The organism is Clostridium sp. UBA871, assembly GCF_002295255.1.
Lineage (GTDB): Bacteria > Bacillota > Clostridia > Clostridiales > Clostridiaceae > Clostridium_J > Clostridium_J sulfidigenes.
In genome coordinates this window covers 346,028-403,698 of the sequence record NZ_DBFV01000007.1, presented here as the reverse complement: position 1 = coordinate 403,698, position 57,671 = coordinate 346,028, and the positions used below count along the sequence as shown (strand labels likewise).

Below are 57,671 nucleotides of genomic sequence, written 5' to 3'. Positions count from 1 at the left end.
CAGGAACCGCAGTATGTACATTTACGATGGCAGTAAACAGAAGATTTAAAAAGGAAGGACAACCGGATGCAGATTTTATCCCTATAGTAGTATGGGGGAAACAAGCTGAAAGTACTGCTAACTATATGAGTAAAGGTAAACTTTTAAGTGTAGCTGGTAGAATTGAGACTAGGTCCTATGAAGCCAAGGATGGTGGAAGAAGATATGTTACTGAGGTTGTAGCTGATGAAGTGAGTTTCTTAGAGTTTGGGAATAAGAATGAATCACAGGTAAGTAATGATTATATGCCAGTAGATGATGGTGAGGATATGCCATTCTAAATAATAAGGAGGATATGCATGGATAAAATGATTAATTTAGAAACCTTTGCTAATGGAGCATTAGCAGAAAGAATGAATCAAGGTTTAAAGGAGGTGTTAGAAAATATTGCTGATAAGAATACAGATAGCAAACCTAAAAGAAAATTAACTTTAGACATGACGTTTAGTACAGATGAAGAAAGAGAACTTACAGAAGTAACAATAACTGCAAAGGCAAAACTTGCGCCTAGAAGTGCGATAGCAACTAAGATAATTATTGATAAGGACCTTAATGGAGAAGTCTTAGGAACTGAGTTCAAGAAACAAGTTAAGGGACAAACTTATATGAAGGTTGACAATGAAACTGGAGAAGTATTCATGGGTGGAACAGATGAAGCACCAAAAGAAGTAGCAAGCGAAAGTAATGAAAATGAATTAGCAGGCTTACAAATAGTAAAATAAATAAATTTTAGGAGGAATAAAAGATGATAAGTGAAGGATTAAAAGGAGCAATTGAATTATTAATTGAGGAAGGAGAAAGCAAGTATATCAAAGAGGAGATTAATGGAGCTACTTATACTAATAAGAATCTTACTAGAGTTGAGAAACCAATATCAAGAGCATTAGAAACAACTACTTTAACGTCAATAGTAGACTACATTAAAGAGAATGTAGACAGTATTAAGGATGGTAACATAATAGTACATGTTATGAGTTATGACAAGGTAAGTATTAAAAAGGAACTAAACTCCGATAAGAGAAGAGAATGTGTTATGGTAGCCGAGGCATTAACACCAAGTATAGTAACAGATAGATTTGTAGATCCAGAGAGATTTAATATCATGTTGCAAAGCTCATTTATAGAAAATGAAGATAGAAACAAGTTATTAAAAGTAAGTGGAAATATTAAAGAAGAAAATGTTAAGTCAGTAGGTGATGATGGAGTAAGTCAGTCAGCTGCTATCAAGGTTGGAGTAGCAAGTGTAGCAGAGGTTGTAATTCCTAATCCAGTTATATTAGCCCCATTTAGAACATTCCCAGAGGTAATTCAACCAGAGAGTAAGTTTATATTCAGAATGCAAACAGGTCCGCAATGTGCATTATATGAAGCAGATGGAGGAGCATGGAGAAACGTGGCTATGGAAAGTATAAAAGAATATCTAAAGGCTAGATTAAAAGGCTTAGGCAATGTAAAAATAATATCTTAGTCCAGGAATAAGGTCATATGGGAGTACTGCTGCAAGGTGGTATTCTCATATGACAATCATATAATAATTAGTTGGAGGGATATTCATGGAAAAGCCTATATTATTCAATACTGAAATGGTTAAGGCTATTTTAGAAGGTAAAAAGACAGTTACTAGAAGAGTTATTAAGCCACAACCTATTCAACAAATACCACTTGGATTTGTAACTAGTTCAACAGATAAAAAGCATGAGGATTGCTTTGGGTGGGGAATGAGTGAACATGGTGGAATAGTAGATTATGCAAAATTACCATGTAAAATTGGAGATATTCTTTATGTAAGAGAAACATGGTGCGATACTACAAAAGATTTAAAAGATGATTCAGATTTAGAAGTAAATGAATGTAGATATATTTTTAAAGTTGATGATAATGGACACAGGCAACCAATTATAGAAGTGGATGTTAAAAGGTGGAGACCAAGTATTCATATGCCCAAAGAAGCAACAAGGATATTTTTAGAAGTTACAAATGTAAGAGTAGAAAGGTTACAAGATATAACTGAAGACCAAGCAATAAAAGAGGGATGCAGTGGTATAGAGTGTAAAAAACCTCATAATTATAACTCAGATGAATGTTGTGGATATTGTAATAATAGCGGATATATTGAACCTCCTGAACTAGAATTTTTATATCTTTGGAATAGTACTTTAAAGAAGGAACAATTAAAGTACTATGGTTGGGATAATAACCCTTGGGTATGGGTTATAGAGTTTAAAAAGTTAGAAAGTAAGGAAGTTTAATTTATAAATATTATGAGAGGGCAAAGAGTGAATATTAAAAGAAGTATAGTTATTGTTTGTATCATAATAATTTTATTAACTATCAGAGTTAAAAGAGGTGACGGTAATATAGTAATACAATTTGGAGTTTGGCAGTTATTAAAAGATGTTATAGGAAAGTAAATTTGTTCTTTGAAAATTGAATAGTGTAGTATTATGGATGATGTTATTTTGAATTTAGCGTTTGTTATGAGATAGATTAAGTGATATAATTTATAGATATGATACAATATAAAGTCAATTAAAGTAAATATTGTATGTAAAGATATTATACAAATATTTAATTTTCGAAATAGGAGAAGTAATATGAGCAGTGAAAAGAATAAAATTGTTACAGTTGATATACTTGGAGATATAAGTAATAAGATAAACCAATATCTTGATATAAAAGAAGATATTCTTGAAAATGACTTTATGGAAGTGCTAGGGGATTCATTTAAAGTTCTTGGAATATTAAGAAGAGGAAGTATGGCAATAAGTAGAAAAAGGTTTATTGCATTTTTAAAAGGATTTAATAACAATGAAATTCCAATAGAACAAAAGTTGAAAAAATTATCAGACTATATAAATAGTGAACAAAAAGCAGAATTTATTTCAGATATTTTTTCTAAGATTCTTTTATCTAGGTCAACTAAAGCATGTTTAATAATGGGTGCCATTCTTCAGAAAATAGTAGAGAACAAAAATAATTTATCTTATTCGGAATTGATATGTATAAATTCACTAACAACGTTTTTTGATGATGATATTGAACTATACAAATATATATGTCAAGAGATAGTAAATGAAAAAAATCATTATACTTCTTTAGATCAAAAGTTCTACAATAAATGTAATAATGATGGAGTTGATGTTGACAATATGGATTTAATGATAGAAAAGTGCATTTCAAACCAATTATTATTAAGAGATTATGATGTAGATTTAGATATAAATGAAGATGACGTATCATTTAGTAGTGCAGAAAATGACAAGTATATAAAAGTTTCAAAACCTGGCATGTTATTATATAAGTATATATGCGATTTTACTATTTAATGATAGTACATATACAGTAAATGTGAAAAATAGCATATATGATAATATAAATATCTGTAAGACTAATAATTAGTATACCGATATGTTATAAAATTTACAATTAAATATTAAAACAATCTATTTATAATACCGTACTATTCAGAAATGAATATGCGGTATTTTTTATTCAAATTTAAAAGAGGGTAAGGAAAGAGATATGACTTTAAGAGAGTTTTTAGAGAAATATATATTTACAAGTGATGAAAGAAAGAAAAAAAGAAGGTGATTAAGTGATTTTAGCAATAGATCCAGGGAATATTGAAAGTGGATATGCATTTATAGATAAAGATGCATTAGAACCTTTAGAAGTAGGGAAAATTAAAAACGAAGAATTAATGGAGAAAATGAGACGAGGGTATGAGGTTAAATATGTAGCTATTGAAATGGTAGCATGTTATGGTATGGCTGTTGGTAAGAGCGTATTTGATACTTGTGTATGGATAGGACGGTTCGTTGAACAAACCAAGTATTGCTTCGATATAACTCCACAATTTATTTATAGGAAAGATGAAAAGATGAATTTATGTGGCAGCATGAAAGCTAAAGATAGTAACATAGTTCAGGCATTAATAGATAGATTTGCACCTAATACAAGCAATAAGGGGAAAGGTACTAAGAAAGAACCAGGATGGTTCTATGGATTTAAAAAAGATATATGGCAGGCTTATGCTGTTGGAGTGACTTATTATGATATGTATCTTAAGGAGGAGTGATTTTAACTTGAATAAAGAACTATTTAGAAAGACAGAAGGTAAGCTCTATAGTTATTTTAGAGAGAAAAAAGAAATTAATGATATTAGGGTTAGAATAGAACAGTTAGAAAAGCAAATTGAATCCATAGAATATGATATTAAAAATACTAATATTAAAATAGACTATCATCAACCAGGGATGGGGATTAATGAGAGAGTACAAACAAGTACTAATAGTACAAGCTATGCAGAGAGTGAAATAATGAGAGCTATAGGAAAACTAGAAGAGGAAAGGGCTATTAAGATAAGAAATCTATTTAAACTTAAAGCTAAGCTTAGAGATACAGAAAGTTTTATAACTCATATGGAGCAGAATTTAAAAGACTTAAGTCAAGAAAATAAAAAGTTTATAGAACTTAAATATAGAGATAAAATGAAGGTTAATATTATAGCTGAAAGATTAAACATAGCTATAGCTACAGCTTATAGAATGAGAGATGACTTAGTGGAAGATATAGCAAAGCATGAAGGGAGCTTTCTATATTAAAATTTTGAGAAAAAAGTGAGAAAAGAATGAGAATATATATAGGATTACAGATGTTATAATTGTATTGTAAAAGAAAGTTGAATTCCCCATAAACCCCAATATTTTAGAGACACTTATAGGAATATAGGTGTCTTTTATTGTAAAGTATTATAATATATTGTAAGATAGTAGTAAAGGGGGTAGGGAAAATGTATAAAGTAACAAGGCAACTAAATGGAGAGCTAAGATGTAATGTTGAGTGTAAAATATGTAATTCATCATTTGAGTTTATTGATGATAAGAATGGGTTTGCCATAGTAAAAAATATAAATGTGGTAAATGGGAAAAATGAATCTATGACACTAGATATAACAGCAAAGTGTAATATCTGTGGCTACAGAACTGTATATCATGGTGAATTGGAATTATAAAAACTAAGACCTCTCTTTGTAGAAAGGTCTTTTATTAATATTAATGCATCATCTATTATAGAAATAAATTATTTAACTAATTCTCTTATTGCTGAAACAATAGAACTAGTAGACCAATTAACGATTTTGTCAGCATTATCAGTCACATACTTAGGTGTAGGTCCTTGAGACTGGCCATATGGATTTATAGCGAGAATAGGTTTCTTCATACGCTTTGATTCATCAATTTCATATTTCATCCAATCACTATAAGCAGTATACATACCAGATATAACAATAGTAATTTGAGAGGGTTTAATTTTATCGGTTATTTTATTTGCTATTGCTGGATTAGTTAAAGGTGTACCTGGTGGAAATAAAGGTTTTTCCTTTGGAGCAGAATAGTTGTAATATGAAAAATTATTAGCAGCGTCTAGCAATTTTACTAATCTATCATAATCATCTCCATATTTCCAAGCGTGGCTAATGAAAAGTCTATAGTCATATAAAGTTGGCATTTACAATCATCCTTTCTAATTTAAAATAATTAGTTTATAGTAAAGGAGGCAAAAGCATGACAAGTGTAAAAAGATTTATAAAAAAACAAATTATAATAGAAGCATATCAAACTGATAAAGAAATTATAATACATACATTAGAGGGTGATATGAAAGCTGAAGTTGGTGATTGGATCATCAAAGGCGTAAATGGAGAATTATATCCATGTAAACCAGATATTTTCAAAAAAACTTATGATCCAATCGAATAATTTTTTTCAAGTATACAAACCCAATCTTTATGTTCTTCATCCATAATACATTCACAATTTGTTATAAGTAATTTTAATGCATTATCAGAAATGTCATAAGGAGTACAATTGTTTTCAAATAAAATTTTATGTGTTTTTAAAGATTCACATGTGCTCCTATATTTTAAGCTAATCTCCTGTAATTTATTAAAACATATATACCAAGTACAAATATTAATACATTGACTTAGAAATGTAATAATAATCTTAAATATATAAGGGTAATTATCTATAAATAAAGTGAATATAGGTATAAGGGACGAGCAAATTGCAGAAAAAAAGCTTATTCGGAGTAGTTTTTTCTTTGCTAAATTACTTTTTCTATCATACCAATTAATTTGATCATTTAATCTAGAATTTATATAATCATTTTCCATAAACTCACTAATGCTCCTTTAAAACAAACTTATATTATAAATTTTACAATAAATACTATAAATTTGCAAGTTTTGAAATATAAAAGGTGAAAAACATAATTTTGAAGTTGAAATGATATATATTTGTTGTAAAATGTTTGTGGGGAGGGGATAGTATGGGTAAAGTTAACTTAGTATTAGGCAAATTTTTTTGTAAAGATTTATTGAGTAGAAAAGAAAGAAAGCGAATAAAGAGTTATAATGAGTTATTAAAAAGTATAAAGTTGTATTATGAAAAAAAGGAAGTTAAAAGTGAACTTGAAGTAATGCTTATAGAACTTGAAAGAAAAAGGGAGAAAATTAAAATAGGTATAGATTATGCGTTATTATTTTCGCAGATGTCGTTAGTTATTACAGTTATTATTAGCATGTTGAACTTTAGTGTTATATTAGACAATAAATATGAAGCGGAATATTTAAATGAAATTTCAAAAATTGAGGATATCAAGAATCAATGTTCAATGAAGATATTGGAACTTGATTATAAAATAGAAACAAGTACAGATTTGAAGGATAAAGAGGCTTTAGAAAAGTATAAAAAAGAACTTCAAAAACAAGAATCTAGAGACAATAATAATCTAATTAGTAAAATGGATAGTATGAATGATAATCCATCAACAAGTATTAGTTTTATTAGAATAATAGAAAAATTTATATATAGCTTTGCAATTTTTATGATATCTTTTATGACATGTATAGAACTTGGAAATATGTACAAGAAAACAAAAAGAGATTATATGGATGATAGAATAAAAATAGTTAAGCAAAGAATAGAAAAACTTTGAATGAAATAAGATTAATAAAAGAAAGAAGGTGAGTTCATGGCAAAGTCAAAGTACGAAACTAATGTTAAAGATAAATTTTTATTAGTAGAAGCATGGGCAAAGAATGGGCTTACTTTAGATAATACTAAATCTAATATAAAGGCACTATAGAAATATAGGTGTCTTTTATTGTTATATTTTAGAAGGTATTGTAAGATAGTTATGGGAGGGGAGAATATGGAAGATCTTAAATATGAGGACTTTGTTAGAGGTGCTTTTGGTAATGTTGAACGAGGTGAAGACCCAGCTCATTTAGCAAATCAGGATTATATACGTAACAAGAATGATTTTGCTCTAAATAAAGCAAAGGCTGCGGTCGCTTACTCTATCGCAATATATAATAACAAATTTTTTGAAGAACAAAAAGTTTGTGATGCTTATGAATTTGTGGCAATGAATGATTATTTAGTAAAGACGTTTAATGTTAAATCGTATAGCGAGTTAGAAGCAATAATTAATGTATATAATGCTTTTATGAGAGAGGTAGATTTTAAAGATAATAACAGAAAAGCTATGAGAGTTGATGTAACTAAGATTGATAGACCTGAACCATGGAGATAATAATTAATAACTAAGGAACTCTAGTAATAGGGTTCCTTTTATTATAGAAAGTGAGGTGGCATTATGGCCAAGCTAACACCAAAGCAAAAGACCTTTTGTGATGAGTATTTAATTGACTTAAATGCCACACAAGCAGCAATAAGGGCAGGATATAGTCCAGATAGTGCGAAGGAGATAGGCTGTGAAAACTTAACTAAACCTAATATACGCACATATATAGACAAAGAAATAGCTAATAGATCTAAAAGAACTGGAATAAACCAAGATAGAGTAATAAGAGAACTTGCAAGGATAGCATTTGTTAATGCTAATGATGTTATAAATATGGATGAAGCAACACTAAAAGTAGATGCAAGTGAAGATGATACTGCTACAATTGCATCAGTAAAGGTTAAAACTATACCAACTAAAGAGGGCGAAGGTGTTGAGAGGGAAATAAAGCTTGCTGATAAACTTAAAGCCTTGGAGCTCTTAGGTAAGCACCTTGGTATGTTTAAGGAAAATATAAATATAAATGCAAATGTTAATAGTACTAAGAAGTTAGATTCAATACTAGAGCAGCTAGGTGATGATGACAATGAGTGATGATTATAAGTTATCACCTAAATATAAATCATTCTTAAAGCATGAAGCACCAGTGGAGTTCTTAGAAGGTACAACAGCAGCTGGAAAAACAACAGTAGGAATACTTAAGTTCATGTTAAAGGTTGCTAAGTCATCTAAGAAAATGCATGTTATAGCATCCAAAACAACAGGTGTATGTGAAAAGAATATAATCCAAAAGGAATATGGTATTACTGATGTATTTGGAGATTTAGTAAAGTATAACGGTAATGGTGATAAGGACAATAAGATACCACATATTAGATATCAAACGCCTAATGGCGAGAAGATAATTTATATACTAGGTTATGATAATGCTGATAAATGGAAGATGGCTTTAGGATCACAATTTGGATGTGTACTTATAGATGAGATTAACACAGCAAGTATAGAGTTTGTAAGAGAGATATGTACTAGAAATGATTACTTAATGGCTACACTTAACCCAGATGATCCTAACCTAGATATTTATTCAGAGTTTATCAATTGTAGCAGACCATTAGAAAAATATAAAAAAGATGTGCCAGTAGAAATATTAGAGCAACTCAATTCAGAAGAGAAGCCTAATTGGACCTACTGGTTTTTTAGTTTTAATGATAATGCATCTTTAAGTGAAGAGGATATAGAGAAAAAGAAGTTAAGTGCTCCTAAAGGTACAAAACTTTATAAGAATAAGATACTAGGTTTAAGAGGTAGAGCTACAGGACTTATCTTCTCTAACTTTGAAAGAAAGCCTCATGTAGTTAAAAAAGAAGAGGTTAAGAAGTTAATAAGAGATAAGAGCAATGAGTACCAGAAAGAGTATTTTGTTATATTTACAAGTGGACTTGATACAGCATATTCTTCTAATAGTCCTGATACTATATCGATGAGTTTTATAGGTATAACTAATAAGGGTAATTGCTATGTACTAGATGAAAAGGTATATAACAATGCTAAGTTAGCGGTGCCGATAGCTCCAAGTGATACAGTTAAGAATTATATAGATTTCTTAGAAAGGAACAGAGCTGAATGGGGCTTTGCTAAAGATGTATTTATAGATAGTGCTGACCAGGCTACTATAACTGAGTTCATGAAATATAAGAGGTTGAATGGATGTATTTATAACTTTAATAATGCATGGAAGAAAACAACCATTATAGATAGAATAAACCTTCAGTTAGGATGGTTTGCACATAATCAATATTATGTACTAGAGCATTGCAAGGAGTACATCAAGGAATTAGAAACTTATTCATGGTTAGAGGATAAGGACAATACACCAGAAGATGCCAATGACCATATGGTGAATAGTACTCAATACGGATGGTTGCCTTATAAAGAGAAGATAGGGGTGAGAAATAGATAATGTTTGATAAGTTAAAGAATGGGGTGAGAAAAGCGGTGAGAAGTTTTTTAAATATACAAGAAGCACCTGATTACAATTTCATGATACAAGAAGGTATGAACTATGAGGCTAATGCTTTTAAGAATATGATTTGGTATAGGGGTGATAGCTATGAGTTAAATCAACTCTATAAGCAGATGGCAAACTATAATTATTCATTCTGGGGGAGCGTACCTACTGTAGGATTAGAAATAAGAAAGATACACACTGGACTACCTAAGATAATAGTTAATCAGCTTGTTAATATAGTTCTAACTGACCTTAACATAATAGAGTTTAAAGAAGTAGCTAAGAATGACTTATGGAAAGACATTGTTAAAGAAAACAAGTTCAATAAGTTATTAGAGAGAGCTACCAGAGAGGCTTTGGTAGTAGGTGATGGTGCTTTTAAAATATCATTTGATTCTAATGTATCTGAGTTACCTATATTAGAGTTTTATAGCGGTGAGAAGATAGATATTGTATATGACAGAGGAAGGGTTAAAGAGATAGTATTCCAGACCAACTATACAATTAATAAAGCAGTCTATACACTTCATGAAACTTATGGGTTTGGGTATGTGACTTATAAGTTATTTAGGGGTGATAGTGAAGTTAATCTTAATAGTATACCTCAAACAGAAAATTTAGTTGATGTAACCTTTGATAAATCCTTTTGCATGGCAGTACCATATATGATTTATGAGAGTGATAAATGGGAAGGTAGAGGACAAAGTATATTTGATAGTAAATGTGATAACTTTGATAGCTTAGATGAAACCTGGTCCCAATGGATAGATGCATTAAGAGCTGGTAGAGCTAAGACTTATATTCCGGATGATTTACTACCTAGAAACCCTAATACAGGGGAGATATTAAAACCTAGCTATTTTGATAATAGATATATTCAAACTGATAAGAGTATGAAAGAGAATGTTGCATCTACCATAGATACAGAGCAACCTACAATACCTACAGAAAATTATATATCAACCTATGTAACTGCATTAGACTTATGTTTACAAGGTATAATAAGTCCTTCTACACTAGGAATAGATAATAAGAAATTAGACAATGCAGAGGCACAGAGAGAAAAAGAAAAGACAACGTTATATACCAGAAATAAGATTATAGAGTCTATAAGTGATATGCTACCAACACTAATTGATTCAATATTTAAGGCCTATAATACATTGTTAAAGCAACCTACAGAAGATAGTGTTATAGAGGTTAGTTTTGGAGAATATGCATCACCTTCATTTGAAGCAGTAGTTGAGACTCTTAGCAATCCTAATACACCTATGAGTATTGAAGCAAAGGTAGAAGAGATGTGGGGAGATTCTAAAACAGAAGAATGGAAAAAAGAAGAGGTTGATAGGATTAAAGAGCAGACTGGAATTGCAGTAATGGATGAACCTTCAGTACCTGGATATGATGAAGTTAATCTAGATAACGAAAATGGTCTAGATGGTGAGATAGATGGACAAGAATAATTATGATATAAGAGCAATCTTTGAGAAGATGGAATTAGAATTAATATCTTCTATGAAGAGGGCTTTTTATTTTCATAAGAGAGAAGAAAAGAAAGAAGGCTTCTCATGGGAACAATGGCAGCTAAGTAAACTTAGAGCTTTAGAGAAATATAGAAAAGAGAATAAGAAAATTATTGATAGTTATAGCGGACCAGTACAAGAGTGTATCGACAGAGAGCTTCAAGGCAATTATAAGAAAGGTCAAAATAGAGTTGCTAGAGCTATTAATAAAATAAGAGCTTTTCTAAGATTTAATAGAGGTGATGTAGGTATTCCAGAAGATACCTCTGAGAAACAAAAGGTAAGGGAGTATATTGCAGCACTCACTGGAAGAAAACCTAGAGTACCTCAAGAAGAGAGTTTCTTTGGGGTAAATGAAAAGAAATTAAATGCATTACAAGATACAGTAACAAAGGATATAGGGAAAGCTAGTGCTGCAGTATTAAGAAAAATGGATGATGTTTATAGACAAGTTATATATAAAGCTGAAATTAATATGTCAGCAGGAGTTAAGACATTAAACCAGGCTATAGACATGGCAACAAAGGAGTTTCTAGCTAGTGGTATTAACTGTGTAGAGTATAAAGATGGTAAGAGGGTTAATATTGCTTCATACGCTGAAATGGCACTTAGAACAGCTAGCCAAAGAGCTACATTCTTAGGTGAAGGTAGTAAAAGGGATGAATGGGGAATATATACCGTTGTTGTTTCAGCCCATGCAAATACTTGCGAGAAGTGTTTACCATGGCAAGGTCAAATACTAATTGATGATGTGTTTAGTCATCCAAGTAAAGAATACTTAGAAGAGAACAAAGGTAAATATAAGTTAGTAAGTGAAGCAATAGAGGGAGGGTTATTACACCCTAACTGTAGGCATACATTAACAACTTACTTTCCAGGCATAACTCAAGTACCTCAGGCACAGGATGAAGAAGAGGCTTTAAGTAATTATAAAGCTGAACAAGAGCAGAGACATATGGAAAGACAGATTAGGAAATGGAAGAGATTTAGAGAAGGTACTTTAGATGAAGATAATAGAGCTATGGCTGATTCTAAAGTTAAAGAGTGGGAAAGTAAGTTACAAGAACACTTAAATAATAATAAGCAGCTTAGAAGAGATAGGATTAGAGAAGAGGCAGACATAAGAAGTATTCAAGAGATAAACTATAAGGTGGATACTAAAGAATATGCAAATTATAAATCAGTTTTAGGGAATGAATCACCAAAAACATTGGAAGAGTTCCAGAATTTGAAGTATAATGATAGTAAGTCTTGGGGGAGAGTTCAAACACAATATAATGATAAGCAAGTAGTTAATTTACTTAATGAGAACAATATAGAATATGTTGAGAAAATGAGTGAAAAACAGTTTATTATTAAGAACTATAAACCTAAATTAACAGTAATGACACAACATGCTAAAGATAATTTGATGGATAAATCAGATAGGGTAAATATGACATTAGAAAATGCACAAATGTTCATAGATAATGCTAAAGTAGTTATTTATGAATCAAATAGAAGAACAGTTAAGTTTATTTCACAAGACGGATATTCAGCTTTGAATCTAAAAAATGAGTTAGTTACTGCAGTTCCCAGAAGTGGAGAAATAAGTATAATAAATATGTAAAGGAGGAATAGTATAATGCCATCAGCAGATTGTAAGAAGCATTGTCCATTATTAAATAGAAAAATTACAAGAGCCTACTGTATGGAGATTGGTGATGTAAGAAATGATGATATGGATATTGAACATATAGAAGATGAATTCAATATTGATGAAGCAAATAGAATATGTGAACAATGTGGTTGGGATAAAACCCCAATAGATTAATAAGCACTTACTTAGATAAAGAGTAGGTGCTTTTATTATGTTTAAAATTAAGGAGGAATGAAAAATGGAATTAAAAGAAACGATATCAATGATGAATAGTGAGGACTATAAGGAGAGATTCAAGGCTGAGTATTTACAAGCTAAGATTAGATATGACAAGTTAGATGCTATGACAGTGAAGTACGAATCAGGTACACTTAATTTTACGTCTAGTTGTTCTTTGGAATTATTAAAAGAGCAAAAGAAGTATATGGGATGTTATATCAGATGCTTAAAGATTAGAGCAGAAATAGAAAAAATAGATTTGAAAGAAGTTGAGAAAAAAGCTTATGAAACAGCAGATAAAGAAGTTGTAATACCTTTAGGAAATATAGTAGGACTTGATAAATTAGCTAAAGGTATTACAGATGGGATTATATCAATTAAAGAACCAAATATCATAATATTGATAGATAGTAAAGAAATTGCCCTAATAGCTTTAGATCAACTTAGGGAAAAGCAAAGGCAAGCGAGTGTAAGGGTTATTAATATTTAAGTCTTAGAAAACTAAGGCTTTTTATTATGCCCAAAACTCTTAAGGCTTTAAACTGTGAGGAATGCTGACGAGCTAAACGGATTAGTGGACAACACTTTAAAATGGGAGGTAGTTTATTATGTTAAAAACAAAAATGTTAGTCAATTTAGGATTATGTAGGTATAAACCATTACTTTCACCAGATGATGGAACTGGAGCCGGTGGAACTGGTGATGTTATTGAAGATGGTGAAGGAAATCAACAAACTTCATCTATTGACTATGACAAGTTAGCGAATATCATCAATAAAGGTACTCAAAGTAAGGAGAATTCTATATTGAAATCTTACTTTGAACAACAAGGAATGTCCCAAGAGGATATTAACCAGGCTATTAAAGATTTTAAAACTAATAAGCAGACTAAAGCACAAGAGCAAACTACCACATTAACAACACTTCAACAGGAGAATGAACAGTTAAAGGCTCAAATAGTTAAAGCTAGAGTTGATGATGTAGCTTACAAACAAGCTTTAGGACTTGGAATTGAAGCTAATACAATTCCTTATATTACTAAGTTAGCTGACTTATCAAAAGTAACCAATGAAAAAGGTGAGATTGATGAAAATTTAATAACAGCTGCACTTAATAAAGTGTTAGAAGATGTACCTCAATTAAAAAGTACAAATCAACAGAATAATAAAGGGTTCCAACAAATAGGTGCTGGAGCCAGTGGTCAAAAGTCAAGTACGGATGATGCTTTAAAAGCTGCATTCGGATTAAATTAATTAAATTTAGAGGAGATGATTTATAATGGCAGTATATGATTATGCTGAACAATTTACAAACTTACTACAACAAAAATATGCAAAGGAACTTTGCTCTGATGACTTAACAAAGAGTAATTTAGGAGTTCAATTTATTAATGCACAGGTAATTAAGTTACCTAGAATGTCTTTAAGTGGATATAAGGACCACTCAAGAACACCAGGATTTAATGCTGGAACAATGTCAAATGATTGGGAGGCTAAGAAGTTAGCACACGATAGAGATATAGAATTCTTTATTGATCCAATGGATATTGATGAAACTAATTTAACTTTATCAGTTGCTAATATTCAAAACACATTTGAGACTGAACAAGCTATACCTGAAAAGGATAGTTATAGATTTTCTAAGTTACATGCTGAGCTTACTACCCATAAAGCTTCTAGTATAGATTCTACAGTTATTGATGCTGCAGTATTCTTAGATCAGTTTGATGAATTCATGGCTAGAATGGATGAAGCGGCAGTTCCTCAGGAAGGTCGTATTTTATATGTCACTCCAACTATGAATAAAATAGTTAAGACTGCCCAAGGAATTGAAAGAAGTATAACAGTTACGACACCTAATAGTATTAACAGAAAAGTTCATAGTTTAGATGATGTAGCTATTAAGATGGTGCCAGCTTCTAGATTAAAGAGTAAATATGATTTTACGGATGGGTGTATTGCTGATCCAACAGCAAAACAGATTAACTTTATCCTAATACATCCTACTTGTGTAGTATGTAGAGATAAATATTCTTATATCAAGTTATTTACTCCTGGCACTGACTCAAGAACAGCTGATGGATACTTATATCAAAATAGAAATTATGGTGATCTATTCTTACTAGAAAAGAAGGTAGATGGAGTTGCCATGAACATACAAGCATAGGAGGGATATTTATGAAGGCAAGTAAAGGAAATAAGGTTTATACAATAGATGAAACTCAAAAGAAATCTTATGTGGTACAAGGGTTTGACATATTGGATGATATCGGAGAAATAATTCAACATGGAGCAGGTAAAACTGTTCCCTATGATAAGTATGTAGAACTAGAAGAGAAAGCTGCAAAGTTAGAGAAAGAGAATAAAAAGCTTAAAGATGAAATTAAGGAATTAAAGAAGGGTGCTTAAGGGTATCCTTCTTTCTATTTAAGGATGTGATCAGATGTTTTATGTAGATGAAAACTATTATAAAACTACTTATGTAGGAGAATTTAGTGATGAGCCTAGACTTAAAAGTTTATTAAGTAGAGCTTCAAGGCAAGTTGACTCCATGACATATAATCGTATTGTTGGTATTGGATTTGATAATATAACAGAGTTTCAAAAGTCTTGTATAAAAGAGTCTATATGCTTACAAGTAGACTTCATAGGAAGGTATGGAGAATATATAGATACCCCTCTTAGTGGATATAGCATAAATGGTACTTCACTTAGTTTTAATACTGAGTCATTAAATGGGGTTACTACTACAAGAGAGATAGTAAATATACTAAGGCAAACAGGGTTTACTTGTAGGAGGATATAATTATGGGATTTAAATTACCATTCCCTAAATGGACTTTAGTAACTCCAATAAAAATATATCAGACATATACCAATGAAGATGGTGAGCCTGTAGAGACTCTTATTTTTGATGATAAGTGTAATTACTCAGAATCTACTAAAAGAGTTAGAAATGAGAATGGTGAGCTTGTAACATTAGTAGGTAAAGTGATATGTATAGGAGATATAGCACCTCAACACAACAGAATAGAAGGTTATGTTAAGGTTAATGGAGTTAAGATTAATATATATAAATCTGCTAGACCACGTAATCCGGATGGCTCTATTTTCAGTACAGAGTTGGAGTTAGGATAATGAGTGTAAAGGTAACAGTTAAATTAAATCAACAGAAGATTAATACCTTAGTTGAAGCTCAGAAAAAATCTTTAGAAATGACAGGAGAGGCAACCAAAAGTGATATTGTAACTTCTGCTGTAGTACCTAAACAAACTGGAGAACTTGAAAGAAGTGGATTTGTAGATACTTCTCAAGTAGATAGTGGCAAAGTAGGCATTATATTCGATACCCCATATGCTAGAAGGTTATATTGGCATCCAGAATATAACTTTCGTAAAGATAAGAATGTAAATGCTCAGGGTAAATGGATGCAGGACTATATAGATGGTGATAAAAGAAAATTGATAAGGGAAAATTATAAAAAGTTCTTAAAAATGCTTAGTAAGGGGTTGATAAAGTAATGTTACTAAGCGAAGTAAGAGAGTTTTTAAAAACTAAAATAGAGAGTCCTCAGTGGTATATTGGAAAGATAGATAATAACAAGGAACAATGTATAGGAATTTATGGAGTGATAGGACCTACTCCTAAAATAGCTATAGGAGGTTTAGAAAATACCACCTATAATACCAAGGCTGTATCTATATTAATACATTGGACTAAGAATTGTAACACTGCTGAAATAAAAGCACAGGAAGTTTATAATTCTTTATTCGGCCAGGATGGCACCATAGGGGGTAAAAGAATAATTAAATTTGATATGAGGACACCAGAGCCAGTAGGAATAGGTACTGATAGCAATGGTGTCTTTGAATTTGTAATTGAAACAGTAATTTATTATGAAAGGTAGGTAATTATATATGGCATTTAGCGGAGTATTTCCAGTATATAATTTAAAGTTTAAAATTGGTACAAAAGGAAAGGCAAGTACAGAGCAAGATATGGTAGCCATATCAGAAATGGAATCTTTCTCTATATCTATAGATGGTACAGTAGAAGAATGGACAAGTATGACTAACTCCGGATGGGCAAGTAGCTTAATGACCGGGAAAAAATATACTATAGGTCTTAATGGCAAAAGGTGCGTGGGTGATCCAGGTAATGATTATGTGGCAAATACTGCTTGGAAGGATGGATTAGACTGTAGTACAAAAGGAGAGGTAGAGTTTCCTGATGGGGCTAAGTTAACATATGACTGTGTTATAAATGTTAAGAACGTAGGTGGTGGAGATAGCACAAATGTAGCACCACTTGAATTTGAAATGCAAGGTGATGGTAAACCAACTTATACACCAGCAACTATCATACCATAATAGTATAAAATAAGGGAGGAATAATGTAATGGCAAGAGTATATGATATTATACAGAGGTTAGAAAATGGTAATCAGAAACCAGTGGTAAGAGTAGATACAGATCATGAATTTAAAATAAACAATTCAAAAGCAGCAGCATTTAAAATTATGGCTATAGCTGAAGATGAAACAATAAAGGATCATGAAAGATTAGAAAATATAATTAAGGTGGCTTTAGGTAAAGAGGAATTTAATTATATAGAGAGTTTAGAATTAAGTATGCCAAGTTACAATACTATAGTTAATGTAATAATGGCAGCTATAAGTGATGTAGAATTAGAAGAGATTGAAATTGAGGCACAGAAAGCTAAAAAATCTCCCAGAAAATAAATGGTATGATTTATTTGAGGACTTTGATTTAATAGAAGCAAGCTTTGCAATGCAATATAATATAAGACTTAGAAGTGATGATATGACCTGGAGTGAGTTTTCAGCATTATTAAAAGGAATAATGCCAGAAACACCTCTAGGTCAAATTGTTTCTATTAGAAGTGAAGAAGATAAAAACATGCTTAAGAATTTTACCAAAGAACAACATAATATAAGAAATGACTGGAGAAGTAGAAATAATAAGGTTAGAGATATGTCGGCAGAAGAGAAGGAAGAAGAAATTAAAAAAGTACAAGAAATATTTTCAAAAGCTTTTGGATAGTATATACTTAAATTAACAAAAATGTTAGTGAGGGATATATGTATGCAAGACAGAAGTTATAAAGTAGAATTTTTACTTTGTGTATTTGGAGGAATATTTGGACTGCATAAATTTTATGAGAGGAAATATTCTCAAGGGATATTATATTTTTTAACTGTTGGATTATTTATTTTCGGATGGATTATAGATATATTTAAACTATTCCCATATGCATTCGTTTATAGTGCAGATCAAATAGAAGAGTATGAAGCCTTGAAGATAGAAAAAATAAAAGAAAAAGAAATTGAAAAACAAGAGAAGAAAAAAGAAAAAGCTGAGATGAATAAAGTCAGAGTTGGACAATTTATTCAAGAAAAGATTTTAGAGCTTGAAGGTAAATTAGGTAAAAAGATAGTATTATATGATGATAGAATAGCAATAGATATGGGATATTTACCATTTAGTAAACACAGGGAAAAAACTATATCAATAAGAAATATATCATCTATAGAGGTTAAAAAACCTAGTCTATCATCTGGGTTTATACTATTTCAAATTATTGGAGAAGAAAGTAAATCTAGAAAAAGCATAGATGATACACCTAGTGATAATGAAGTGTTATTTGGGTCAATGGACAAATATAGGATAGCATTAAAAATAAAAGAATATATAGAGAATTATGCTTCTGAATCAAGAAGTTATAGTGGAAATGATATAAGTAATGCAGATGAATTATCAAAATTTAGGAAATTGCTAGATGATGGAATAATAAGTAATGAGGAATTTGAAAGACAGAAAAGTAAACTATTAGGTTGATAAATAATAGAGAAGGCACTTAGATTAAAATCTAGGTGCCTTTTTAATGCAAGAAAGGAGGTATTACATGAGTGATAGTGTAGGAAAAATTAGTTTAGATTTAGAGGTTAAAAGTGATTTAGGGAAGCAAATAAGTTCAATGAGTGGACTTATAGCTAAGAATTTAAAAACATCATTAAATTCAGGTACAAAGACTATGTTTGATGGAATGAAGAAGAGCGCTAATGATGGAGTTAAATCTTTAGATTCTGGTGTTAAATCTACTTTGAAAATAATGAAAAACAATCTTAAAAACACAATGAAATCTGTTTTTGAATCAATGAAAGAAGTTAAGATGCCACCTATAAAATTTCCTAATAAGATGGATGTAATGAAACCTAAGACTACTAATATTCCAAAAGCAAATACTAGAAGAGGTCCACCGGAAGATATTGAAAAACTAAAGGATATGAAAATAGGTAAAGTTCAAACCTTAGATATAACGGATAGGCAAATAGATAATTTAAGAAATAAATTAAAAACTCTTAATGATCAACTCAATAATACTTTTAATACAAAAGGTAGAAATAAGTTAGAGGGAACTATATTATCGACTGAAGCTAGAATGAACTCCTTAATTGAAAAATCAATAAGGTTGGGTTCAGAAATAACAGAACTAGACTCAAAGATAACAGGTGTAGGTACGAGGTCAAACGGTATAGGTATTGCATCTCAAAACATAAGTAAATTAGGAAGAAATGCAGTTGGAGCTAATGGAAGACTTAGTAGACTTTCAAATGCATTAACTCAACTAGGGTTAGGGGCAAAAAGAACGTCAAGTCATTTAGGTGGTACAAATAGTCAATTAAAGATGATTATAAGGTCTATGGTTACGTGGGGTATGATATTTCCGTTAGTCATTAGAGGTATAACAGCTATGGCCACATCATTAGGTCAATCACTTATGACTAATCAACAATTTGCTAATTCATTAGCTCAAATAAAATCTAATTTAATGGTTGCATTTATGCCTATATATCAAGCCATACTTCCTGCTATTAATGCATTAATGAGTGCGTTAGCTACAGCTACAACTTACATTGCTAGTTTTATAAGTGCTATATTTGGAAAAACATATCAACAGAGCGCACAAGCAACTCAGGGACTTATAGGCGCTAAAGCAGCTATGGGTGCTTATGGTAATGCTACGGAGAAAGCTGGCAAACAAGCAAAGAAAGCACAAGGCAGTCTTGCTGGATTTGATGAAATAAATACATTAAATATGGATAATGGTTCTGATAATGCTGATGGTGGAAGTGGAGGAGGTGGCGGCGATATACCGACGTTGGTAGCCCCCCCACTTGATATAGCTCCAGTGGATAGCGCAATGGCTGAATTAGCTCAAAAGGTTAAAAGGGTATTTGCAACAATATTTCAGCCTTTTAAAAATGCTTGGGCAAAAGATGGAGCTAGTGTGATGGCTGAGGTTAAAAGGGCAGTTGAAGCTACGAAAGATACGTTTAAAAACTTTTATAATGTTTTATCAACTCCACCTGTGCAACTATTTATAGAGAATATTGCAAGAATAGGATTATCTTTAATTAAGTTAGCACTAAGTATTTATAGAGAATTTATATTGCCTATAATAAATTGGTTTATAAGTATTCTACCTGGAGCAGCCAATGGACTAAATCCTATTTTGGATGCAGTAAGAAGATTTATTGACTACTTAGCCTCTAATGGGGAATTACTAAGATGGATTTGCAGTTTGATATTAGGCATTGTAGTAGCATTTAAAACTCTAGTAATTGCATTGCAAGTTATTAAATGGATAGAAGGAATAAGCACTGTACTAGAGATACTTGCTACTAACCCCATAATATTAGTAATAGCTGCTATAGCAGCATTAATAGCTATGTTTGTAGCGTTATATGCAAGTAGTGAAAGCTTTAGGAATAAGGTTAATGAAATATGTTCTGCTATTATGGAGTTTTTAGCGCCGGCATTTGAATTTTTAAAAGAGAAAGCAATGGATGTATGGAATAATGCACTAGTACCCTTTGGAGCTTTCTTAATAGATTTGTGGAAGACTGTATTAGCACCTTTGGCTAAGATAATAGGAGAGATTTTAGTAATAGCTTTCCAGGCTGTAATGGATATTGCTAAGAGCTTATGGAGTAATGTGCTAAAACCATTAGCTGACTTTATAGTTAGTATATTCATAAAAGCTATACAAGGTATAATAGAAATTTATAAAGCTTGGAAACCAGTTATACAGGTAATTATAGATATTATATTATTTTTATGGAATAATGTTTTGAAGCCATTGGTTAAATTTATTGTTAGTGTATTTTTAAGTATCTTCAAAGATGCATTTAAAACAATAGGAAGTTTAATAGGTGACCTTAAGAGAATATTTGGTGGAATAATAGATTTTATAACTGGTGTATTTACTGGAAATTGGGCAAAAGCATGGAGAGGAGTTACGGATATATTTGGTGGAATAATGGGCGGATTAGGGAAAATACTAAAATACCCATTAAATGCAGTAATATCATTAATAAATGGTGCAATAGGTGGAATTAACAGTTTATCAATTGATATTCCTGATTGGGTCCCAAAGTATGGCGGTAGTCACTTTGGTTTAAGTATACCTAAAATTCCTTACTTAGCTAAAGGAGGAATACTTGATAGTCCTACACTTGCTATGGTAGGTGAAGCAGGGAAAGAGGCTGTAGTACCTTTAGAAAATAATACTGGTGGCTTAGACTTACTGGCTAGTAAGTTACTTGAAAGAATGCCACAAGGAAATTCAGATAATGGATTTGGTGATGGAGATTTAATATTACAAGTAGATGGCTCTGTAATTGGTAAGGTAGCATTAAAACAGCTTAGGAAGATGCAAAGACAAGGTAATATAACATTAATTCCAACATAAAAGGAGTGGTAATATGCTTAAAGTTAATGGGGTGGCTATTGCTGCTCCTAGTAAATACGAAGTGACAATTCAAGATCTAGACGGAGAATCTAATAGAGTTGCAGCAGGGTATATGGTTAGAGATAGGATAGCAGTAAAAAGAAAAATTAATTTAGAATGGCCACCATTAAGCCAGGGGAAAATATCAACACTACTAAATGCAGTAAGTAGTGTTTTTTTTACGGTTACTTTTCCGGATCCACAACAAGGGATGATAACAAGGACAATGTATGTAGGAGATAGAACTGCTCCAGCGTATCAATATAAAAATGGAGAAGCAAAGTGGAGTGGACTTAAAATGAACTTTATTGAAAAATAGAAAGGATGATTTAAATGTTAAAAACAAATAAAAGTATTACACTAACAGGATATAGCATTATAGAAGATAAACAAGTAGCATACATGAATGCAACTATAAGTACTAATGGAGGAAATGTTGGGAGTGTAACAAGGAGCATACAAAACCAAGAATTGTATAATGCTAATAAAGTTGAAGTAAGAGCCGATATGGATGCATTTGATAAGCAACTCTATGCAATAGAAGATGAATTAGTAGGAGGTACTGTAAATGAAGCTTAGTAATGAAAGAATAGTAAATGATGCAGCAGTTTTAGGAGCAATATCCCAAAAGAATTTACCTATAAAAGTTTCTTATGCTATAGCTAAAAATATAGCAAAGATTGAAGCGGAGATTAAAGTCTACAATAAAGAAAGACAAAAGCTTATAGAAAAGTATTCGGTGAAAGATGAAGAAGGAAAACCATTAATAGAAGATAATAATATAAGGATTGCACCAGAACATGTTGAAGATTGGAACGTAAATATTAAGGAACTTCTAGCAATAGAGAATGAGATTGATATCCACAAGTTCCATATAGATGAACTTATAAACTCTAAGTGTGATATGAGTCCAGCAGAGCTACTGTTAATAGATTATATGATAGAGGAGTAATCTCCATGGCTCTTACTATAGAGAAAGGAGGTTAATTATGCAGACAATAAGTACAGATTATAAATTAGAAATAAAGAAACCGAGTAGATCCTTTGAATGTAAAATAACTATAGGTAATAATATATATACCAATGATGATATAGTGGATATTATTCTAGAAACTATACAACCAGGAGAAGGGTTTAGTATTGGTAATACACCTTCACAAACTTTAGATTTAACACTACTAAATAGGGGTGATATTATTTACTCTACTAGCCATGTAAAAGTAGAAATAGGCCTTAAAATAGGAGCTACAATAGAATATATATTAATGGGGCTATTTAATATTGATGATATAGAAAAGACTGACTATACAACTAAAATAACAGCATATGATAACATGATAAAGTTTGAAACTCCATACTTTAGTAATTTGACTTATCCAGCTAATTTACAACAAGTAGTTAATGAACTTGCAACTAAAACAGGAGTACAATTTACAGGAAGCCTTCCAGCTTATACAGTTAAAAAGTTGGAGGGCTTTACTTGTAGAGAAATACTTGGATATGTATCTTCTTTATGTGGGGGCAATGCTCTTATAACTAGAGCTGGAAAGTTTACTATAGTTACAACTAAGGATATAGATTACTCTATTACTCCAGATAACTATATTGATTATAAAAGAGAAGAAGTTAAATACAAGATAGGTAAAGTTAGTTGTAAAGTTGGAGATAAGGAATTAAATAAAGGGTCCTTAGGTATAGATTCTATGGAAGTTAAGTTTGAAAATCCATGGGTAACGGATAGTATTCTTAATGATATTTATACTAAGCTAAATGGGTTTGAGTACTTAGGTTATACAATGAAATGGCAAGGTGATATCTCTTTAGATGTAGGAGATATAGTTACTTGTACAGATATTAAAGGAGCAGTAAGGAAAATACCTATTCTATCTCAAAAGTTTACCTATAATGGTGGCTTAACTGCTGAAATAGGAGCCAAGGGGGAAACTAAGAATAAAAATAGTTTTAATTCTAGTGGAAGTGGCTCAAATAAGCTTGATAGAGTTGTAACTGAGCTGTTGATAGTTAATGAAGCATTAATTAATAAAGCTAACATTCAAGATTTAGAGGCTGTATCTATAAGAACACAAACTATTGAAGCTAAAACTGCAGCAATAGAAGTTGCAATTATAGATGTAGCTCATGTAAGTGATTTAACTGCAATTAATGCTAATATAGAAAAGTTAATAGCTGCAGATGCAACTATAGGCCAGGCTATTATAGGTAAGGCTAACATAACAGATTTAACTGCTAGTGTAGGAAGGATAGAGATATTAGAAAGTAGTGTAGGAGATATACAAACACTTGTAAATGGAAATCTTACATCTAATAATATCCAATCCTTAATACTAAGTTCGGATAAAGTAACTGTAGTAAATGGCTTTATTAAAAATGCTATGATAGAGAATTTAGACGTTTCTAAAATTCTTGCTGGAGATATTTCTACCAATAAATTTAGGATAAAATCCGATAATGGTGGAATTGAAATAGTAGGAGCTACACAACAATTTAAGGATAAAAATAATAGAGTTAGAATACAGATGGGGCAAGATGTTCTAGGGAATTTTAATTTTATTTTACGTGGAGAAGATGGAACTACTACATTAATAGACCACACAGGTATTAAAGAAAATGCTATTGCAAATGACTTAATTAAAGGCAATATGATAAGTGAAAATGCAGTAGGTGGTAAGCAGATAGATTATAATAGTTTCACAGAAGAGTTTAATAAAGATACTAATACCAATACTTTAAAATCTTCTAAGGTACTGTTAGATAAAAATAATCAAACATTGGATATAGCCTTTAATACGCTTACAACTAAAGTAGATGAAATTGAAGTTGGGGGTAGGAATTATTTTAGATCAGCTATGGTCTCGACATATTCTCCTTATAATATATTAAGCAAAGTTGAGGGAAGTACTATTACAACAACTTATAATAGAGCAACAACAATTAAATACTTTACAATCTCAATGATTGGATTCATACCACCTGAAGAGACGTGTACTATAAGTGGGTATATGAAATTAAATGGCATACCAATAACAAATTCCTTTTTTGCAATAAAGAAAGCTACAACTTATGGCAAAGAAGTTTTAAATTTTTATGTAGATGATACAACAGGATATTTCTCTATAACTCAAAATTGGAGTGGTGTATGGCTTATTCATACACAGCTTAATGAAAGTATAATTGTAGGCGATATTATTATAATCGAGAAGTTGAAGTTTGAAAAAGGCAATAAACCAACAGACTGGACACCAGCACCAGAGGACACAGATCAAGCTATAAATAATGTAAAAGAAATAACTACATCTAATACTACTGCTATAAATGTTCATCAAGGCAAGATAAGTGCATTAATAAGTAACACCACAATAGTTAAGGATGGAGTAACTACACAGTTAAAGGATGCTTATAATTCTACAGTTGCTACAGTAGACTCTATAAGTAATGTAATTAGTGAACACACTAGCACTATAGATGGCTTAACTGGACAGATTGGCCAAGTAGAAACAAAGACCAATGATATAAGAAGAGATTTAGACGGAACTATAGAAGTTATATCTCAGACAACAACTACTGCAAATAGTGCATTATCTAAAGCTTCAGAAGCACAGCAGACTGCTGACGGATTCTTACAAAGAGTATCTAATATAGAAACTAACTATGCTACTACCCAAGCCATGAATTCTGCTATAAGTCAAAAAGCTGATAGTATAAAATTAGAAGTAAGCAAGGATTTTGTATCTAAAAATGATGCAATTAATACCTATGCGACTAAAGCAAGCATGGAATTAACAGAGAGTCAATTAAGATTAGATTTTTTCTCTATAGATATAATAAATCTTTTAAGCAATTCAAGTTTTTCGAATAGAGAAACTACAGGCTGGAATATGAGTGGTATCGGATTATATACTGGTAATGATAATTTCTTTATGCCCACAGATGGGTGGAGAGCTTTCAGCTTAACTAGCGATAGGGGACTCTTATATCAAAAAGGTATGACAGGCGAAAGATTACCTAAAAGAAATTCACAGTATACTTTTTCTCTTAGCAGCATAACAGAAAGTAATATAGAAACATTTAGGCTATATATAGACTATAAGTTAGGAGCCAGCTATGTAGCTAATCAAGTCATCAATCTTAAAACTGGCTATAATACTAACCGATATTCTGTAACCTTTAGGACAAAAGATATTAATTATGATACCTTCTTATTATATATAGAGGTAAAACCTAAAGCTGGTACTACTGGATATAGAGTGTTTAGTATTGGACTACCTTGTCTATCTAAGGGTGAGAATGGTTCTTATACAGCAAGGCAAAATGAAGTTATTAGTGGTTCTACAGAAATTGATGCCAATGGAGTAACTATTTACAATGGGGCAATAGATGTTAGGAATAGAGCAGGTAATTCTGTTTTAAAAGGTGATGCAAATGGAAACTTAATGGTCAGAGGTAATCTTTATGCAGACCCAGCAAACCCAATTTTACACTTGTTTGGTGGATGCTCCCTTGATGCGACATATAACAATGAACAAGGTGTGGGAAGTGCAGTAAGGCTTAAATGGGATGAAAATAACTATATTCGTATTGGTACAGGTTCTACAGATATATATCAAAATGGTATTGCTAGGTTTAGATTTTATCCTAATTACTTGGATTGTAAACCACCAACTATTTACTTTGCAGACCAATGTAAAATAGATGCTAGTGCTGGTACATTTAGATTCTACATTTCTAAAAGCGTAGATACAGGAATAAGAATATCACCAGATGGGACTATTAGTTTTATGATTGCCGGAACACCTAGACATGTATTTAACACAAACGGAACGAAAGCTGGAGGAACTATAGTTGTAGACGGAACTACGCTTGGAATGTCTCCAATAGATAGTCCAAAGGTATTATTAGAAGATGTATTATTTGATATAGATATACAAGAAGAAGGAACTACAGTATTACTAGACAGCACATTCATTAAGACTATATCTACTTATGCAGTATTCTGTAGTAATCCAGGGGTAATTATAGTTTCTAAGGATAGAACTAGCTTTACAGTAAGAGGATATACCGGAAAAGTTGATTTTAGAGTGATAGGCTACAGAATAGGATACGAAGAACAATATTATCAAGTTGTTGGTTAAGAGATTAGGGAGACCTGGTCTCTTTTATTATGTAAAAAGGAAGGTGTAATATGGATAAAATATTAAACTACATTAAAGTAATAGTATTGCGATAAAAATTGATTATTTTGGAATGTATTATGTGGTATAATTTAACATAAGTTATATTGTTATAAGATAATCTAGGGGGAATTAAGAGTGAAACAATTTCTTAAAAAGCATATTCGATTAGTTATAGTGATAGTAGTATTATTTATTATTTATATGGGATATCTCACTTCCAAACAATCAGTTAACGTAGATGAAAAACTAGATAAAGCAATATCAGATTATATTCTTGATAAATTTGATGCTGGTTATAAAGAATTTGAAGCACATAAAATTTATGGTATTGAAGAAAAAGAGAATATAATTAATGTGTATATGTATTCATTATGCAGAGGATACTCATTAAGTAATAAAAAGTTTTATATGAAAGGGGAATACTCACATCCAGTATTCATGACTTTAAAGAAAAATAATGACAAGTATAGTGTTGTTGAATTTAAAGAGGCTGAGTATGGTATTAACTATGAAGAATCTATAATGAATATGTTCCCTAATGAATATGTAAAAAAAGCCTTATATGATACTGAATATTCTGCTGGATTGAGTGGAAATATAAGAAAACAAGCTAAGAGGTGGTTAAAGGAAGAAGGCAAAGATAATTTTTCTCTAGAATAAATTATATTTATATGTAAATTAAGATTTTTATATACCGTATTATTCAAATGAATATGCGGTATTTTATTATGCAAAAGGAAGGTGTAAGATGAGTGAAGCTGATGCAATACAAGAGGTGAGAGAAAGCTTAATTGAGATAAAAGGCTTACTTAAAAACATGAATGATACCAATGAACTTAAACTAAAAAACTTTGAGGAAAAGTTAAAAGTTGCAAACAATAGAATTTCAGATTTAGAAGATGCTAACAGATGGTTATGGAGAGCAGTTGCTGGAGCTTTAATAAGTGCAGTGATTGCTTTTTTAATTAATTTTAAATAAGAAGGAGAGATAATTATGGAAATTATTAATTACATTACAGAAAATGCTTTAATTTTAATACCAGTACTTTATATTATAGGTATGATTTTAAAAGGGATTGAAAGAATAAAAGATAAATATATACCATTAATACTATTACCTATAGGGATAGGTTTAGCTATGGCACTTATGGGCATTAATATAAATGCTATAATTCAAGGGATTTTAGTAGTTGGTGTTAGTGTTTATACCAATCAACTTGTAAAACAAATTAATAAGTAGTTTACAGAGTGAGGGCAATCTCACTCTTTTATATTTAAGGAGGAATAGATTATGAAATTAAGAGGTATAGACGTATCACATCACCAAGGGACTATTGATTGGGATAAGGTTAAAAGTCAGATAGATTATGCAATCTTGAGTGTAGGATATGGTGATAACATAACAAGCCAGGATGACAAGCAATTCCATAGAAATGCTAAAGAATGTACTAGACTAGGAATACCATTTGGAATTTATATTTATTCTTATGCAGAGTCAATAGCACAAGCCAAGTCTGAGGCAGATCATGTGTTAAGACTGATTAAAGGATATAAATTAGACTATCCAGTTTACTATGATTTAGAAGATGCCAATACAACAGGGAAATGGTCTAATAAACTTATAGCAGATATGGCGGAGGTATTTTGCAATGCTATAGAAAAGGCTGGTTATTGGGCTGGTATTTATGCAAATACATCTTGGTTCACTAATAAGCTTACGGATAGTCGATTTGACAAGTGGGTTAAGTGGGTGGCTCAATATAATACAACTTGTACTTATAAGAGTAAACATGATATGTGGCAATATGCTAGTGATGGAAGAGTAAATGGTATTAGTGGTAATGTAGATATGAACTATTGCTATGTTGATTATCCTGGATTAATTAATTCTAAAAATAATATAGCTAAACCAGAAAAATCAAAACCTAATACAGATAGTAAAGAGGAAAATAAAATGGATTATATTATACAATATTCAAATGCAGTAGACCAAGCAATAGCAGAGGTAATGGCAGATAGACTTAACTGTCCAACTATAAACTGTTTAAGACCATATGCACATTATGGACAATATAAAACAGTTATTGCAGTAGGAGAGGCTAAGAATAAGAGTGGTTACACAAATGTACTTATTCAGGGGAAAAATAGACAGGAAACGCTGGATAAAGCTATAGCTTATTGCAAGAGTTTAGGGAGATAGATTTAGAGGGTAGTAAGGGTAATTACTTACTATCTTTAATTTTTTATTCATAAATTTAGTATTAAATAATATACATATATTAATAAAAAGGGTTTTTTAAAATTATGTCGAATTATATAGCCTATAATATTAGATACAGTGGGGGTAGGCTAAATGAAAGCTAAGATAATATCTTTTATCAATATGAAAGGTGGAGTTGGTAAAACTACACTATGCTTAGGCGTTGGAGAATATTTAGCACATTATGATAATAAGAAAATACTATATATAGATTTAGATCCTCAATTTAATACCACTCAAACATTGATGAATGAGTATAATTTAGAGGAGGTATATTTAACTAATTATTACCAGAGTAAAAATATATGCAAGATTTTTTCTACACCAAACACTATTGCTGAAAAACCAGAGATACCTAAAGCAGAAGAAGTTATTGTAGAATTAGACAACAGTATACATATAGTACCAGGTACAATTAATCTTATTTTTGAAGATAGTAGGGAAAGCGGTAAAATTAGAAGAGTTAAAAAATTTATTGCTGATAATGAGTTAAGAAAAAAATATGATTATATTTTTATAGATTGTCCCCCAACTATATCACTGTATACAGATGCGGCATTAATAGCTTCAGATTACTACTTAGTACCTAATAGGGTAGATAGATATTCAATATTAGGTATTAAGCTATTAAAGCAAGTTATTGATAGATTAAAAAGCGACTTTGATTTAGACATCAAGCCCTTAGGAATTGTCTATACCATGATTACAAATAGTACCCTTAAAACTACTACGCTGAAAGGGAAATTTGAAGAAGATGATATGGTAAAAGAAATTGGATTATTCAATAATTCCACATCATATGTAAATGATTTATTGGTTGGGTATCAAGGAAATATAGCATCAAAGTATAAAAAGTCTAGGGAAGATATAATCGCTTTAAGTATGGAATTCAAAGAAAGGATAGAGAATGATGAAAAATAACGAATATGATGACTATAAAGTTATTCTTGAAAAACTTAATAATAGAAATTTAGATTGTATTAATTTTATGGGCGTTGTAAGTTATGCTATCTATTCAAAGGAAGTTTTCCCGAAAAATAAGGGGATTGTTGAATTTTTAGATACGGTTTTTGGATTAAAATATCTAGATTATGTTATAAAATCTAGAAGCTTAATAACAGCTCGCGTTACAAGGCATATATTATCTTTGGAAGATGATCAGCTAAGAAAATCAGTTCAAAATATAGTAAATTATATTACAAGTATGCACCCAGAAGTAGAAACAAAAAAGGAAAGCGGCAGGAATAATAATAAAAGTGCAAAGAAAAAGAATGCTAATGAAAAACTAGGTACATGGTTGAAAGGATTGTAAGATGATTGAATTAATGCCAAGACCAGAAATGAATGGTTTAAAAGATGATATTAACCAGTTTATAAGTTTGCTTAATAAAGATAAAACACTACCTGATGAAAAAGAACTTAAATATATTAGCAAAGGCATATTATTTCAAAAAAACTTTTTTATTATTAATAGTAAACATAATATACATTATAAAAATTTTATGATATATGACTTGCTACTAATGATGCATACATTAACACAAAACTCAGTTCTTAATTTCTATAATGCATATAGATCATATATTGAAAATTTTATAAGATCTTTTTTAGATATTAAAGATAATGATGAAACTGGTGTAAATGCACTATTTAAGATGTTTAAAGAGAAAACTAAAGATAATCAAAATATGAAAGAAGTCGCTGACTTTATTGATGGTGAATACTCAAAGTCTTGTGATTATATACATAGCAATATTAGAGCTAAGATGAAAATACACTTATACTACATGGATATTGTAAAGTCAGATGAAATGAATGATGCTAAAATATCAAAATTTATAGGGATGGTAAAAACGTTATTAGTAATGACTAATAGATTAGTGCTAATAATGTTTCCTTTAAAAGTAGAGGCTATATATTATAGGAAATATGAGGAACTCGAATATTTAATAGGTTCAAAGATGTTTAAAAAATATAAACCTAATAAGATTGATAGCTGTAAATAACAAAAATTTAGGAATAGGATTATTACATATAGTGTTTATTATACCAAAGCTCGGTTTAAAGTCTTGTTGTATATGCGAATCTAAAATGGATAAGCAAAATAGTAAAAATGAAATAGTAATTTAATTAAAGGGCCAAGGATTTCTCCTTAGCCTTTTTTTCTTTTGTATAAGCACATGGTTTAAGATGTATTTAGATTATAGACAAAACTATAATATTTAAACATATTTTGTGCTAATTTTTAGAAAAATATATAAGAAAAGGTTGCATTTCTATACTATCCGTAGTATAATTAAAGTATAGAAAGGAGGTAGTAAGGTGCTGAAAGACATATTAGAAATAGTGGTTTTAACACTAACAATAGTAAAACTTCTAAAAGAATTAAAACCAAAGAAAAAAAGACAAAAGAAAAAGCGCCCCCACCAAAGGAAACGCTAAACAAAGGACAGAGGGAAATGCAACTTCCCTCTTCCATCCTTATATATATTATACCAGCACCTTAGAAAAATATGAAGAACAAAATTAATCTTAGTATCGACATAATTGTATTAGTAATAACAGCCATATGGATTTCAGACTTGAGTTTCTCCGATTTAACCACTCTGCAGTATATTGGGTTAGCATTAGCTGTAGTAATGGTAATATTAATGATCATTAAATTTATTAAGAAAGGTGAATAAGTATGAATAATAAAACATCAACACAAACCGAAGCTAATAAGAAATGGCAGCAAAAAAATAAAGAATACTCTAATTATTTGAAAAGTAGAAGTACATCTAGAAGCTTTATAAAAAACAAAGCTACACTAGAGGATTTGGAAGAACTAGAAAAGTTAATTGAAGAAAGAAGAGAGCAATTAAAAAGCCTAGAATAAATCTAGGCGTTTACTTCATCTATAAATCTTTTATGTTATCTAAATCAGATAAATCTTTTCCCGTATATTCATTAAGAAAGCGTAATAGCTCTGCTCTAGTGACTTTAAGTCTTCCTAATTTTAGACCTATTAAAATATTTCTTTTTATAAGTTCTCTTACTGTAGGTTCATCTGTTTTTAAAAGAGTAGCTACTTCAGGTACTGTATAAAGTAATTCATTATTGTTCGAGTCTTCATATTCAATGCTAGGAGCAATTATTTTAATAGGTGGGATATTAATGGATTTACTAATGTCATTTATAATACTTTTCAACTCTAAATCTGATATTTGAATATTAATATTAAAAGAATACAAAATTATCACCTCATTGAATTATTAATTTAAATTAGATTTTAAAATTTTCGGTGGCAATGTCATCAATTTGCCACCCGAGAAAATAACATAGATTAAAAGAAAAAAATATACATTAACCAAATATATTATCTAAGCTCAGCAAAATCAATTTTTAAAACACATATACAAACATAAGTTCTCACATAGTAACTTATAATAAGCATTAAGCAATGCACACGCCGCATGTTGAGACAGTCGTTAGGCTAACAAGGACCAACGGGACGAACTAAGCATTACGAATGTCCATGCAAGGGCTCCCCAAGAATCCGAGCGAAGCGACGGATGATTGGTAGGAGACTACTGCTGAGGCGGGTGTTAAGCTATCTAATAAAGTCTAGTAATATCAATGATTTAAGGCATTAACAACAACAAAATAAAGTGTGTTTTTTCTCCTTCAGAAAGGTTTTCTGAGGGTGATTTTTTTGATTTAAACACAGGGGGGATATTAATACGCAAAAGTATTTTTAAATTTAGAACCTTAGAGAATAGCCATTTCTGGTGCAAAATTTAAAAGTAGTGCATAAAATAAAACCTTGGTTTTTACTACTTATCATATAAATGGTCATATTCAAAAGATAAGTAGTCAAAAATAGGGTGAGGTTTTGTTATGAGAAATAATAGAAGAACCAATATATGGATACAACTTATTGTCGTGTGAGTACAACACTGTGCTCTCAAGGTAAAAGTACACACTCCAGTGCAAAGGATATAGAGAGAATGTGTAATTAATTATGGCGGTACAGAAATGCGTAGAACAGATTAATCGTGCTAAGGCATGATGTGTTAGATGAAGGTTTAAATTATGATTAGTTTAGTATACAATGAGATAAATACTAATCAGAGATATGGGGTAATATAATGAATAAAATATATGAATATGTTAATCAATTTGAGGGTATAAAAAGGGAATGGCTAGAGAAGCTTGTGATATTTATGAGAGAAGAAACTCAATTACAAGAGTGTTTTGATTAAAAGATGCTAACCTATAAGGGTCATAATTTTTATATTGCTTTTGCATCGCAGAAAAATTATTTTTCTTTTTATACAGATGAAGTAAGAGTCCTAGAAATCTTTAAAGCAGAAATACCTTCTACATCACTAGGCAAAAGTTGTGCTAGAATTAAATATAAAGAGCAAGATGCTGTAAATGTAATTATGCATATTATAAAGGAAATTATAGTGATGAACAGAGATACTAAAAAAGATACTGTTTCGAACTTAAATGCAATTAAGAAGTGGAAAGCTATTCCTGAACATGGAAGAAATATATTAATGTCTAATGTATTTTGTCCTAATTGTGGTGTAACTACTTTAAAAGATGAATTCATAATTCATGATGATGGTCCATATGGCATTATCTTAAAAGGAAAATGTAAAAAATGTGGAGAGCAAGTGGCACGTTATATTGAAAGTAATTAAAGAATACAGGAGATTGAAATGAATACAGAAAAGGAAACTTTATATGATATATTTCTAACCTATTCATACAGTGAATTAAAGGAATTATTCAAAAAAACTAAAACAAGAGAAGAACAAGATTTTTACATGAATTTAGCTAATGTAGTATTACAAAGAGAACAGAGAAGGATAATAGGTAATTAGTATACCTAGTTATACAATATTTGCTGGCGTTAATGGAGCTGGAAATAGCCTTTTTTAGTGATGGGAAGCTTATATGGAAAGAGCTCAATACCCCTAAATGGTTTAAGGAAGTTTTATAAAAGTATGAAGAAAACTAAAGTGTTGAGACCGTAGTGAAGATAGAGAAAAAATAAATTTTCTTAATTCACTCTTGATTGACTTTTTAGATGTATAATAGTATAATGATAAAAAAATTGAAATTTGAGGTGAAAAAATGATTAATTTTTCTTGCTAATCTTTAAAGTACATTTAATACAAAGATAAACAGGTGCATTCTGTTTGTTTTGTTGTACTTATGCAAGAAAGTTATTCTTTTTTCTCTTAATATATACACTTGTGTTATGCTATAATGATTAGCCTAACTACGTATATTTATGAGCTGTAAGAATAATTAATTCTTGCGGCTCTTACTTTTTTTATAAATAATTCGAATAAGGAGGATAAATAATATATGAAAAATAAAGACACTTTGCTAACACATGATAATCTCCATATAGAGTCGGATACTGCAGGTGACACTTATATGGAGTAATAACAAGGTCGCCTATTGTTCCGATTTTGTTATTTATACTATTAAATACAGAGGAGGACAAAAATATGTCTTTAATAAATGTTACAAACCTAACCTTTGCTTATGAAGGTAGCTATGATAATATTTTTGAAAATGTAAGTTTTCAAATTGATACTGATTGGAAATTAGGATTTACTGGAAGAAACGGAAGGGGAAAGACTACTTTTCTAAATCTTTTGCTTGGAAAATATGAATATAATGGAATCATTTCGGCTGATGTGACTTTTGAATATTTTCCTTATGAGGTGCAGGAGCAAAGCAATTTCACCATAGATGTCATAAGGGGGATTAGTCCAAATTCAATGGATTGGGAAATAGTAAAAGAATTATCTTTGTTAGATATGGACTACGATGCTTTATATAGACAGTTTTATACACTATCTAAAGGAGAGCAGACAAAAACATTGTTGGCTGCTATGTTTTTGAAAGAGAACTCCTTCTTACTTATTGATGAACCTACCAATCATTTGGATGCTGAAGCTAGGCAAAAACTAAGTAATTACTTGAAAAAAAAGAAAGGATTTATTCTGATTTCACATGATAGGTCTTTTTTGGATAATTGTGTTGACCATATCTTGTCTATTAATAAAACTAATATTGAAATACAAAAAGGAAACTTTTCTTCATGGTGGAGAAACAAAGAATTACAAGATGGTTTTGAGTTAGAAGAAAACGAAAAATTGAAAAAGGATATTAACAGACTTTCTAGCTCAGCAAAACGTACATCTACGTGGTCAGATAGCGTTGAAAGCAGCAAGTATGGAACTACTAATTCTGGGAGCAAATTAGATAAAGGATATGTTGGACATAAAGCTGCAAAAATGATGAAGCGTGCTAAAAATATAGAAGCTAGACAACAAGACATGATTGAGGAAAAATCAAAGCTTCTTAAAAATATTGAATCTAATGAAAGCTTAAAAATAGTACCGCTTACTTTCCATGATAAAAAGCTTGTAGAATTTACAGATGTTGCAATTGAATATGATGATAGAATTGTCTGTGAAGGAGTAAACTTCACTATAGAGCAAGGTGAAAGAATTGCTATTCAAGGAAAGAATGGCAGCGGAAAATCAAGTATATTGAAATTAATTTATGGAGAAGACATCCCCCATAGTGGAATTGTAAGAAAGAATAATAAGTTAATCATTTCCTATGTTTCCCAAGATACTTCAGATTTATATGGTAACTTATCTGATTATGCAGATAAACACTGTATTGACGAGAGTTTATTTAAAGCGATGCTTAGAAAACTTGATTTTTCAAGAGAACAGTTCGAAAAGAATATCGAGGATTTTAGTGGAGGACAGAAGAAAAAGGTATTGCTTGCTAAAAGTTTGTGTGAACGGGCACATTTGTATATTTGGGATGAACCATTGAACTTTATTGATGTCATTTCTCGTATGCAGATTGAGAAATTGTTAATTGAACATGAACCTACAATTTTGTTTGTTGAGCATGATAGTGTATTTTCTGAAAATGTTGCAACAAAAATAATAAAATTGTAAAAGTAGAAATGGAAATTAATATGTTTAATGGGAATATACAAGTAACACACAATAGGCTCCATGCAAAGCCAGATGTTTTGAGCGACGCTTGCATGGAGTAGTATAAGTCGCTAATTATACTGGCTTTGCTTCTTAACTATTAATAGTGAGGAGGAGGCCTATATGAAATATACAAAAACAAAGTATGGAAAAATGAAACAAATAATATCAAATCTAAAATTACCTGATTATAGATATGAGCAGCTTACAAAAGCTATTTTCCATCAAAAAATAGATAGTTTTGATGATATGCATATACTACCAAAAGTGTTAAGGATAGCTTTAGTAAATGAGTTTGGAAGTAATGTATCTAGTGTAATACCTGTTTTTTCACAAGATTCTAAGCAAGCTCAAAAATTGTTATTCGAATTGACTGATGGAGAAAGAATAGAAGCTGTTGGACTAAAGTATAAACAGGGGTGGGAATCGTTTTGTATTTCTTCCCAATGTGGATGTGGCTTTGGATGTGGTTTTTGCGCAACAGGAAGTGCTGGATTTAAACGCAATCTTACTGCCGATGAGATAACTGACCAATTACTTTATTTCTATTTTAATGACCATAGATTGAATAGTATTTCATTTATGGGAATGGGTGAGGCTCTTGCAAATCCAGAGTTGTTTGATGCAGTAAAAATTTTAACTGATCAAAATTTATTTGGGTTAAGTCAACGAAGAATTACTATTTCAACAATTGGCATTATACCAGGAATTCAAAGATTGACCAAAGAATTTCCACAAGTGAATCTGGCTTTTTCACTTCACTCACCATTTGAAAGTCAACGAAGCGATTTAATGCCTATAAATAAAAGATTTCCATTGAATGAGGTAATGAAGACATTAGATAAACATATCATTCATACGGGACGACGAGTGTTTATTGCTTATATTATGCTTGAAGGAATTAATGATTCGAAAGAACATGCAGAGGCAGTTATAGGTTTATTGAAAAATCGTGGTTCATGGGAGAATTTATATCACATTGATTTGATACCTTATAATTCTACGGACAAAACAACTTTTAAATTTCAACCTTCAAGTGCTATCAAGCAATTTTGTAGTATACTAAAGAAAGCAGGTATTAGTGTAACTGTTAGAGCACAATTTGGTTCTAAAATTAGTGCTGCTTGCGGACAGTTATTTTATGAAAATGAATTATAATGTTAGTTAAAAATATTCATTTAAGCAAATAAAAAGTTTAATTTAAAAGATATTGAAGAGTGTTGTATGTCCCTCAAACTTTAAATTTGAGGGACATTTTGGTTAGGATGGGTTAACTTTTATGCAAGACTAAAGATGTTTGTGTAATTAGATCTATTTATATTGAAGTTTATGTGGTATTTTGAGATCATTAAAAGCCTTCGATAAAAATTAATTCTCTTCTTGATTTATAAATTATATATGTTTTTGAAAGTGTAGTAAAAAAATTATTATAGGTGGAATTGATGAATATGGAAATAAAGACGCTACACAAATTACATTTGTCTACAAAACAGGATTTAAGAATAGCTTAAATTAGGATAAATTTAGATCTCAAAGAAAAAATTAAAGAGGCAGACATAGAACTGATTAATTGTATTTACAGCTTTTCGAAAATCAAATTGAAATGATTATGAATAAGAAGGCAACAAAAGCCTGATACAGGTGATGGTCATCAACACCTGCTTAAAGCTTGCGCTAACCACATTATATAAATTAATATAAGCACCACAAAATATAGACACACCCATAATTAATCACTAACTATAAACTCCACAGCATTTAAAGTTTTTTTATCTAAATCTTTTGGGTACCAGTGTCCAATTCCTTTATTAATATGGTATTCATGAGCAAGTCCAACTTCCTTAAATATCTTTAAGAGATGTTGAGCAACTGGGTCAGTGTCCTGATCCCCTTCAAGAATAACTATTTTTGTTTTTCTTTCTGCTAATTTCTTTGTATCTTCAAGTCCAATGATATCTAAGTAATCACCAGGGCATAATGCAATAACTCCTTTTATTGGAATAGTGTTATTAAAAGCCATATCAATAGAGGTAGTTGCACCGCCAGAGAAACCTCCAAATAATACACAAGTTTCATCAATGAAATAGTCTAATAATAATTGCTCATAGCAATCTATCAGTTCTTTTCTTGATAGAGTGGGATCAGTAAGCCAGCCAAAGCTATTATGGAAATACATTTGTGATGATTGAGGATATACAACTATGTATCCTTTTTCTAAAAGTGCATCAGGCTTCCAATACCAGCTAGTATTTTTTATATTGCAATGAAATCCATCACCATGTAAACAAAAGAATAATGGATATTTTTTTGTTGGATCATAGGATTTTGGAAGGTGAACTTCATATTGTAGCTTAGAATTTTCTTTAGCTTGGTGAAGTAGCTTTGTATTTAAATTATTAATAGACTCATATTCAGGGTGGTTTCTTAATAAATCAAAGTTTGGCCAGTGTAGGGGAAATGGATAACCTTTTTCAAGTGATTTTTTTATAAGATTAATACAGCTCTCACTATTATTGGTTTGAGTATATACCCTAGATTCATCGATTATAAGTTCAAATAGATTTTCTTCATATTCATCCTTTGGTAAAAGTTCATTTGCATGAAGGAGTATATTTAAAACTTCATCATACTTTTTTTCAGAGAAGAGTATTGAATAGTATTCTTCAAATTCATAAAAATTTCTATAATTCATAGGAATCTCCTTTAATTAATATTTATTTAAAATATTGCCAATAGGTTAATTATAACAGATAAGGGATTACAGGTATATGGAAAGGTTGGTTATAAGTGTAACATATTCATAAGTTATGAAGTTTATGTAGATAAATAGAAATAACCTTAACATAAAAAACTAATGTAAGTAGCTTTATCCATGCCTGGATGGTAAAATAATAGAGAACTGAAGATGATTAGGGGGAATTATTAAGAAATGAAGAAATTTTTGTCAAGCGTAATTGGAATACTATTTGCTGTTTTAATTTTTGGCATGACCATGATGCCAGAAGATACAAAAAATCAGCAAAATATTGCAAGTAATAAAATTGAAGCTAAAGAAGAGAAGAAAATTGAAGATAGTTCAATGGATAAATCAACTGAAGCAGATAAGGAAACTGCAAGTAATTTAAAGGAAGAATCAAAAAAAGAAACTTCAGCTGTTATCACAGAAGATATATTTTCAGGATATAAGCTGATAGTAGTTGATGGTGGAAATCTATCTGGACACAGAGAACCTAATGTTGTAGTTGACATAGGATTTGGAGATAGAGAATATTATGCTTTTACCAATGAATACGGTCAGCTTGTTAAGGTAATAGCAAAGGAGATAATCTTGCAAGATGATTCAACAGAGCCTGTTAATTCAAGTGGAAGATATTATCAAGATGAAGCCAAAGTGCCAGGAGTTGAAAGTAGGACCTTGGATGAGGGACATGTTATAGCAGATTCACTTGGCGGAGTTTCCAATGCATATAATATAACTCCTCAAAATAGTATCCTTAATAGGCATGGTGACCAAGCTTATATGGAAAAGGTTATTCGAGATGCTGGAGGTTGTACAGAGTTTGTTGCAATAATAACTTATCCAAATACAACTACACAGATACCAAGTCACTATAGCTACACTTATACAATTAATGGCAATGTAATTAATGATGAATTTGATAATGTTAATCCTGATGAATATAATGCAAGTTTAGAAACGAATACTTCAACTAACAGCTCAAATTCTAGTAATAATACAAATACTACTATCAATAATTCAGGTAGTACAAGCAGTTCAGGGAAAGTATATTGGACACCTAACGGAAAGAGCTATCATACTACAAAGGGTTGTTCTACTTTATCTAGAAGTAAAACTATTTTAGAGGGAACAATACAAGAAAGTGGAAAGAATGATCCATGCGATAGATGTCATTAGTTTTTATAGATGCTTGGCTATTTAGACAGGATTTTGATATTGAAAGCTTGTTTCATTTACTTATTGTAAACTAAAGATAGTTTCAGACGAAGAGGTTAAAAAATTCATTGAAAAGACAGGCGTTTGTACTATTTGTGAAGGGTGAAAAAGTGAGCTTGAGCAAATTCTTTCTTCTGTTTGTGGATGCAAGGGTGTTTCACTTAAAACTGTAGTTGATGCTGTTAAAAATGGTGCTAATACTGTAGAAAAAGTTGGTGAAATTACAGGAACAGGTACGGGAGAAGGTTGTGGAAGATGTAAGGTACTTATTGCAAATATAATTGAACTTGGTAGATAAGTGAAATTTAATAATGGGTAGCTAGAAGTTGTTCGTCGATTAGTTAAAGAAAATTGACGAACAATTTTCTTATTAGAATACCTAATTACAATAAATGAATAACTTATTATTAGCCATGTTATTAACCTAGATATATCTAAAAATCTTAGTGATTATTTACATAGAGCTGGAAAAGTTGGAAGAGCGAGAGAAATAGGGGAAGTATTTTCTTTAATCGATAATAGAGAAAAAAATATAGTAAGATGCATGAAAAGAGCTTTAAAATTAATATTAAAGAAAAACATCTTTATAAAGGCAATGTAGAAGAATAATATGACCTTTGTATGAACCTGTCGCAGACAGCCAAATTAAAGATTAATAATTTAAAAACTCCTGTGGGAGTTTTTTCTTTATAGGCTATTATATTGACACCAACACTACTACGTGATACTATATACTAGTAATAAGTAATACTGAATACTGGTCATACAGAATAGCAAGGAGGAGTTACGGTGGAGAATCTTACAGAAATGCTCAAAGGTGTGCTGGAAGGCTGTGTTCTTGAAATCATCAGCCACAAGGAAACCTACGGGTACGAGATCACGCGGCGACTGAACGCCATCGGTTTTTCGGACATTGTGGATGGGACGGTATATACCATCTTGGTGCGGCTTGAGAAAAACGGATTAGTGGAAATTACGAAAAAGCCATCCGATATGGGGCCGCCGCGAAAGTTTTTCGCACTCAACGACGCGGGGCGCAAGGAACTACAGAAGTTCTGGGAAAAATGGGAGTTTGTATCATTGAAAATTAATGAATTAAAGGAGGGTAAATGATGAATTTTTGGGAGAAAATTACGGGAAGCGATATAACTAAAGAATTGAAAACTTTTGAATCGCGAGCCCAAAAGCTACCGGATGACTATCAAGCAGCATGGGAAAAAATTAATGCTAATCTTTGGACACACTCAGATTTCACAGGTCGCAACCTCATGACAATTCTTGACGGTGTGCTTGGCCTGCTCGAAGAAACGGCTGCAGACGGTCAGAGTGTACAAGAGGTTTTGGGTGACGATATCAAAGGCTTCTGTTCAGCGCTGGTCAGCGAAGAAGGGGCAAAGTCTTTTCGTGACAAGTGGCGCAAGCAACTCAACAATAATATCGCTAAAAAATTAGGTAAATAGGAGGATACAATGAGAATACAAGATATCATCGAAGGCAAAAAAGAGTGGCGAGCGCACGTGGCGCGTGTCAAAGTGCTCCCAAAAGATTATCAGATTGTTTATAAAGAGATTCAAAAATATCTCTTTAAGGTTGGTCCTGTTGAACTAACCAACGGTATAGGTTTGCTCTCGGGGATTATCGATCTTTTTGAAGAGGGAGCAGTCTTGGGGAAAGGCGTACTCGAAGTGACGGGTAGTGACATAGCAGCTTTTTGTGACGAGCTAATCAAAGATTCAAAAACTTACGCTGACATCTATCAAGAATCTGTTGATCAAGAAGTTAACAAGGCCATGAAAAAGGTTACGGATAAAACAAAGTAAAAGGGAGATATCTGGATTGAAAACTTCCAATTATTTTGTCCCAGGTGCAGTTACTCACCTATAGGGTTAGATTACACAAAAGGTTATTATGTCAATAACCTTTTGTGTAATTGTATAGATATTATGTTCTCACGCACGTTGAGTGTGTAGTGTTAATGTTAAGAAATTAAAGTGCGAAAAGCTATAAAACACTATGTCCTATAAGATATGAAAAATAAAAGTAAATCTGTTCACCACCAATATACCCTGGATATACGTTCATGGGAACTATCAGGGGTAAAAGTTTAAGTGAAAAATGGGCTTAGTATTATCTTCAGGTGTTTTGGCTATAATTCTATTTACTTGGTGCAATACCTTTAATGAACAATTCTGTCCATTGGGCCGTATAAGGGAGAATCTTTGGGTAGATGTGAGGACTTGAGATACCTTCAACAAGGGCTTGAAAATAAGTCAAAAGAAATTCATCTGAATATTTAAGATCAACCTTGCCTTCTTTACGTCCACGGTGGAATAAATCCAGCATGATACTGTAGCTTTCCTTAACATATTGTTGCATCATCAAGGATAAACCGTCATCCCCCTTTTTGGTTACAAAATCCATCAAATCCAAATAGAACTGCTTGTTGATTTTTTCTAAATAATTAATTTTGTTCTGACTCATGGCAATGAGCGTTTCTTCGAAAGGATTATTTTCCGCCATAATTTCTCTGGCTGTCTTTCCTATCTTATCTAAAAAATGCCTAAAAACCTCGTGGATAAGATTTTCTTTACTACCAAAATACTTAAAAATTGAAGTTTTACCCACATTGGCGTTTTTAGCAATCTCATCCATAGTTAAATTTTCTATGCCGGTGTAGTTGCTCATCAAATCAAGAGTTGCTTCTAAAACTTGATTTTTTTTATGCTGTGTCCTTTTCTCATAACCATTCATTCAATAACCTTCTTTCTATCGAGTATGACTAAACAATATTTAAAAAGCTTATGATTATCGTTTTCTTTTTATATTATATAGTAAAAGTTTCGGATTATCAAATGAATAATAGTCCAAAATGTAGTGGTTTTTATTGACATAGCGGATAAAAAGATCTATAATGGAACTTATAAATGAACTTTAGTTTAAAACATAGTTAAAAAATATGGGATATGTATTTTTATCGACAATATAGTTCATATTATGCCCTGTATTTTGAACTTTGGTTTAAACCGGAAAGCACGTTATAAGACTATTTCAAAATATTCTAAGAAGGAGTTTTATTATGAAAGAAATTGTAAAAGTGCAAGAGTTGCAGAAAAGATTCGGTAAATTTAAAGCATTGCATGATGTGAACTTCACGGTAAATGGAGGGGAAGTTGTAGGGTTTATTGGGCCAAATGGCGCGGGTAAATCAACAACGCTTCGTATTTTACTGGGAATTATAAAACGCGATGCTGGGGATGTGAAAATCTTTGGTAAAGATGTTTGGAAGGATAGCCTTGAGATTCATAAGCGCATTTCATATGTTCCGGGAGATGTGGCTCTTTGGGGCAGTTTAACAGGTGGAGAAATTATTGATTTATTTATAAACCTACATGGCGGTGGGGATAAGAATAAACGTGACTATTTGATTAAGCGTTTTGAATTAGATCCTAAGAAAAAGGCAAAAGGCTATTCAAAAGGGAATCGACAAAAAGTCGGATTGATTGCGGCATTGTCAGTGGACTCCGATTTGTATATTCTTGATGAACCTACTTCTGGTCTTGATCCTTTGATGGAAGCCGTTTTCCAAGAGGAAATTGAAAAAATTAAGCATGCAGGAAAAGCAATTTTACTATCCTCACATATTTTAAGTGAAGTAGAACGTTTAGCAGACAAGGTGGTAATTATACGTCAAGGAAAAGTCGTTGAGACTGGGACATTGGATGAATTGCGTCACTTGACTCGTTCTACGGTTACTTTGATGACGGAAGGGAATGTGGCTGAGATGGCATCAGTTAAAGGTGTTCATGACTTCAAGCAAAAAGGTACCCAAGCTACCTTCTCTGCAGATAATGAATATATCAATGATATTTTGTCAAAAGCATCAAAATTAGGTGTTAAGAAGTTTGAATCTGTGCCACCTACCCTTGAAGACTTATTCATGCGTCATTACGAAGTCTAGAGTCGGAACGGAGGAAATTATTATGAATGAAAAATTTGCGCGTTGGGGTGTATTATTTAAGCTATATCTGAAACGTGATTGGAAAAAAATTATTGTCTGGATTTTGGGTCTGGGCTTATTTTCAGGTGGTTTTGTTCCAGCTTTCGAAGAAATCGGTAAGGGGCAAGGTTTGATGGGAATGTATGAAACCCTCAAAAATCCTGCCATGATTTCCATGGTTGGTCCGACACCAGTAAAGTCGGCAGCGGATTATACGTTAGGAGCTATGTATGCCCATGAAATGTTGTTATTCTGTGGTTTGTTTGCGATGATCATGGCTGCTTTACATGTTGTCAGCCATACTCGTAAGGAAGAAGATCATGGGCTTACTGAACTAGTACGCTCCTTCCAGGTAGGTCGTCAAGCCAATTCTTTTGCTGTGATTACCGAAATAGTACTTATCAATGTTTTATTAGCAATTTTTATTAGCGTGGTTATAACTAGATTTGGTGCAGATACGATTACTGCCAAAGGATCATTCTTGTTTGGTGCATCAATAGGGATGGCTGGTATCATTGGTGGGGTTGTTGCATTAGTTATGGCACAAATTATGCCAATCTCTTCCGGTGCAACCGGTTCGTCTCTTGGAATTGTTGGGTTACTCTATATTTTACGTGCTGGTACCGATGTGTCAAATGTTGATCTCTCAATGTTTAATCCTATGGGATGGACTTATCTGACATATCCTTTTACTAAAAACAATTGGGTTCCTCTGATTCTTGCAGTAGTCTTTTGTATCATTGCAGTGATCGTTGCTTTTGTCCTTGAAGGCGGACGTGATATGGGAGCTGGTTACTTACCTGTAAGAGAGGGACGGGAGTCAGCGAAAAAATCATTGCTGTCTGTACCTGGTTTATACATCAAGATTAACAAAGGTGTAATGATTAGCTGGTTGGTTGCTTTCGTAATCATGGGGGCAGCCTACGGTTCGATTTATGGAGATATGCAAACATTTCTAAGCAGCAATGAAGTGATGAAGCAAATGTTCACTCTAGCAGATGTTTCGTTAGAGGAATCATTTACTGGGACCATTATGATGGTAATGATTGGCTTGGTTTCTGTTTTACCAATAGCCATTGTTAATAAGCTTTACTCGGAAGAAGTAAGACTACATTTGAGTCAGCTTTATGCTACAAAAGTGACTCGTGCTCAGCTCTATTGGGTAAGTGTCATTTTGGCAGTGGTTACTGGAGTAGTTGGGGTTTTGCTGGCTGCAGGCAGTCTTGGCGGTACAGCAATTTTTGCAATGGGAGATGGCTCAACTATGAATTTGCAACAATTTATAGTCGCAGGGTATAACTTTCTGCCTTCTGTTTTGTTCTTTATCGGGCTTGCAGCTTTGGTTTTAGGTTGGGTACCAAAACTAGGTAAAGTTATTTATGTGTATCTTGGCTATTCCTTTGCACTAAACTACTTTGGTGGAATCTTAAATTTACCGAAGTGGTTTTCAAAAACAGCCGTACAAAGTTGGATTCCACGAATGCCGGTAGATCAGTTTGATGGAGTAATCTTTATTACTATGACTTTGATTAGTATTGCATTGATGATATTAGGTTATATTGGATATTACACACGGGATATGGTTGAAGGAGCGTAACACTTAATGTTGTTCTGAATACTCTCAAAAAAATAAAATGATAATTGTGTAATGGTATTAATCAGTAGAACCTCATACTCCCCTACACCTTATGGGGTATATCTTTATACAAAATCAATATTAATGTGTATTAGTATCATATTTCTATCAAAACACATGTGGAAACTTATGAAGTTGTTAATCATAAAAAGGCATATGGCTATGTGAAAAAGTGTATTGAGGAGATAAAGCTACTTGATGAAACTATTGTGAAAGATATTCATGAAATACTAATTGCTGGTATAATTCAAGGTGGAATTTATAGAAATCAAGAGGTCAGAATTAGTGGAGCAGGTCATGTTCCTCCAGCAGGAAATGATATGTATTTTCAAATTAAGAATTTCTTTACAGATCTTCAATATAAACAAGATATGAATCCAATTGAGCTAGCAGCATGGACACATGCAGAATTTGTAAGAATTCACCCTTTTATTGATGGTAATGGAAGAACATCACGTCTTATAATGAATTATCAGCTAATGATACATGGATTTTTACCTGTTTCAATTGCAAAGGAAGATCGTCTTAATTACTATAATGCCCTTGAGGAATATGAAGTAAATGGAAATTTAGATTTGTTTGTAGATTTAATTGGAAATTTAGAAGAAAACCAGCTTGACACGTACATTAAATTAATAAGAGAATAAGTGTTTAAAAGATGATTTAATGTAAGTTTGATTGAGTAGACTGAGATAGAAGTTGTAATTGAATAGATATTAAGGGTTGACCGCTAACTGAGTAATTTAATATTCTTAGTTAGCGGTCTTTTTAGCTTTATAAGATCCAGTGGTTTCAACGCTTACTCTATAATGTCTATAGAATCATCTATTCTTACATATAATTCTTTAGGCATTCTTATATAAAAATCAGATGGCAGGTTATTCTCGTTTTGAGTATTGAGTCCATCATAAGGTCTAATTAATGGAGATGATCTAAGGTTTTCAAAAGAGCCTTGAAGATTTAATATGCCGTAGCCCCATTGTGGATTAGGATATATATCACCAGACCTTTTACTAGTACCCCTTGTGAAATAAGAAATAGAGGTAGGACCATATATGTTAGGGTCATTTCCCAGGATGATTCCCCATTCTAGTAGAAGAAGTGTGGCACCGCACAGTACAGCACCAGCTACAGAGCCACCAGAAAGTAAGATGGTTTCATTATTTAGTCCTGTAGTTAAAGCCATAACTCCACCTGTAGTTAAGTTAGGTTTTACTCTATTATCCGCAGTAAAGCCTCGACCTGATTCTGCAGCTATAGTATTATTATTTTGATTATAGAAAGAGGTAGTTATAGATTTTTGGGCATTAGCTGGTGCTTGAAGTGTGATGTATGGGTTAGGATTTATTACTCTAGTAGTTAATTGTATAAGTGGCCTTTGAGGCAACCACAGATTATATACTCCATTAACTATATAATCTCCTTTAAGTCTTAATTGCCAAAGTCCAGCTTTGGCATTTTTAATAGTTATATATATAGATTCATTTCCACTAGCAAATTCAGGGTTAAAAAAAGCGATGTTAATTATACTATTTTCAAGAATTAAATTAACTTGCTCAAACTTACTAGAAACAAGTCCAGATTGTATAGGCTTTGCAATCTCACCACTAGGAGAAATTATTTCAATAGATATTACATCAGGTCTTTGAACCCAGAACATGAGAACTAAATTATTTTCATTAGAACCTACAATAATCTCCAAGTTTTGAATTGTATTACTTTTTAGAAATCTACCATAACCATGTGTTAAGCTAGCTCCTTGATTACCAGTGTTAGTTACGAAGATAAGTCCCTTTCTTGTTGAAAAAAAGTTAATATCTTCTTCTATGGATGTAATACCTTCATGTCCACCCCAATTTGTTCCTGCAGAGATCAGAATACTCATAGGTTTTGTCGAAGGTGATGGATTGTAATTTATTACAAACCTCATTGCAATATAAATATCAATACCTTCAAAAATCGGTGTGCTTCTTCTATCATTGATTCCCGCTAATTTAAGATTACTAGTTTTAAATTCCTTAAGTTTTACAATTAAAAATTCACATTCAGGAGCACTGCCTATAACATTATTTAACCCTCTCGCACCAACTAAACCAGCTACATTTGTACCATGTCCTAACTCATCTCTTGAAGGAACTATATCATAAGGATTCCCACCTTGATTTGATACTTGAATAGCTCTATTAATTTCATTTTGGCTATAAACAGTGCCAAAAAATGCTATAGGGTCATCATTATTATTACTTTCAATAGTTTGATCCCATATACCTATAATTCTTGTAGTTCCATCAGGGTTTTGAAATTGAGGATTTAAATAATCTATACCCGTATCTATAATTGCAGCTACTGTACCTTTCCCTGTAAGATTTAAATAGGTTTCTCCGTGAAATTGGGTTATATTAGCAGCTTCTACTGGTTCTATAGCTGACAAGGTGTAAGGAAAACTAAAATCTATGTTAAGTATATTATTAAATCTATTTATGAAGTCAGTATAATTAGCAGTTCTCACAGAAGCAATGTAGGCACCCTCAGATACTTTAACAGCGCATACGTATTCTAGTTCTTTAACCAGGGTATTAAAGTCTCCTGTATACTTAATGAATAAAGTTACATAATCTTCGCTAATGTAGGCCTCTCTACACAGATTAATTTCTCTGGATGTACTTAGAGTATTCATTTATAAAATTACAACTCCCCCAAATATCTATCTATTCATATTATTCAATGAGACTTAAAGTAGTTACAAATTAAATAAATATAGAGTTAATATAAGATTATTGAATAAAAATTTAACTATAGCAGAAGATAGTAATGCTACACTCATGGGTTATAAAAATATAAGGAAGTAACAAGATATATTTTTATGTAGTATAGACCTTTAAAACTAAATTTTATAAAGAGATATAAGGAGGTATTTTTAAATGACAGATCATACAGGACACGTTAAGGTTGAAAACAAATGGGGGACTCCTATCGCATCAATTTTTTTAAGACATAGGAGAGGTAATGAAGAAAGTAAGGAAGAATCTACTACTTTTATTAACATACCTAATAATGAAAAGACTGAAAATATGGACTTTACATATACAACCGGAGCTGCTTCTCCATTTGATTATTGGTGGATTAAATTTGTTACCTCAGCAGGAGTTACATTTACATGCAAGGATAACTTCTATTGCTCTGTTGATAGTGATGATAATGGTTATGTTACTATAAAATTAAATGGTGATGATGAACAAATGTATGTTAACTTCTCACATTCAAGTGGATGCAAGTGTTCTTTAAAAAAGGAATAAAGGGTGTGGAAACTCAATGAAAATAAATTCAGATATAAAAGAAAAAGAATCTACTTTATCAAGTAATATATCCGCTGTAACAGTAGAGGATGTGGTTAGATGTTGTTTCAGTTCTCCACCTAGCTATGATATTTATAGTGGTGCGCCACACTTTATTTATGTGAACGGAGATTTTAATGATATCACTTTTCATTATAATGCTTATCAAAAAGCTCATAATGATATGTATTCTATAAGTAATTGTTATGATGAGGCTGCTTACCTTCAGTGTAATTTGAAGCAATATGGTTATAACTCAAAATATTGTTTTATGAATCCTTTTGGATATATAAATGAAACAAATTTAAAAGGAAGAGGAATGTGTAATAATCCGTTTTATGGGAGTACTGGTGATGCTAAAATTCTAAATTCTAATGACCCTAGGAGAACATCCTTTGGAAATCATGCTTTTTGCTATATAGAATCAAGCAAAAACATAGGAGATTGCTGTGCTGGTCCACATACTGGAAATGAAGATGTTAATAAATATATTCTAAAGTCAATTGATCAAACAAAAGCACATGGAGATACAAGAAATATAGCCTATTATGATGGTGTAAAAAGATTAGGCTACAATACGGGAATAGATGAGATTACTGATTTACAGTTTACTAGAGAGTTTTCAGAAAAAATAGGATATGTTCATAAGGGAAATAATGAAATGTTAGATAAATTTGTTGTTTGTGAATGGCCTAATCCATGTGAGTATCCATACTTAAAGGAACAAAATTGGAAATTGGATTATGAAGACTTGTTACCTGGATCAGATGAGGTAGTTAAGCTATGGAAAATAAGTAATGACAAAGAGAACATAATGGTTAGAGTTTTTGTTTCAAGTAAAGATAATAATATATCTTTAAATAGATTTCTATCATTAGGTTCAGTTACAGAATTATGTGAAAATCCTTTTGAAAAAGGACCAGAATTTTTAGGACAATATTCTGCTATGTTTAAAACTAAATATTACTCTACATATTTATGGGTAGTTAATAATGTTGTATTTGATGTTAGAGCTTATAACTTAACATGGGATGTTGAAGAATTTCTTAAATGGTTAATGTCACTTGCATTAAATAATATAAAGGATAGCATTGATGAATATAGGCCTATTGTGGACACATTAGATATATCAAATATAAGTGAAAAGAATTTTATAGATGACAATCTAAATGACCATATATTGAAATACTTTATTGTAAAAGATAAAACATTGATGATGGCACATAAAGAAGAAAAATCTATAGAAATTGTTGAAGATAAGAACTTAGATAATGAAGTTCTATATATAGCTGTTAATGAAAAAACATTACTAGCTAATGGTAAAAATATTTCTATGAAGATGAATTAATATTTTACTACTTAGTTATTTCAATAGAAATATTGGTTAAATAAGATAATTTAAGTTAAATGCGATAGCTCAATAAAAATGAGTTACCGCATTTTGTTTATATATGGTTTTATGCCTACTTTTAAGTATCCAAGTTTTGAAAAACTTTGCCAGTTTACTTATATAAGCAAGCAGGTTTTCCCATTGTGCAAGTATACTGAGAAAGCTCACTTAAGATAAATTTCTGATTAGCCTAAGGTTTCTTTGTCTCTCTTTAAGGGAGTTATTGTTTTACTTTTCAGCAGCGTCTGCATCAGCTTTAGTTATATGAACTGTATCACGTGGATGCTGAGGTGGAGCATAAATAGAGTACAATTTAATTGGTGTATTACCTGTATTGATTAGATTATGCCATTTACCAGCTGGTATGATGAAGGCAAAATCATCATAGACCTCTTTTTGAAAATCTAAGTTATCTTTTCTGTCGCCCATTTTAACAAGTCCTTCACCTTCTTCAATACGTATGAATTGATCAAGATTAGGGTGAATCTCTAAACCTATTTCTCCTCCAATAGGGATACTCATCAAGGTAAGTTGCAAATGAGTTCCAGTCCATAAAGCAGTACGAAAAGTATCATTTTGCTTAGTAGCCTCATCAATATTTACTACAAAGGGTTCTGGTCCATAATCCTTCAATTCAATAAAACTATTAGTATATTCAGATCTTAAAAAATTAAATCTTGATTCATAATCAATTTCATCAGTATAAGGGATATATTCATTAGGATACATATTTTTATTCCTTTCATAGAGCTATAACATTATAGTATTCTCCAAGTTTGGAAAATGTGCTTGATTCACAGGAATACTATGCAACAAGGTCATAGCACTAAAATTAGAAAGTTCATGAATTTCTGATTATGTATATTTTCTATTAGTTGTATTTTTTTCTTGTCATAATTTACTTCTCATTAATATATCTCTTGTACGAGAATATCGTTACTTTTTCTCTACTACAACTATTTTACTATCTGAGGAGAGTATACTTTGATTAACAAATTTTAAAACTAAATTTGTCATATATGCTTAGTATTTCTTGGATATAAGCATAAACTTTAGGAAATAATAAGGCTACAAAGTATGAATGGTTAAGAAAGGATTGTAGTATGTCTAATAAAATACGTTATTTTATAGTTAGTTATATGAATTATTCATGTTTCTGAAAATATAGAGATATTAAAAAAATTAGAAGATTATTTACGAAAGAATGAGGAGTGGATTAAAAAATATCAATTAAAATTCTATGTAAGAGATAGGTGGTTATTATGAATACACAATATGTCCAAGGAGATTGTATATTTACAAGAATTAACAAAACGATAAAACAGTATGAGTATTTAACAGAGGATATAGAGACAGAAGTAATAATAATAGGTGGAGGAGTCACAGGGGCAATTTTAGGATACTATTTTAGTAAAAGTAATATTAATTGTGTTATTTTAGAGAAATCAAGAATAGGTCACGGCAGTACTAGTATAACAACCTCATTACTTGAATATGAGCTTGATAGTAATGCTATGGAGCTAAAGGCATATACGAGTATGGAGAATATAATAAAATCATATAAGTTAGGACTAAAGGCATTGGATGAAATTCAAGAGTTTATAGATAGATATGGTAATAGGTGTGATTATAAAAGAGTAGATAGTTTTTTATATACAGCTAAGAAATTAGAAAAGAAGGAGATGGAAGAAGAGTATTATATTAGAAAAGAGGCTGGATTACCCGTAGAATTTATTGATGAAGATAATAATCCTTTTTTATTTGATGTAAAGGCAGGTGTATTAGGTAAAGGTGGAGGAGCTGTATTTGATCCCTATAAATTTACTCATCATCTAATTGAGGTCAGTTGTAAAGAGGGATTAAGAGCATATGAAAACACAGAGGTTATAGATGCTAAATATAGTAATGATAGTGTTACCGTAGAAACTGTATACGGTTATAAAGTTAAAGGGAAAATTGTTATTATAGCTACAGGGTATAATACAGAACTTTTCACTAAAAGGACATTTGGAACTAAGACTACTACATTTAATATTGCAACTAGGCCAATAGATAACATTGAGGAAATTTATAAAGACATAGTTATTAGAGATAACAGAGTTCCTTATAATTACTTTAGAACAACTAGAGATAACAGGTTAATAATTGGAGGAGAGGATATAAACTTTATACCAGATATATATAATGAAAAGTTATGTAGTAAAAGTTATGAAATATTAGAACAAAGACTAAAAAGCTTATTTCCAAACTTAAATATAGATATAGAATATAAATATTGTGGAGCATTTGCATCTACTCAAGATAATTTGGGTTTTATAGGTGAAGAGCCTACTAATTCTAAATTATGGTATTGTTTGGGTTATGGGGCGAATGGAATATTATTTGCTATGCTAGGTGGAATGATGTTAAGTAAATTATATTCTGGAGAAGTAGATAAAGATCTGAACCTGTTTAAAGTAGATAGATTTGAACATTAAAATTTGTGCAACCCTATTGATGCAGAACTTGTAATAGGCGTTGCACAAACTATTTCTATGAAAGAAAAGAATGTATTATTGCCTGTTTGTATTATTCCAGCTGTTGTAATAAATATGTTGTGAGATATCCTTTGGTGGATAATGTTCATCATCTTCATTGGTTTCACCAATTGGAGTCATTGCAACTACTTTGAATTTTTCAGGAATATCTAAAATCTTACGCACTGCTTCTTCCTCGAAAGAACCTACCCAGCAAGTTCCATAACCTTCATTTGTTGCTGCCAATACCAGATGTTCCATAGCAATACCGCAATCCAACATAAAATATGATTTATTATCAACATCACCACTTTCCGATGGGTCTGCAACTATAACAGCAATGATTGGCGCTTGTTTAAGTGCATTTGATGTTTTGTCAGTTTTGTTTATAATTGTATTGGAGATTTGCTCTCTTAAATTTTGTTCATTGATAAAAATAAATCGATAACAAGTTTTATTTTTCCATGAAGGTGCCATTAAAGCAGCATTGATAATTTTATCTAATTTTTCTGTGGGTATAGGAGTTGACTTGTAGCTCTTATTGCTTGTTCTGTTTTCAATTACTTTATAAAAGTCCATTATTATTCACCTTCCTTATTACAATAATTTTAAATTTACAAAATGATAATCTAAAGCTCGAATTTATGAAAAGAGCCGTCCTTATGTATTTTAGTATGTGTGAATATGTACTTTTTATACTTTAAGTAAAACTATAAATAATAAAAGAACTACAGATAGTATTTAGGTTATTGAAAAAAATGGTATAACTTATGTAGCTAAAATTATAATATGTTGATAAATAATGCTAGGCAGAATTGTCCTTAGCAGTTAGATTAGAAATTTTAGACGCTGATATAAATTTAAGATGGAATTTATCTTAGTACTATTTTAAATCTCACTCGTAAAAATAAACACAAAAAATAAAATATCATATTGACACTACTACTGCGTGATACTACATAGTGGTAGTAAGTAATACAAAATATCAGTAATACTAGATAGTTAAGAGGTGATTTATTTGGAAAATATTACGGGAAACAACATGACTAAAGAAATGAAAATTTTTGAATCGAGAGCTAAAAAGCTACCGGCTAATTATCAAGAGGCATGGGAAAAAATAAGGTTAATCTTTGGCAACACTCGGATTTCACTGGTCGCAACCTAATGCCAATTCTTGACGGTGTGCTTGGCCTGCTCGAAGAAACGGATGTGGACGGTCGGAGTGTAAAAGATGTTCTGGGTGACGACATCAAAGGCAAAAAAGAGTGGCGGGTGCACGTAGCGCGTGTTAAAGCGCTACCGAAAGATTTTCAGATTGTTTATAAAGAGATTCAAAAATATCTTTTTAAGGTTGGACCTGTTGAGTTAACCGACGGGATAGATTTACTCTCCGGGATTATTGATCTTTTTGAAGAGGGTGTGGCCTTTGGGAAAGGCATCATCGAAGTGACGGGCAGTGACGTAGCGGCTTTCTGCGACAATTTAATCAAAGATTCAAAAACCTACGCTGACATCTATAAAGAATCTGTTGACCAAGAAGTTAACAAGGTCATGAAAAAGGTTACGGATAAAACAAAGTAAAAGAGAGATATGGGTTACCCTTGCTTGATGTATAGCGATAATAGTTGTATTTTATATCTTTGCCATGAGAATATATATAAAATTATAATTTAACTTTGTATTAAGTATAGTTCTTACTCATAGGGATAGATTAATCTAAAAGAGTATTATATTAATAACCTTTTGTATAATTGTATAAGAATAATGTGGTAACACATGTTGAAAGTGTTGTTAAGCTGACTATACAAATTACGAATTAAAGTTGTTTTAATATTAATAAAAATATGATTTGCCACCATAAGTTTTGTATGAAATGTATATAGATTATTTTAGATGTAGGGAATTTGATGAGATATTTAAGATTATGACTAAAAATGCAGGTCAGATTCAATACGTAAGTATATTATCTAGCCTGCAAGTGATCATGTAAATTATACACATAAGATATAAAAAGGAAACTTCATGTAATAGATTTAATAGATTAAAGAAATTTATTTAAGTTCTAATTTACATTTAGTTAACAGTCTTGTTTTGGATTATCTACAGTAACGGATGATAGTCTTGCAGCGAAAACGCCAATATTACCTGTAATAGCACCTTCATCACCTTCACCGACTGTAACTATTACAGCATAGGTGCAACATTCATTTAAACATGAATCGCAATCACATAAAAAGAATGTGAACGTCCTAGCAATAAGAGATGGCGTCGCTACTGTAAAAGAAAATGGTCCTCCTATTGGGAGTGGCTGTTGATTATCACAGAATTTAAATAATTGAAATATTAAGGTTCCGGAAAAACCTACTCCAATTAGATTGCTTGTAAATTCAAGTTTTGTACATGGATTACAGAATTTAGAAGTATCTATGGTGAGAGTAGCAACAGTAGCGGTAGTTCCTACTAGTGAGCCAGGTAGTACTACTTGACCAGGTTCACCGCATTTTAAATCAACTGGACATTGGGAGTCACAGTTACAACTTTGAGCATAATTTAAATCAACTTCTGACATTGGATTCATAGATTATTTCCTCCTAGCATATTGAAAAATATTAATAATACAACTTAGAATTAATGTGAATTTTTTAAGAGTAGGCTGATTTAGTATTTATTAGAAAATTCTTATAATACAGGATATCAAATAAATGAATAATAGTGATTATTTTTTATGAATATTTGCTTTTAGTAAGCGAATTGAGTTAAATATGTTCTTTGAAAATTAAATAGTACAGTCTAAGAGGATTTTTTATGGAGGTATATAAATATGCAAAAGTAGTGAGTATTTTCGAAGGAAAATAATATAACCTGCGGCGCTTGTAAAGATTGTTAGGGGCAAGCTCTTGATACTTGTTATGATTTATTCCAAAATGTAAGCTCTTGTTTTATAGTTAAGTTTCATAATTTATTTTAGTTAATAAGTCTTCATTATAAGATAATATTACTTACTAAATTCATATTTTAAAGATGCAATTTATATTATCTTAAAAATATCACATAGTCAATAGATCTTTAGAAGAAATGTGAAATATAACCAATGTTGAAGCTGATAAATTCATGGAGTAGTTCAGCATACTTTTATCATTTGAAATTAAATTACTTAATCTATATAATCGCTCTTATAATGAATCAAGGCAAAATACAGGGGGTATTAAACAATTATGAAAAATGATTTTACAAGAGTATTATTAGAAAATTGTTTAAATATAGAGGATTTAGATATTAATCTTAATAAGCTAAACTTTCAGTTTTCATCAAATCCTTTATTGATAGGTGGAAAAGCTAAGGAATATTATAAGATAAGAGAATCAGGTAAAGACATTGATTTTGTCATAACACAAGAAGATTATGAATTACTATCATTTAAGTATCCTAATAATGTAAAGGAAATATACGATGACTTTGGAGTTTGTAAATATGAATTTGAAATGTGGAAAAGTATTTGATTGTTTGATTATAAGTTTCTTTCAGAGGACGCAATTGAAAAAGATGAATTTTTAATAATATCATTTGAAAAATTAATGTTTTTAAACGTTTTAGGAATGAGACAACCTAAATACTTAAAGGATTTAAAATTAGTAAGAGATAGGATAGCTGAAATAAATACTTTATTGCATGACTTCTATTGATAATAAAACTAATTTTATTAGGTCATAATTTCATAAATAACATTCATTGTTATTTAATAGTAAAAACGCTTACTTTTAATCGTAAGCCTTTTTTAAGAATAATAATATTTTTTACAACCACCCATGCAAGGGCTCCCAAAGAATCCGAGCGGTAATATATCAACTACCCTGAATGTAATAGGGTAGTTGATAGGATAGATTTTAAATTTTTTAGTTTTTATCTCTTCCGAACAGGAATCCAAACTTCACTATAAGCATAATCTTTTTTGTCTCTATCCATTTTAGTAAAAGAAAATGTAGGGGCATTAATTACTTCATAATCGGATGATAGAAGCCATTCAGAGTATACTTTTGCCATTGTATTTTGTAGAGTCGATGGAAATGGACCTTCGTTTGGGAAGATTGCCCAAGTATATGCATCTACAGGCACTTTTTCTAATTGATCACTCACTTGATTTGTAGTTGTTAAAACACCTATCAAGTGAGTTAAATCTCCTTCTTCTTTTAAGAAATTAGCGTCAGCCTCATAAGAAGCATTGACTATTTCATAGGGCTCAATGTTTTGAAGAGAATGCATTTCTTTCCTTTGTTCTTCAGTGATGCTTTGTGCAAGCTTCACAATTTCATTATTAACACCTTCAAATTGCATAGGGATTCTTTTGCTTACACCTACTAAATTAAATGCGGGTTTGTCTTCAATTCTAAATTCCATATTAATTCCTCCTTTAACTGTTATAATAAATGAAAGTTTAGGGAAAGTTTTACTGATACCATTTTTCATAACTTCTGAGGGTAAAAAACCACACCATTTTTTAAAGGCTCGAGTAAAACCATCTATTGATTGAT

Annotated in this window: 70 protein-coding genes and 2 pseudogenes (2 of these 72 running past the window's edge); 62 read left to right on the top strand and 10 right to left on the bottom strand. The window is 31.3% G+C overall.

Annotated features, from left to right (window positions below; genetic code table 11):
- The 9 genes from B3086_RS12650 to B3086_RS12610 all read left to right on the top strand — a co-directional run.
- On the top strand, positions 1-320 hold the 3' portion of the coding sequence (locus B3086_RS12650) for a single-stranded DNA-binding protein (protein ID WP_346893563.1). The gene continues 64 nt to the left of window position 1, outside the view; only the last 320 of its 384 coding nucleotides appear in the window; the start codon falls outside the window, past its left edge; the stop codon is at positions 318-320.
- Positions 321-338: 18 nt separating this feature from the next.
- Positions 339-761, top strand: coding sequence for a replication terminator protein (locus B3086_RS12645; RefSeq protein WP_346880592.1), 423 nt, complete (start codon positions 339-341; stop codon positions 759-761).
- Positions 762-784: 23 nt separating this feature from the next.
- Positions 785-1,507: a hypothetical protein gene (locus B3086_RS12640; protein ID WP_346893561.1), complete on the top strand. Its 723-nt coding sequence runs from the start codon at positions 785-787 to the stop codon at positions 1,505-1,507.
- Positions 1,508-1,592: 85 nt separating this feature from the next.
- Complete coding sequence (locus B3086_RS12635; protein ID WP_346893559.1) at positions 1,593-2,288, top strand: hypothetical protein; 696 nt, start codon at positions 1,593-1,595, stop codon at positions 2,286-2,288.
- 27 nt (positions 2,289-2,315) lie between these two features.
- Positions 2,316-2,450: a hypothetical protein gene (locus B3086_RS12630; RefSeq protein ID WP_346893557.1), complete on the top strand. Its 135-nt coding sequence runs from the start codon at positions 2,316-2,318 to the stop codon at positions 2,448-2,450.
- A gap of 183 nt (positions 2,451-2,633) precedes the next feature.
- A complete protein-coding gene (locus B3086_RS12625) occupies positions 2,634-3,365 on the top strand; it encodes a hypothetical protein (protein ID WP_346893555.1) in 732 nt (243 codons plus the stop codon).
- Between the two features lie 269 nt (positions 3,366-3,634).
- Positions 3,635-4,117: a hypothetical protein gene (locus tag B3086_RS12620; protein WP_346893553.1), complete on the top strand. Its 483-nt coding sequence runs from the start codon at positions 3,635-3,637 to the stop codon at positions 4,115-4,117.
- A gap of 7 nt (positions 4,118-4,124) precedes the next feature.
- Positions 4,125-4,643: a transcriptional regulator gene (locus B3086_RS12615; protein ID WP_346893551.1), complete on the top strand. Its 519-nt coding sequence runs from the start codon at positions 4,125-4,127 to the stop codon at positions 4,641-4,643.
- 188 nt (positions 4,644-4,831) lie between these two features.
- Positions 4,832-5,053: a hypothetical protein gene (locus B3086_RS12610; protein ID WP_346893549.1), complete on the top strand. Its 222-nt coding sequence runs from the start codon at positions 4,832-4,834 to the stop codon at positions 5,051-5,053.
- A 68-nt stretch (positions 5,054-5,121) separates the two neighbouring features.
- Here the strand turns inward: B3086_RS12610 and B3086_RS12605 are convergent, their stop codons facing one another.
- Positions 5,122-5,550: a TIR domain-containing protein gene (locus B3086_RS12605; protein WP_346893547.1), complete on the bottom strand. Its 429-nt coding sequence runs from the start codon at positions 5,548-5,550 to the stop codon at positions 5,122-5,124.
- 56 nt (positions 5,551-5,606) lie between these two features.
- On the opposite strand from B3086_RS12605, the gene B3086_RS12600 reads away from it, so the two are divergent.
- Positions 5,607-5,801, top strand: coding sequence for a hypothetical protein (locus B3086_RS12600; RefSeq protein WP_346893545.1), 195 nt, complete (start codon positions 5,607-5,609; stop codon positions 5,799-5,801).
- On the opposite strand, the gene B3086_RS18045 is transcribed toward B3086_RS12600, so the two are convergent.
- Positions 5,783-6,217, bottom strand: coding sequence for a DUF4231 domain-containing protein (locus B3086_RS18045; RefSeq protein WP_414632289.1), 435 nt, complete (start codon positions 6,215-6,217; stop codon positions 5,783-5,785). The two genes, B3086_RS12600 and B3086_RS18045, sit on opposite strands and share 19 nt — an antisense overlap.
- Positions 6,218-6,372: 155 nt before the next feature.
- On the opposite strand from B3086_RS18045, the gene B3086_RS12595 reads away from it, so the two are divergent.
- The 33 genes from B3086_RS12595 (at position 6,373) to B3086_RS12435 (ending at position 32,163) form a co-directional block, all read left to right on the top strand.
- Positions 6,373-7,041, top strand: coding sequence for a hypothetical protein (locus B3086_RS12595; RefSeq protein WP_346893543.1), 669 nt, complete (start codon positions 6,373-6,375; stop codon positions 7,039-7,041).
- Between the two features lie 216 nt (positions 7,042-7,257).
- Positions 7,258-7,641: a hypothetical protein gene (locus B3086_RS12590; protein ID WP_346893541.1), complete on the top strand. Its 384-nt coding sequence runs from the start codon at positions 7,258-7,260 to the stop codon at positions 7,639-7,641.
- Between the two features lie 63 nt (positions 7,642-7,704).
- Entirely contained in the window at positions 7,705-8,226 is a 522-nt protein-coding gene (locus tag B3086_RS12585) for a terminase small subunit (RefSeq protein WP_346893539.1), read from the top strand.
- Positions 8,219-9,592, top strand: a complete 1,374-nt coding sequence (locus tag B3086_RS12580) for a terminase large subunit domain-containing protein (RefSeq protein WP_346893537.1) — start codon at positions 8,219-8,221, stop codon at positions 9,590-9,592. The genes B3086_RS12585 and B3086_RS12580 overlap by 8 nt, the downstream gene beginning before the upstream one ends.
- On the top strand, positions 9,592-11,103 hold the full coding sequence (locus tag B3086_RS12575) for a capsid protein (protein WP_346893535.1): 1,512 nt from the start codon (positions 9,592-9,594) through the stop codon (positions 11,101-11,103). Before B3086_RS12580 ends, B3086_RS12575 begins: the two co-directional genes overlap by 1 nt.
- The gene (locus tag B3086_RS12570; protein WP_346893533.1) at positions 11,090-12,772 is read left to right on the top strand and encodes a phage minor capsid protein; all 1,683 of its coding nucleotides are present in this window, start codon (positions 11,090-11,092) and stop codon (positions 12,770-12,772) included. Before B3086_RS12575 ends, B3086_RS12570 begins: the two co-directional genes overlap by 14 nt.
- Before the next feature lie 15 nt (positions 12,773-12,787).
- Positions 12,788-12,976, top strand: coding sequence for a hypothetical protein (locus B3086_RS12565; protein ID WP_346893531.1), 189 nt, complete (start codon positions 12,788-12,790; stop codon positions 12,974-12,976).
- A gap of 64 nt (positions 12,977-13,040) precedes the next feature.
- Positions 13,041-13,511 carry a crAss001_48 related protein gene (locus B3086_RS12560; RefSeq protein ID WP_346893529.1) on the top strand — a complete coding sequence of 157 codons (471 nt, stop codon included), beginning with the start codon at positions 13,041-13,043 and terminating at the stop codon, positions 13,509-13,511.
- Between the two features lie 118 nt (positions 13,512-13,629).
- On the top strand, positions 13,630-14,274 hold the full coding sequence (locus B3086_RS12555; RefSeq protein ID WP_346893527.1) for a hypothetical protein: 645 nt from the start codon (positions 13,630-13,632) through the stop codon (positions 14,272-14,274).
- Positions 14,275-14,299: 25 nt separating this feature from the next.
- The gene (locus B3086_RS12550) at positions 14,300-15,187 is read left to right on the top strand and encodes a capsid protein (protein WP_346893525.1); all 888 of its coding nucleotides are present in this window, start codon (positions 14,300-14,302) and stop codon (positions 15,185-15,187) included.
- A gap of 11 nt (positions 15,188-15,198) precedes the next feature.
- A complete protein-coding gene (locus B3086_RS12545) occupies positions 15,199-15,429 on the top strand; it encodes a hypothetical protein (RefSeq protein WP_346893523.1) in 231 nt (76 codons plus the stop codon).
- Between the two features lie 34 nt (positions 15,430-15,463).
- The gene (locus B3086_RS12540; RefSeq protein WP_346893521.1) at positions 15,464-15,826 is read left to right on the top strand and encodes a hypothetical protein; all 363 of its coding nucleotides are present in this window, start codon (positions 15,464-15,466) and stop codon (positions 15,824-15,826) included.
- Between the two features lie 2 nt (positions 15,827-15,828).
- Positions 15,829-16,158 (top strand): hypothetical protein, encoded by a 330-nt coding sequence (locus B3086_RS12535; RefSeq protein ID WP_346893519.1) that lies wholly within the window; start codon positions 15,829-15,831, stop codon positions 16,156-16,158.
- A complete protein-coding gene (locus tag B3086_RS12530; protein ID WP_346893517.1) occupies positions 16,158-16,541 on the top strand; it encodes a hypothetical protein in 384 nt (127 codons plus the stop codon). The genes B3086_RS12535 and B3086_RS12530 overlap by 1 nt, the downstream gene beginning before the upstream one ends.
- The gene (locus tag B3086_RS12525; protein ID WP_346893515.1) at positions 16,541-16,927 is read left to right on the top strand and encodes a phage tail terminator protein; all 387 of its coding nucleotides are present in this window, start codon (positions 16,541-16,543) and stop codon (positions 16,925-16,927) included. Before B3086_RS12530 ends, B3086_RS12525 begins: the two co-directional genes overlap by 1 nt.
- Positions 16,928-16,937: 10 nt before the next feature.
- Positions 16,938-17,390, top strand: a complete 453-nt coding sequence (locus tag B3086_RS12520) for a phage tail tube protein (protein ID WP_346893513.1) — start codon at positions 16,938-16,940, stop codon at positions 17,388-17,390.
- A gap of 28 nt (positions 17,391-17,418) precedes the next feature.
- Positions 17,419-17,760, top strand: a complete 342-nt coding sequence (locus B3086_RS12515; protein ID WP_346893511.1) for a hypothetical protein — start codon at positions 17,419-17,421, stop codon at positions 17,758-17,760.
- Entirely contained in the window at positions 17,723-18,082 is a 360-nt protein-coding gene (locus B3086_RS12510; RefSeq protein ID WP_346893509.1) for a Gp15 family bacteriophage protein, read from the top strand. The genes B3086_RS12515 and B3086_RS12510 overlap by 38 nt, the downstream gene beginning before the upstream one ends.
- A 42-nt stretch (positions 18,083-18,124) precedes the next feature.
- Positions 18,125-18,877, top strand: a complete 753-nt coding sequence (locus B3086_RS12505; protein WP_346893507.1) for an NINE protein — start codon at positions 18,125-18,127, stop codon at positions 18,875-18,877.
- Between the two features lie 67 nt (positions 18,878-18,944).
- Positions 18,945-21,794, top strand: a complete 2,850-nt coding sequence (locus B3086_RS12500) for a hypothetical protein (protein WP_346893505.1) — start codon at positions 18,945-18,947, stop codon at positions 21,792-21,794.
- A gap of 13 nt (positions 21,795-21,807) precedes the next feature.
- On the top strand, positions 21,808-22,152 hold the full coding sequence (locus tag B3086_RS12495) for a DUF6711 family protein (RefSeq protein ID WP_346893503.1): 345 nt from the start codon (positions 21,808-21,810) through the stop codon (positions 22,150-22,152).
- Positions 22,153-22,166: 14 nt separating this feature from the next.
- Positions 22,167-22,412, top strand: a complete 246-nt coding sequence (locus B3086_RS12490) for a hypothetical protein (protein ID WP_346879298.1) — start codon at positions 22,167-22,169, stop codon at positions 22,410-22,412.
- The gene (locus B3086_RS12485; RefSeq protein WP_346879297.1) at positions 22,402-22,785 is read left to right on the top strand and encodes a hypothetical protein; all 384 of its coding nucleotides are present in this window, start codon (positions 22,402-22,404) and stop codon (positions 22,783-22,785) included. The genes B3086_RS12490 and B3086_RS12485 overlap by 11 nt, the downstream gene beginning before the upstream one ends.
- A 37-nt stretch (positions 22,786-22,822) precedes the next feature.
- Positions 22,823-26,983 carry a hypothetical protein gene (locus tag B3086_RS12480; RefSeq protein ID WP_346893501.1) on the top strand — a complete coding sequence of 1,387 codons (4,161 nt, stop codon included), beginning with the start codon at positions 22,823-22,825 and terminating at the stop codon, positions 26,981-26,983.
- A 177-nt stretch (positions 26,984-27,160) separates the two neighbouring features.
- Entirely contained in the window at positions 27,161-27,685 is a 525-nt protein-coding gene (locus tag B3086_RS12475; protein WP_346893499.1) for a hypothetical protein, read from the top strand.
- Positions 27,686-27,773: 88 nt separating this feature from the next.
- Entirely contained in the window at positions 27,774-28,004 is a 231-nt protein-coding gene (locus tag B3086_RS12470; protein WP_150844901.1) for a hemolysin XhlA family protein, read from the top strand.
- A 15-nt stretch (positions 28,005-28,019) separates the two neighbouring features.
- Positions 28,020-28,265, top strand: coding sequence for a phage holin family protein (locus tag B3086_RS12465; RefSeq protein ID WP_346893497.1), 246 nt, complete (start codon positions 28,020-28,022; stop codon positions 28,263-28,265).
- Between the two features lie 51 nt (positions 28,266-28,316).
- Entirely contained in the window at positions 28,317-29,225 is a 909-nt protein-coding gene (locus tag B3086_RS12460) for a glycoside hydrolase family 25 protein (protein ID WP_346893495.1), read from the top strand.
- A 153-nt stretch (positions 29,226-29,378) separates the two neighbouring features.
- The gene (locus B3086_RS12455) at positions 29,379-30,206 is read left to right on the top strand and encodes a ParA family protein (RefSeq protein ID WP_346893493.1); all 828 of its coding nucleotides are present in this window, start codon (positions 29,379-29,381) and stop codon (positions 30,204-30,206) included.
- Complete coding sequence (locus tag B3086_RS12450) at positions 30,196-30,597, top strand: hypothetical protein (RefSeq protein WP_346893491.1); 402 nt, start codon at positions 30,196-30,198, stop codon at positions 30,595-30,597. The genes B3086_RS12455 and B3086_RS12450 overlap by 11 nt, the downstream gene beginning before the upstream one ends.
- A gap of 1 nt (position 30,598) precedes the next feature.
- Positions 30,599-31,291 carry a hypothetical protein gene (locus B3086_RS12445; protein WP_346867124.1) on the top strand — a complete coding sequence of 231 codons (693 nt, stop codon included), beginning with the start codon at positions 30,599-30,601 and terminating at the stop codon, positions 31,289-31,291.
- 507 nt (positions 31,292-31,798) lie between these two features.
- A complete protein-coding gene (locus B3086_RS12440) occupies positions 31,799-31,969 on the top strand; it encodes a hypothetical protein (RefSeq protein WP_346877102.1) in 171 nt (56 codons plus the stop codon).
- A 2-nt stretch (positions 31,970-31,971) separates the two neighbouring features.
- Positions 31,972-32,163: a hypothetical protein gene (locus B3086_RS12435; protein WP_346877101.1), complete on the top strand. Its 192-nt coding sequence runs from the start codon at positions 31,972-31,974 to the stop codon at positions 32,161-32,163.
- A gap of 19 nt (positions 32,164-32,182) precedes the next feature.
- Here the strand turns inward: B3086_RS12435 and B3086_RS12430 are convergent, their stop codons facing one another.
- Positions 32,183-32,518 carry a helix-turn-helix domain-containing protein gene (locus B3086_RS12430; protein WP_346893489.1) on the bottom strand — a complete coding sequence of 112 codons (336 nt, stop codon included), beginning with the start codon at positions 32,516-32,518 and terminating at the stop codon, positions 32,183-32,185.
- Between the two features lie 1,014 nt (positions 32,519-33,532).
- On the opposite strand from B3086_RS12430, the gene B3086_RS12425 reads away from it, so the two are divergent.
- From B3086_RS12425 to B3086_RS12410, 4 genes are all read left to right on the top strand, one after another.
- Positions 33,533-33,976 carry a hypothetical protein gene (locus B3086_RS12425; RefSeq protein ID WP_346893487.1) on the top strand — a complete coding sequence of 148 codons (444 nt, stop codon included), beginning with the start codon at positions 33,533-33,535 and terminating at the stop codon, positions 33,974-33,976.
- A gap of 18 nt (positions 33,977-33,994) precedes the next feature.
- Positions 33,995-34,159 carry a hypothetical protein gene (locus B3086_RS12420; protein WP_346880089.1) on the top strand — a complete coding sequence of 55 codons (165 nt, stop codon included), beginning with the start codon at positions 33,995-33,997 and terminating at the stop codon, positions 34,157-34,159.
- Positions 34,160-34,795: 636 nt separating this feature from the next.
- The gene (locus tag B3086_RS12415) at positions 34,796-36,274 is read left to right on the top strand and encodes an Lsa family ABC-F type ribosomal protection protein (RefSeq protein ID WP_346893485.1); all 1,479 of its coding nucleotides are present in this window, start codon (positions 34,796-34,798) and stop codon (positions 36,272-36,274) included.
- 162 nt (positions 36,275-36,436) lie between these two features.
- Positions 36,437-37,471: a Cfr family 23S rRNA (adenine(2503)-C(8))-methyltransferase gene (locus tag B3086_RS12410; protein WP_346893483.1), complete on the top strand. Its 1,035-nt coding sequence runs from the start codon at positions 36,437-36,439 to the stop codon at positions 37,469-37,471.
- A gap of 571 nt (positions 37,472-38,042) precedes the next feature.
- On the opposite strand, the gene B3086_RS12405 is transcribed toward B3086_RS12410, so the two are convergent.
- Positions 38,043-39,005, bottom strand: a complete 963-nt coding sequence (locus tag B3086_RS12405) for a hypothetical protein (protein ID WP_346893481.1) — start codon at positions 39,003-39,005, stop codon at positions 38,043-38,045.
- A gap of 237 nt (positions 39,006-39,242) precedes the next feature.
- On the opposite strand from B3086_RS12405, the gene B3086_RS12400 reads away from it, so the two are divergent.
- The 6 genes from B3086_RS12400 (at position 39,243) to B3086_RS12380 (ending at position 42,088) form a co-directional block, all read left to right on the top strand.
- Positions 39,243-40,229, top strand: a complete 987-nt coding sequence (locus B3086_RS12400) for a DNA/RNA non-specific endonuclease (RefSeq protein ID WP_312061156.1) — start codon at positions 39,243-39,245, stop codon at positions 40,227-40,229.
- Positions 40,230-40,392: 163 nt separating this feature from the next.
- On the top strand, positions 40,393-40,566 hold the full coding sequence (locus B3086_RS12395) for a (2Fe-2S)-binding protein (RefSeq protein ID WP_312061160.1): 174 nt from the start codon (positions 40,393-40,395) through the stop codon (positions 40,564-40,566).
- Positions 40,567-40,671: 105 nt separating this feature from the next.
- The gene (locus B3086_RS18040) at positions 40,672-40,869 is read left to right on the top strand and encodes a helicase-related protein (protein ID WP_414632292.1); all 198 of its coding nucleotides are present in this window, start codon (positions 40,672-40,674) and stop codon (positions 40,867-40,869) included.
- Positions 40,870-41,057: 188 nt separating this feature from the next.
- Positions 41,058-41,381: a PadR family transcriptional regulator gene (locus tag B3086_RS12390; RefSeq protein WP_312061155.1), complete on the top strand. Its 324-nt coding sequence runs from the start codon at positions 41,058-41,060 to the stop codon at positions 41,379-41,381.
- Positions 41,381-41,728: a DUF1048 domain-containing protein gene (locus B3086_RS12385; protein WP_312061159.1), complete on the top strand. Its 348-nt coding sequence runs from the start codon at positions 41,381-41,383 to the stop codon at positions 41,726-41,728. Before B3086_RS12390 ends, B3086_RS12385 begins: the two co-directional genes overlap by 1 nt.
- 9 nt (positions 41,729-41,737) lie before the next feature.
- Entirely contained in the window at positions 41,738-42,088 is a 351-nt protein-coding gene (locus B3086_RS12380; protein WP_312061154.1) for a DUF1048 domain-containing protein, read from the top strand.
- Positions 42,089-42,422: 334 nt separating this feature from the next.
- On the opposite strand, the gene B3086_RS12375 is transcribed toward B3086_RS12380, so the two are convergent.
- Positions 42,423-43,019, bottom strand: coding sequence for a TetR/AcrR family transcriptional regulator (locus tag B3086_RS12375; protein WP_312061153.1), 597 nt, complete (start codon positions 43,017-43,019; stop codon positions 42,423-42,425).
- 325 nt (positions 43,020-43,344) lie between these two features.
- Between B3086_RS12375 and B3086_RS12370 the strand changes: the two genes are divergently transcribed.
- The 3 genes from B3086_RS12370 (at position 43,345) to B3086_RS12360 (ending at position 46,548) form a co-directional block, all read left to right on the top strand.
- Positions 43,345-44,226: an ABC transporter ATP-binding protein gene (locus B3086_RS12370; RefSeq protein ID WP_312061152.1), complete on the top strand. Its 882-nt coding sequence runs from the start codon at positions 43,345-43,347 to the stop codon at positions 44,224-44,226.
- Positions 44,227-44,248: 22 nt separating this feature from the next.
- A complete protein-coding gene (locus tag B3086_RS12365; RefSeq protein WP_346893478.1) occupies positions 44,249-45,862 on the top strand; it encodes a tetronasin resistance protein in 1,614 nt (537 codons plus the stop codon).
- A 158-nt stretch (positions 45,863-46,020) separates the two neighbouring features.
- On the top strand, positions 46,021-46,548 hold the full coding sequence (locus B3086_RS12360) for a Fic family protein (RefSeq protein ID WP_331666077.1): 528 nt from the start codon (positions 46,021-46,023) through the stop codon (positions 46,546-46,548).
- A 152-nt stretch (positions 46,549-46,700) separates the two neighbouring features.
- Here B3086_RS12360 and B3086_RS12355 read toward each other — a convergent pair whose 3' ends face one another.
- Positions 46,701-48,578: a S8 family peptidase gene (locus tag B3086_RS12355; protein ID WP_346880082.1), complete on the bottom strand. Its 1,878-nt coding sequence runs from the start codon at positions 48,576-48,578 to the stop codon at positions 46,701-46,703.
- Positions 48,579-48,822: 244 nt separating this feature from the next.
- On the opposite strand from B3086_RS12355, the gene B3086_RS12350 reads away from it, so the two are divergent.
- Complete coding sequence (locus tag B3086_RS12350; protein WP_346846369.1) at positions 48,823-49,197, top strand: hypothetical protein; 375 nt, start codon at positions 48,823-48,825, stop codon at positions 49,195-49,197.
- 16 nt (positions 49,198-49,213) lie between these two features.
- Complete coding sequence (locus B3086_RS12345; RefSeq protein ID WP_346846370.1) at positions 49,214-50,584, top strand: hypothetical protein; 1,371 nt, start codon at positions 49,214-49,216, stop codon at positions 50,582-50,584.
- Between the two features lie 270 nt (positions 50,585-50,854).
- Here B3086_RS12345 and B3086_RS12340 read toward each other — a convergent pair.
- A pseudogene (locus tag B3086_RS12340) lies at positions 50,855-51,346 on the bottom strand (cupin domain-containing protein); the annotation flags it as partial.
- 542 nt (positions 51,347-51,888) lie between these two features.
- On the opposite strand from B3086_RS12340, the gene B3086_RS12335 reads away from it, so the two are divergent.
- A complete protein-coding gene (locus tag B3086_RS12335) occupies positions 51,889-53,103 on the top strand; it encodes an FAD-dependent oxidoreductase (RefSeq protein ID WP_346877071.1) in 1,215 nt (404 codons plus the stop codon).
- Between the two features lie 75 nt (positions 53,104-53,178).
- Here B3086_RS12335 and B3086_RS12330 read toward each other — a convergent pair whose 3' ends face one another.
- Complete coding sequence (locus tag B3086_RS12330; RefSeq protein ID WP_346877070.1) at positions 53,179-53,721, bottom strand: nitroreductase family protein; 543 nt, start codon at positions 53,719-53,721, stop codon at positions 53,179-53,181.
- A 463-nt stretch (positions 53,722-54,184) separates the two neighbouring features.
- On the opposite strand from B3086_RS12330, the pseudogene B3086_RS12325 reads away from it, so the two are divergent.
- Both B3086_RS12325 and B3086_RS12320 read left to right on the top strand, forming a co-directional pair.
- A pseudogene (locus tag B3086_RS12325) lies at positions 54,185-54,399 on the top strand (DUF1048 domain-containing protein); the annotation flags it as partial.
- Entirely contained in the window at positions 54,379-54,723 is a 345-nt protein-coding gene (locus tag B3086_RS12320) for a DUF1048 domain-containing protein (protein WP_346877193.1), read from the top strand. The pseudogene B3086_RS12325 and the gene B3086_RS12320, both read left to right, overlap by 21 nt.
- A gap of 496 nt (positions 54,724-55,219) precedes the next feature.
- Here the strand turns inward: B3086_RS12320 and B3086_RS12315 are convergent, their stop codons facing one another.
- On the bottom strand, positions 55,220-55,720 hold the full coding sequence (locus B3086_RS12315) for a DUF4489 domain-containing protein (protein WP_346879273.1): 501 nt from the start codon (positions 55,718-55,720) through the stop codon (positions 55,220-55,222).
- A 637-nt stretch (positions 55,721-56,357) separates the two neighbouring features.
- On the opposite strand from B3086_RS12315, the gene B3086_RS12310 reads away from it, so the two are divergent.
- Positions 56,358-56,642, top strand: a complete 285-nt coding sequence (locus B3086_RS12310) for a hypothetical protein (RefSeq protein WP_346879272.1) — start codon at positions 56,358-56,360, stop codon at positions 56,640-56,642.
- 400 nt (positions 56,643-57,042) lie between these two features.
- Here B3086_RS12310 and B3086_RS12305 read toward each other — a convergent pair whose 3' ends face one another.
- A protein-coding gene (locus B3086_RS12305) for an AraC family transcriptional regulator (RefSeq protein WP_346879271.1) crosses the window boundary here: on the bottom strand, positions 57,043-57,671 show its 3' portion. Its footprint extends 235 nt past the window's final position; 629 of the gene's 864 nt are visible here — the last part of the coding sequence; the start codon falls outside the window, past its right edge — the gene reads right to left on this strand; the stop codon is at positions 57,043-57,045.

Bases quoted from the DNA above. Each gene is read 5' to 3' on its own strand.
- B3086_RS12470 (WP_150844901.1), top strand. From the start codon at position 27,774: ATGAGTGAAGCTGATGCAATACAAGAGGTGAGAGAAAGCTTAATTGAG.
- B3086_RS12485 (WP_346879297.1), top strand. From the start codon at position 22,402: ATGAAGCTTAGTAATGAAAGAATAGTAAATGATGCAGCAGTTTTAGGA.
- B3086_RS12445 (WP_346867124.1), top strand. From the start codon at position 30,599: ATGATTGAATTAATGCCAAGACCAGAAATGAATGGTTTAAAAGATGAT.
- B3086_RS12595 (WP_346893543.1), top strand. From the start codon at position 6,373: ATGGGTAAAGTTAACTTAGTATTAGGCAAATTTTTTTGTAAAGATTTA.
- B3086_RS12515 (WP_346893511.1), top strand. From the start codon at position 17,419: ATGGCAAGAGTATATGATATTATACAGAGGTTAGAAAATGGTAATCAG.
- B3086_RS12640 (WP_346893561.1), top strand. From the start codon at position 785: ATGATAAGTGAAGGATTAAAAGGAGCAATTGAATTATTAATTGAGGAA.
- B3086_RS12490 (WP_346879298.1), top strand. From the start codon at position 22,167: ATGTTAAAAACAAATAAAAGTATTACACTAACAGGATATAGCATTATA.
- B3086_RS12405 (WP_346893481.1), bottom strand. From the start codon at position 39,005: ATGAATTATAGAAATTTTTATGAATTTGAAGAATACTATTCAATACTC.
- B3086_RS12530 (WP_346893517.1), top strand. From the start codon at position 16,158: ATGAGTGTAAAGGTAACAGTTAAATTAAATCAACAGAAGATTAATACC.
- B3086_RS12420 (WP_346880089.1), top strand. From the start codon at position 33,995: ATGAATACAGAAAAGGAAACTTTATATGATATATTTCTAACCTATTCA.
- B3086_RS12350 (WP_346846369.1), top strand. From the start codon at position 48,823: ATGACAGATCATACAGGACACGTTAAGGTTGAAAACAAATGGGGGACT.
- B3086_RS12455 (WP_346893493.1), top strand. From the start codon at position 29,379: ATGAAAGCTAAGATAATATCTTTTATCAATATGAAAGGTGGAGTTGGT.
- B3086_RS12520 (WP_346893513.1), top strand. From the start codon at position 16,938: ATGGCATTTAGCGGAGTATTTCCAGTATATAATTTAAAGTTTAAAATT.
- B3086_RS12375 (WP_312061153.1), bottom strand. From the start codon at position 43,019: ATGAATGGTTATGAGAAAAGGACACAGCATAAAAAAAATCAAGTTTTA.
- B3086_RS18045 (WP_414632289.1), bottom strand. From the start codon at position 6,217: ATGGAAAATGATTATATAAATTCTAGATTAAATGATCAAATTAATTGG.
- B3086_RS12345 (WP_346846370.1), top strand. From the start codon at position 49,214: ATGAAAATAAATTCAGATATAAAAGAAAAAGAATCTACTTTATCAAGT.
- B3086_RS12410 (WP_346893483.1), top strand. From the start codon at position 36,437: ATGAAATATACAAAAACAAAGTATGGAAAAATGAAACAAATAATATCA.
- B3086_RS12480 (WP_346893501.1), top strand. From the start codon at position 22,823: ATGCAGACAATAAGTACAGATTATAAATTAGAAATAAAGAAACCGAGT.
- B3086_RS12315 (WP_346879273.1), bottom strand. From the start codon at position 55,720: ATGAATCCAATGTCAGAAGTTGATTTAAATTATGCTCAAAGTTGTAAC.
- B3086_RS12335 (WP_346877071.1), top strand. From the start codon at position 51,889: ATGAATACACAATATGTCCAAGGAGATTGTATATTTACAAGAATTAAC.
- B3086_RS12540 (WP_346893521.1), top strand. From the start codon at position 15,464: ATGTTTTATGTAGATGAAAACTATTATAAAACTACTTATGTAGGAGAA.
- B3086_RS12610 (WP_346893549.1), top strand. From the start codon at position 4,832: ATGTATAAAGTAACAAGGCAACTAAATGGAGAGCTAAGATGTAATGTT.
- B3086_RS12450 (WP_346893491.1), top strand. From the start codon at position 30,196: ATGAAAAATAACGAATATGATGACTATAAAGTTATTCTTGAAAAACTT.
- B3086_RS12385 (WP_312061159.1), top strand. From the start codon at position 41,381: ATGAATTTTTGGGAGAAAATTACGGGAAGCGATATAACTAAAGAATTG.
- B3086_RS12580 (WP_346893537.1), top strand. From the start codon at position 8,219: ATGAGTGATGATTATAAGTTATCACCTAAATATAAATCATTCTTAAAG.
- B3086_RS12310 (WP_346879272.1), top strand. From the start codon at position 56,358: ATGAAAAATGATTTTACAAGAGTATTATTAGAAAATTGTTTAAATATA.
- B3086_RS12550 (WP_346893525.1), top strand. From the start codon at position 14,300: ATGGCAGTATATGATTATGCTGAACAATTTACAAACTTACTACAACAA.
- B3086_RS12425 (WP_346893487.1), top strand. From the start codon at position 33,533: ATGCTAACCTATAAGGGTCATAATTTTTATATTGCTTTTGCATCGCAG.
- B3086_RS12555 (WP_346893527.1), top strand. From the start codon at position 13,630: ATGTTAAAAACAAAAATGTTAGTCAATTTAGGATTATGTAGGTATAAA.
- B3086_RS12575 (WP_346893535.1), top strand. From the start codon at position 9,592: ATGTTTGATAAGTTAAAGAATGGGGTGAGAAAAGCGGTGAGAAGTTTT.
- B3086_RS12380 (WP_312061154.1), top strand. From the start codon at position 41,738: ATGAGAATACAAGATATCATCGAAGGCAAAAAAGAGTGGCGAGCGCAC.
- B3086_RS12525 (WP_346893515.1), top strand. From the start codon at position 16,541: ATGTTACTAAGCGAAGTAAGAGAGTTTTTAAAAACTAAAATAGAGAGT.
- B3086_RS12400 (WP_312061156.1), top strand. From the start codon at position 39,243: ATGAAGAAATTTTTGTCAAGCGTAATTGGAATACTATTTGCTGTTTTA.
- B3086_RS12505 (WP_346893507.1), top strand. From the start codon at position 18,125: ATGCAAGACAGAAGTTATAAAGTAGAATTTTTACTTTGTGTATTTGGA.
- B3086_RS12600 (WP_346893545.1), top strand. From the start codon at position 5,607: ATGACAAGTGTAAAAAGATTTATAAAAAAACAAATTATAATAGAAGCA.
- B3086_RS12565 (WP_346893531.1), top strand. From the start codon at position 12,788: ATGCCATCAGCAGATTGTAAGAAGCATTGTCCATTATTAAATAGAAAA.
- B3086_RS12605 (WP_346893547.1), bottom strand. From the start codon at position 5,550: ATGCCAACTTTATATGACTATAGACTTTTCATTAGCCACGCTTGGAAA.
- B3086_RS12545 (WP_346893523.1), top strand. From the start codon at position 15,199: ATGAAGGCAAGTAAAGGAAATAAGGTTTATACAATAGATGAAACTCAA.
- B3086_RS12415 (WP_346893485.1), top strand. From the start codon at position 34,796: ATGTCTTTAATAAATGTTACAAACCTAACCTTTGCTTATGAAGGTAGC.
- B3086_RS12465 (WP_346893497.1), top strand. From the start codon at position 28,020: ATGGAAATTATTAATTACATTACAGAAAATGCTTTAATTTTAATACCA.
- B3086_RS12560 (WP_346893529.1), top strand. From the start codon at position 13,041: ATGGAATTAAAAGAAACGATATCAATGATGAATAGTGAGGACTATAAG.
- B3086_RS12570 (WP_346893533.1), top strand. From the start codon at position 11,090: ATGGACAAGAATAATTATGATATAAGAGCAATCTTTGAGAAGATGGAA.
- B3086_RS12355 (WP_346880082.1), bottom strand. From the start codon at position 48,578: ATGAATACTCTAAGTACATCCAGAGAAATTAATCTGTGTAGAGAGGCC.
- B3086_RS12590 (WP_346893541.1), top strand. From the start codon at position 7,258: ATGGAAGATCTTAAATATGAGGACTTTGTTAGAGGTGCTTTTGGTAAT.
- B3086_RS12435 (WP_346877101.1), top strand. From the start codon at position 31,972: ATGAATAATAAAACATCAACACAAACCGAAGCTAATAAGAAATGGCAG.
- B3086_RS12635 (WP_346893559.1), top strand. From the start codon at position 1,593: ATGGAAAAGCCTATATTATTCAATACTGAAATGGTTAAGGCTATTTTA.
- B3086_RS12535 (WP_346893519.1), top strand. From the start codon at position 15,829: ATGGGATTTAAATTACCATTCCCTAAATGGACTTTAGTAACTCCAATA.
- B3086_RS12460 (WP_346893495.1), top strand. From the start codon at position 28,317: ATGAAATTAAGAGGTATAGACGTATCACATCACCAAGGGACTATTGAT.
- B3086_RS12495 (WP_346893503.1), top strand. From the start codon at position 21,808: ATGCTTAAAGTTAATGGGGTGGCTATTGCTGCTCCTAGTAAATACGAA.
- B3086_RS12585 (WP_346893539.1), top strand. From the start codon at position 7,705: ATGGCCAAGCTAACACCAAAGCAAAAGACCTTTTGTGATGAGTATTTA.
- B3086_RS12625 (WP_346893555.1), top strand. From the start codon at position 2,634: ATGAGCAGTGAAAAGAATAAAATTGTTACAGTTGATATACTTGGAGAT.
- B3086_RS12365 (WP_346893478.1), top strand. From the start codon at position 44,249: ATGAATGAAAAATTTGCGCGTTGGGGTGTATTATTTAAGCTATATCTG.
- B3086_RS12370 (WP_312061152.1), top strand. From the start codon at position 43,345: ATGAAAGAAATTGTAAAAGTGCAAGAGTTGCAGAAAAGATTCGGTAAA.
- B3086_RS12645 (WP_346880592.1), top strand. From the start codon at position 339: ATGGATAAAATGATTAATTTAGAAACCTTTGCTAATGGAGCATTAGCA.
- B3086_RS12330 (WP_346877070.1), bottom strand. From the start codon at position 53,721: ATGGACTTTTATAAAGTAATTGAAAACAGAACAAGCAATAAGAGCTAC.
- B3086_RS12440 (WP_346877102.1), top strand. From the start codon at position 31,799: ATGAAGAACAAAATTAATCTTAGTATCGACATAATTGTATTAGTAATA.
- B3086_RS12500 (WP_346893505.1), top strand. From the start codon at position 18,945: ATGAGTGATAGTGTAGGAAAAATTAGTTTAGATTTAGAGGTTAAAAGT.